This is a genomic window from Chryseobacterium metallicongregator (assembly GCF_031324065.1).
GTDB lineage: Bacteria > Bacteroidota > Bacteroidia > Flavobacteriales > Weeksellaceae > Chryseobacterium > Chryseobacterium metallicongregator.
The window spans coordinates 807402-865072 of record NZ_JAVIXS010000020.1; the positions used below are offsets into that span (position 1 = coordinate 807402).

At 36.1% G+C, this 57671-nt stretch carries 54 protein-coding genes and 1 riboswitch (2 of these 55 cut by a window edge); of the genes, 22 read left to right on the forward strand and 32 right to left on the reverse strand.

Annotation, left to right across the window (positions count from 1 at the left end; genetic code table 11):
* Together REB14_RS21565 and REB14_RS21570 are read right to left on the reverse strand one after the other, a co-directional pair.
* Positions 1-1113, reverse strand: partial view of a RagB/SusD family nutrient uptake outer membrane protein gene (locus REB14_RS21565; RefSeq protein WP_079241159.1) — the 5' portion only. Its footprint begins 447 nt before the window's first position; only the first 1113 of its 1560 coding nucleotides appear in the window; the start codon lies at positions 1111-1113; the stop codon falls past the left edge of the window.
* Between the two features lie 13 nt (positions 1114-1126).
* Positions 1127-3988, reverse strand: coding sequence for a SusC/RagA family TonB-linked outer membrane protein (locus REB14_RS21570; RefSeq protein ID WP_309523262.1), 2862 nt, complete (start codon positions 3986-3988; stop codon positions 1127-1129).
* Positions 3989-4323: 335 nt separating this feature from the next.
* Between REB14_RS21570 and metG the strand changes: the two genes are divergently transcribed.
* Together metG and REB14_RS21580 are read left to right on the forward strand one after the other, a co-directional pair.
* The gene (gene metG / locus REB14_RS21575; protein ID WP_105683601.1) at positions 4324-6360 is read left to right on the forward strand and encodes a methionine--tRNA ligase; all 2037 of its coding nucleotides are present in this window, start codon (positions 4324-4326) and stop codon (positions 6358-6360) included.
* 68 nt (positions 6361-6428) lie between these two features.
* The gene (locus REB14_RS21580; RefSeq protein ID WP_309523263.1) at positions 6429-7094 is read left to right on the forward strand and encodes a hypothetical protein; all 666 of its coding nucleotides are present in this window, start codon (positions 6429-6431) and stop codon (positions 7092-7094) included.
* A gap of 182 nt (positions 7095-7276) precedes the next feature.
* On the opposite strand, the gene REB14_RS21585 is transcribed toward REB14_RS21580, so the two are convergent.
* From REB14_RS21585 to REB14_RS21615, 7 genes are all read right to left on the reverse strand, one after another.
* A complete protein-coding gene (locus REB14_RS21585; protein ID WP_309523264.1) occupies positions 7277-7981 on the reverse strand; it encodes a class I SAM-dependent methyltransferase in 705 nt (234 codons plus the stop codon).
* A 323-nt stretch (positions 7982-8304) separates the two neighbouring features.
* Entirely contained in the window at positions 8305-9117 is an 813-nt protein-coding gene (locus REB14_RS21590) for a siderophore-interacting protein (RefSeq protein ID WP_309523265.1), read from the reverse strand.
* A 107-nt stretch (positions 9118-9224) separates the two neighbouring features.
* Positions 9225-11435 (reverse strand): TonB-dependent receptor, encoded by a 2211-nt coding sequence (locus REB14_RS21595; RefSeq protein WP_309523266.1) that lies wholly within the window; start codon positions 11433-11435, stop codon positions 9225-9227.
* Positions 11436-11788: 353 nt separating this feature from the next.
* Complete coding sequence (locus tag REB14_RS21600) at positions 11789-13381, reverse strand: efflux MFS transporter permease (RefSeq protein ID WP_309523267.1); 1593 nt, start codon at positions 13379-13381, stop codon at positions 11789-11791.
* Between the two features lie 109 nt (positions 13382-13490).
* Positions 13491-14606: an HlyD family secretion protein gene (locus tag REB14_RS21605; RefSeq protein ID WP_309523268.1), complete on the reverse strand. Its 1116-nt coding sequence runs from the start codon at positions 14604-14606 to the stop codon at positions 13491-13493.
* 24 nt (positions 14607-14630) lie between these two features.
* A complete protein-coding gene (locus REB14_RS21610) occupies positions 14631-15941 on the reverse strand; it encodes a TolC family protein (protein WP_309523269.1) in 1311 nt (436 codons plus the stop codon).
* An 89-nt stretch (positions 15942-16030) separates the two neighbouring features.
* Positions 16031-16876 carry a helix-turn-helix domain-containing protein gene (locus tag REB14_RS21615; protein WP_309523270.1) on the reverse strand — a complete coding sequence of 282 codons (846 nt, stop codon included), beginning with the start codon at positions 16874-16876 and terminating at the stop codon, positions 16031-16033.
* A 74-nt stretch (positions 16877-16950) separates the two neighbouring features.
* Here REB14_RS21615 and REB14_RS21620 point away from each other — a divergent pair, with 74 nt between their 5' ends.
* Positions 16951-17424, forward strand: coding sequence for an Mpo1 family 2-hydroxy fatty acid dioxygenase (locus REB14_RS21620; RefSeq protein ID WP_079241148.1), 474 nt, complete (start codon positions 16951-16953; stop codon positions 17422-17424).
* Here REB14_RS21620 and REB14_RS21625 read toward each other — a convergent pair.
* Positions 17421-18488 (reverse strand): DUF2891 domain-containing protein, encoded by a 1068-nt coding sequence (locus REB14_RS21625; RefSeq protein WP_309523271.1) that lies wholly within the window; start codon positions 18486-18488, stop codon positions 17421-17423. The genes REB14_RS21620 and REB14_RS21625 overlap by 4 nt on opposite strands.
* A 180-nt stretch (positions 18489-18668) precedes the next feature.
* Here REB14_RS21625 and REB14_RS21630 point away from each other — a divergent pair, with 180 nt between their 5' ends.
* Positions 18669-19562 carry a DUF4349 domain-containing protein gene (locus REB14_RS21630; RefSeq protein WP_309523272.1) on the forward strand — a complete coding sequence of 298 codons (894 nt, stop codon included), beginning with the start codon at positions 18669-18671 and terminating at the stop codon, positions 19560-19562.
* Between the two features lie 135 nt (positions 19563-19697).
* Here REB14_RS21630 and REB14_RS21635 read toward each other — a convergent pair whose 3' ends face one another.
* From REB14_RS21635 to dnaA, 5 genes are all read right to left on the reverse strand, one after another.
* On the reverse strand, positions 19698-21500 hold the full coding sequence (locus tag REB14_RS21635; protein WP_309523273.1) for a lytic polysaccharide monooxygenase: 1803 nt from the start codon (positions 21498-21500) through the stop codon (positions 19698-19700).
* A 465-nt stretch (positions 21501-21965) separates the two neighbouring features.
* On the reverse strand, positions 21966-22664 hold the full coding sequence (locus tag REB14_RS21640) for an SAM-dependent methyltransferase (protein ID WP_079241143.1): 699 nt from the start codon (positions 22662-22664) through the stop codon (positions 21966-21968).
* A 4-nt stretch (positions 22665-22668) separates the two neighbouring features.
* Positions 22669-23169 carry a Cif family virulence factor gene (locus tag REB14_RS21645; protein ID WP_309523274.1) on the reverse strand — a complete coding sequence of 167 codons (501 nt, stop codon included), beginning with the start codon at positions 23167-23169 and terminating at the stop codon, positions 22669-22671.
* A gap of 5 nt (positions 23170-23174) precedes the next feature.
* Positions 23175-23624, reverse strand: coding sequence for a low molecular weight protein-tyrosine-phosphatase (locus REB14_RS21650; RefSeq protein ID WP_309523275.1), 450 nt, complete (start codon positions 23622-23624; stop codon positions 23175-23177).
* A gap of 100 nt (positions 23625-23724) precedes the next feature.
* Entirely contained in the window at positions 23725-25179 is a 1455-nt protein-coding gene (gene dnaA, locus REB14_RS21655; RefSeq protein WP_002980474.1) for a chromosomal replication initiator protein DnaA, read from the reverse strand.
* Positions 25180-25315: 136 nt separating this feature from the next.
* Between dnaA and REB14_RS21660 the strand changes: the two genes are divergently transcribed.
* From REB14_RS21660 to REB14_RS21680, 5 genes are all read left to right on the forward strand, one after another.
* Positions 25316-25726 (forward strand): acyl-CoA thioesterase, encoded by a 411-nt coding sequence (locus REB14_RS21660; protein ID WP_079241141.1) that lies wholly within the window; start codon positions 25316-25318, stop codon positions 25724-25726.
* A gap of 272 nt (positions 25727-25998) precedes the next feature.
* Complete coding sequence (gene pheA, locus REB14_RS21665; protein WP_309523276.1) at positions 25999-26847, forward strand: prephenate dehydratase; 849 nt, start codon at positions 25999-26001, stop codon at positions 26845-26847.
* Between the two features lie 363 nt (positions 26848-27210).
* Entirely contained in the window at positions 27211-27921 is a 711-nt protein-coding gene (locus REB14_RS21670; RefSeq protein WP_079241139.1) for a hypothetical protein, read from the forward strand.
* A 113-nt stretch (positions 27922-28034) separates the two neighbouring features.
* The gene (locus REB14_RS21675) at positions 28035-30269 is read left to right on the forward strand and encodes a DUF2339 domain-containing protein (protein WP_309523277.1); all 2235 of its coding nucleotides are present in this window, start codon (positions 28035-28037) and stop codon (positions 30267-30269) included.
* A gap of 116 nt (positions 30270-30385) precedes the next feature.
* A complete protein-coding gene (locus REB14_RS21680; protein WP_079241137.1) occupies positions 30386-30823 on the forward strand; it encodes a hypothetical protein in 438 nt (145 codons plus the stop codon).
* Positions 30824-30872: 49 nt separating this feature from the next.
* Here the strand turns inward: REB14_RS21680 and REB14_RS21685 are convergent, their stop codons facing one another.
* A complete protein-coding gene (locus REB14_RS21685; protein WP_079243887.1) occupies positions 30873-32150 on the reverse strand; it encodes a replication-associated recombination protein A in 1278 nt (425 codons plus the stop codon).
* 102 nt (positions 32151-32252) lie between these two features.
* Between REB14_RS21685 and yidD the strand changes: the two genes are divergently transcribed.
* Together yidD and lgt are read left to right on the forward strand one after the other, a co-directional pair.
* Positions 32253-32501: a membrane protein insertion efficiency factor YidD gene (yidD, locus tag REB14_RS21690; RefSeq protein WP_062670874.1), complete on the forward strand. Its 249-nt coding sequence runs from the start codon at positions 32253-32255 to the stop codon at positions 32499-32501.
* Between the two features lie 453 nt (positions 32502-32954).
* Complete coding sequence (lgt, locus tag REB14_RS21695; protein WP_309523337.1) at positions 32955-33803, forward strand: prolipoprotein diacylglyceryl transferase; 849 nt, start codon at positions 32955-32957, stop codon at positions 33801-33803.
* 113 nt (positions 33804-33916) lie between these two features.
* Here the strand turns inward: lgt and REB14_RS21700 are convergent, their stop codons facing one another.
* Positions 33917-35434, reverse strand: a complete 1518-nt coding sequence (locus REB14_RS21700; protein WP_309523278.1) for an NAD(P)H-hydrate dehydratase — start codon at positions 35432-35434, stop codon at positions 33917-33919.
* A gap of 246 nt (positions 35435-35680) precedes the next feature.
* Here REB14_RS21700 and mscL point away from each other — a divergent pair, with 246 nt between their 5' ends.
* Positions 35681-36058 (forward strand): large conductance mechanosensitive channel protein MscL, encoded by a 378-nt coding sequence (gene mscL, locus REB14_RS21705; RefSeq protein WP_079241135.1) that lies wholly within the window; start codon positions 35681-35683, stop codon positions 36056-36058.
* Positions 36059-36132: 74 nt separating this feature from the next.
* Here the strand turns inward: mscL and REB14_RS21710 are convergent, their stop codons facing one another.
* Positions 36133-37092: a D-2-hydroxyacid dehydrogenase gene (locus REB14_RS21710; RefSeq protein WP_079241134.1), complete on the reverse strand. Its 960-nt coding sequence runs from the start codon at positions 37090-37092 to the stop codon at positions 36133-36135.
* An 86-nt stretch (positions 37093-37178) separates the two neighbouring features.
* Entirely contained in the window at positions 37179-37589 is a 411-nt protein-coding gene (locus REB14_RS21715) for an LNS2 domain-containing protein (RefSeq protein ID WP_002980498.1), read from the reverse strand.
* 314 nt (positions 37590-37903) lie between these two features.
* Between REB14_RS21715 and idi the strand changes: the two genes are divergently transcribed.
* Genes idi through gcvT form a run of 3 tightly spaced genes read left to right on the forward strand, consistent with a single transcriptional unit; the run spans position 37904 to position 39972 of the window.
* The gene (gene idi, locus REB14_RS21720) at positions 37904-38413 is read left to right on the forward strand and encodes an isopentenyl-diphosphate Delta-isomerase (protein ID WP_079241133.1); all 510 of its coding nucleotides are present in this window, start codon (positions 37904-37906) and stop codon (positions 38411-38413) included.
* On the forward strand, positions 38413-38886 hold the full coding sequence (locus REB14_RS21725; protein ID WP_079241132.1) for a hypothetical protein: 474 nt from the start codon (positions 38413-38415) through the stop codon (positions 38884-38886). The genes idi and REB14_RS21725 overlap by 1 nt, the downstream gene beginning before the upstream one ends.
* A 9-nt stretch (positions 38887-38895) precedes the next feature.
* On the forward strand, positions 38896-39972 hold the full coding sequence (gene gcvT / locus REB14_RS21730) for a glycine cleavage system aminomethyltransferase GcvT (protein ID WP_079241131.1): 1077 nt from the start codon (positions 38896-38898) through the stop codon (positions 39970-39972).
* 56 nt (positions 39973-40028) lie between these two features.
* On the opposite strand, the gene REB14_RS21735 is transcribed toward gcvT, so the two are convergent.
* The 3 genes from REB14_RS21735 to REB14_RS21745 form a co-directional block, all read right to left on the reverse strand.
* Positions 40029-40217, reverse strand: coding sequence for a hypothetical protein (locus REB14_RS21735; RefSeq protein ID WP_079241130.1), 189 nt, complete (start codon positions 40215-40217; stop codon positions 40029-40031).
* Between the two features lie 79 nt (positions 40218-40296).
* Positions 40297-40638: a hypothetical protein gene (locus tag REB14_RS21740; RefSeq protein ID WP_309523279.1), complete on the reverse strand. Its 342-nt coding sequence runs from the start codon at positions 40636-40638 to the stop codon at positions 40297-40299.
* Positions 40635-40991 carry an arsenate reductase family protein gene (locus REB14_RS21745; RefSeq protein ID WP_079241128.1) on the reverse strand — a complete coding sequence of 119 codons (357 nt, stop codon included), beginning with the start codon at positions 40989-40991 and terminating at the stop codon, positions 40635-40637. Before REB14_RS21745 ends, REB14_RS21740 begins: the two co-directional genes overlap by 4 nt.
* Positions 40992-41112: 121 nt before the next feature.
* Between REB14_RS21745 and REB14_RS21750 the strand changes: the two genes are divergently transcribed.
* The 4 genes from REB14_RS21750 (at position 41113) to REB14_RS21765 (ending at position 45541) form a co-directional block, all read left to right on the forward strand.
* The gene (locus tag REB14_RS21750) at positions 41113-41580 is read left to right on the forward strand and encodes an acyl-CoA thioesterase (protein WP_047432118.1); all 468 of its coding nucleotides are present in this window, start codon (positions 41113-41115) and stop codon (positions 41578-41580) included.
* Between the two features lie 145 nt (positions 41581-41725).
* Positions 41726-41793: riboswitch (Fluoride riboswitch) on the forward strand.
* A 31-nt stretch (positions 41794-41824) separates the two neighbouring features.
* Entirely contained in the window at positions 41825-43132 is a 1308-nt protein-coding gene (locus tag REB14_RS21755; protein ID WP_309523280.1) for a voltage-gated chloride channel family protein, read from the forward strand.
* 278 nt (positions 43133-43410) lie between these two features.
* Positions 43411-44286, forward strand: a complete 876-nt coding sequence (locus tag REB14_RS21760) for a LysR family transcriptional regulator (protein WP_309523281.1) — start codon at positions 43411-43413, stop codon at positions 44284-44286.
* 319 nt (positions 44287-44605) lie between these two features.
* Positions 44606-45541 carry a YeiH family protein gene (locus REB14_RS21765; protein WP_309523282.1) on the forward strand — a complete coding sequence of 312 codons (936 nt, stop codon included), beginning with the start codon at positions 44606-44608 and terminating at the stop codon, positions 45539-45541.
* Positions 45542-45622: 81 nt separating this feature from the next.
* Here the strand turns inward: REB14_RS21765 and REB14_RS21770 are convergent, their stop codons facing one another.
* The 8 genes from REB14_RS21770 to REB14_RS21805 form a co-directional block, all read right to left on the reverse strand.
* On the reverse strand, positions 45623-45811 hold the full coding sequence (locus REB14_RS21770) for a hypothetical protein (RefSeq protein WP_309523283.1): 189 nt from the start codon (positions 45809-45811) through the stop codon (positions 45623-45625).
* Between the two features lie 168 nt (positions 45812-45979).
* On the reverse strand, positions 45980-47221 hold the full coding sequence (locus tag REB14_RS21775; protein ID WP_309523284.1) for an MFS transporter: 1242 nt from the start codon (positions 47219-47221) through the stop codon (positions 45980-45982).
* A 73-nt stretch (positions 47222-47294) separates the two neighbouring features.
* Positions 47295-48860 carry a ribonuclease Y gene (gene rny / locus REB14_RS21780; RefSeq protein WP_034695966.1) on the reverse strand — a complete coding sequence of 522 codons (1566 nt, stop codon included), beginning with the start codon at positions 48858-48860 and terminating at the stop codon, positions 47295-47297.
* A gap of 233 nt (positions 48861-49093) precedes the next feature.
* Positions 49094-49381, reverse strand: a complete 288-nt coding sequence (locus REB14_RS21785) for a cell division protein ZapA (RefSeq protein WP_034695967.1) — start codon at positions 49379-49381, stop codon at positions 49094-49096.
* Positions 49381-49830, reverse strand: a complete 450-nt coding sequence (locus tag REB14_RS21790) for a hypothetical protein (RefSeq protein ID WP_238594386.1) — start codon at positions 49828-49830, stop codon at positions 49381-49383. The genes REB14_RS21785 and REB14_RS21790 overlap by 1 nt, the downstream gene beginning before the upstream one ends.
* Positions 49823-50605, reverse strand: coding sequence for a type IX secretion/gliding motility protein PorT/SprT (porT, locus tag REB14_RS21795; RefSeq protein ID WP_034695972.1), 783 nt, complete (start codon positions 50603-50605; stop codon positions 49823-49825). Before porT ends, REB14_RS21790 begins: the two co-directional genes overlap by 8 nt.
* A gap of 3 nt (positions 50606-50608) precedes the next feature.
* On the reverse strand, positions 50609-51340 hold the full coding sequence (gene ubiE, locus REB14_RS21800; protein WP_047096897.1) for a bifunctional demethylmenaquinone methyltransferase/2-methoxy-6-polyprenyl-1,4-benzoquinol methylase UbiE: 732 nt from the start codon (positions 51338-51340) through the stop codon (positions 50609-50611).
* A 3-nt stretch (positions 51341-51343) separates the two neighbouring features.
* A complete protein-coding gene (locus REB14_RS21805; protein WP_034695976.1) occupies positions 51344-51913 on the reverse strand; it encodes a hypothetical protein in 570 nt (189 codons plus the stop codon).
* Positions 51914-52014: 101 nt separating this feature from the next.
* On the opposite strand from REB14_RS21805, the gene REB14_RS21810 reads away from it, so the two are divergent.
* Entirely contained in the window at positions 52015-53088 is a 1074-nt protein-coding gene (locus tag REB14_RS21810; RefSeq protein WP_079241122.1) for a 3-oxoacyl-ACP synthase III family protein, read from the forward strand.
* A 66-nt stretch (positions 53089-53154) separates the two neighbouring features.
* Positions 53155-54360 (forward strand): metallophosphoesterase, encoded by a 1206-nt coding sequence (locus tag REB14_RS21815; RefSeq protein ID WP_079241121.1) that lies wholly within the window; start codon positions 53155-53157, stop codon positions 54358-54360.
* A gap of 129 nt (positions 54361-54489) precedes the next feature.
* Here REB14_RS21815 and REB14_RS21820 read toward each other — a convergent pair whose 3' ends face one another.
* Both REB14_RS21820 and REB14_RS21825 read right to left on the reverse strand, forming a co-directional pair.
* On the reverse strand, positions 54490-55242 hold the full coding sequence (locus REB14_RS21820) for a polysaccharide deacetylase family protein (protein WP_079241120.1): 753 nt from the start codon (positions 55240-55242) through the stop codon (positions 54490-54492).
* An 84-nt stretch (positions 55243-55326) separates the two neighbouring features.
* A complete protein-coding gene (locus REB14_RS21825; RefSeq protein WP_079241119.1) occupies positions 55327-56292 on the reverse strand; it encodes an NAD-dependent epimerase/dehydratase family protein in 966 nt (321 codons plus the stop codon).
* A gap of 203 nt (positions 56293-56495) precedes the next feature.
* Between REB14_RS21825 and ggt the strand changes: the two genes are divergently transcribed.
* Positions 56496-57671 carry the 5' portion of a gamma-glutamyltransferase gene (ggt, locus tag REB14_RS21830; protein WP_079241118.1) on the forward strand. It continues 513 nt past the right edge of the window, so 1176 of the gene's 1689 nt are visible here — the first part of the coding sequence; the start codon lies at positions 56496-56498; its stop codon lies beyond the right edge, outside the window.

The following is a 57671-nucleotide window of genomic DNA, read 5'->3' on the forward strand; positions in this document are numbered from 1 at the left end:
AGACCATGTTTTATAATCATTCATTTCCCAGTTGTGACCTTGAGTCCAGAACAGCTTAGCTCTTTTATCAGGACTTGCCTGAAGATCTGCAATACTATTTCCAAATAATCCATACCAAGCTTTTGTAGCTCTGTGACCTGCCCAACCCTGTTTAGCTCCAAAGTCAGCAGGAACCATTGTATCTGTACTTATACTTCCATTTACAAGATAAGTTGTATTACCAAAACTTTGGCTGGAAACAGCGTCTGCTAAAAGTGGGAATATAATTTCTTTAGAAGTGTTATTATCTGAAGAAAAATTCTTTCTGATATTAGTTTCTAGCTGATATCCTCCTTCACTAATAATTTTATTAATAAAATTGGCCGCATCACTATATCTAGGTGTTCCCGTATATATTTCAGCATTTAGATATAGCTTAGCTAAAAGCATTCTTGCACAGGCTTTATTCGCTCTTCCATATGAGTTTGAAGCAGGCAGAGTAGCTTCTATTGCCAATAATTCACTTTCAACATAATTAAAAAGATCTTTTCTTGATGTTTCTGGTAAAAGGGCACTTGTATTAAAATTTTCATCCGTGACCAAAGCTCCTTTTCCAAAAAGATCAATTAAATAGTAATAAGATAATGCTCTTAAATATCTAAGTTCATCAACCACCTGATTTTTATTGGCATAATTTACCTTATCACTTTTCATAATAAGAATCAAATTTGTTGCCTGTGGAACGGTATAATAAATCCTATCATAGACATACTTGAAAAACTTATTATTGGAAGTCCAGTTGGCAGTTGTTGTCAACTGATCCAATCCGTTGTCTCCCCATCTGTTTTTCATATCATCTGCAGTGAAATCCTGTAGATTAACAAGTCCTCTTACAAATGGTGATTCTCCAGGGTCCGCACCTGAAATATCCGATTTATCAGGACCTTCCACACTTGAAAGTGCAAAACTCGCATATAATCTCGACAATAGCCCTTCAACAGCATTGGGATCTGCCGCCAATAGGTTTTCTAAAGTTTGTTCTACTTTAGGCTCTGTATCCAAATCATTAAGACAAGCAGTATTTATTGCTAAGAAAGCCAAAAGAGCCAGTACTTTATATTTAGTATTTTTCATTTTTTAAGTGCTTTTAGAAATTAAAATTAAATCCAATGGTATAAGTTCTTGGTCTTGGATAAAAATTATTATCAATACCTGTAAAGTTTTCAGGATCCTGCCCGGAATAATTAGTCCATGTATAAACGTTATTTACAGAACCATATACTCTTACATTAGTATTCTTAAATACATTTTTAAACAGATAACCTATCGTTACGTTATCAAGTTTCAAGAATGAAGCATCTTCTAAGAAATAATCTGAGAAGTACAGATTATCTGATAATGTAAATGGAGAATCTGCGGTTGAAGTAAGCACATTATTTAAGTTTTGTGAGTTTTGAGGAACGGTATAGCTTTTAAAGCCTTGCGCAAGTTTTCTAGTATTATAGATTAATCCTCCTATTTGTCCTCTGAAAGCGGCATTAAGATCCCAGTTTTTATAAGTTAAAGAAGTACTGAAACCATATGTCCACCTTGGTCTTATTGCCCTATAATACCTATCTTTCTCATTAATAATCCCATCGTTATTTCTATCTACATATACATTATCAAGCGGTTTACCATTTGCATCATAAACCTGTTGTAATACCCATGCCGAATAAGGTTGATAGCCTATTGCATTATTTGCAATTTTTATCCCCGTACCAATTGGAAGTGTACTTGAGTTATCAGGAAAATAGCTAACATCACCTAAACTTAAGATCTTGGAATCATTATAACCAAAATTACCTGAAACAGACCAATTTAAATTTTCAGTTTTTACAGGAACTACTGTCAAATTGAATTCAACCCCTTTATTTTCAAGAGACCCTACATTGGTAGTAAATTCATTACTTAAACCTTGCCCTGCCGGCAATGGTACTTTTGCTAAAAGATTTGTTGTTTTTCTTTTGTAGACGTCAATACTTCCTGATATTCTATCCTGGCTGAAGAATGAAAAATCAATTCCAGCATTCCAGGTTTCTGTAGTCTCCCATGTTAAACCAGGATTAAATGGCAATGCACTGTATGTTCCAACTCCTGGAAAATATTGTGAATTGGAGCCACCAATCGAGAAATAAGGGCTTGAAGGATAAAATCCAGCTACACTCACAATATCAGCATTACCTGTTCTTCCCCATCCCAATCTTAATTTCAGATCTTTTACAGAAGAAGATTCTGTGAAGAAATCTTTATTAACTTTCCAGGCAAAACCTACCCCTGGAAAATAACCCCATCGTTCACCTTTTTGAAATAAAGAAGATGCATCTGCTCTGAAGTTTAATGTAAACAAATATTTATCATAGAAATCAATATTTGCTCTTCCTATAAATGACTGTAAATTTAATACATTATAATATCTGTTCGTTGGATTCAAAGCAGTGCCTGGGTTTGGAACTCTATGTCCTGTCACATCATCATACCTATATTGATCTTTATATCCATCATTTTTAAAATTCTGATAGGAGTATCCTCCTTGCACTAAGAAGTGAGAAAGAAATCCTGAATATTTTTTCTCATATACCAAGTAGGCATCCATTGTTTGATTTACAATATTCTGATGTTCTGCATAATCAATTCCAGGACTGAATACATAATCATTAGGAACAAATAAATTTTGTGGATTCCTATACGTTGCCACTGCATTATCTGAATAAACTGTTTTTAAATTAGATCTTGAAGCTTCTAAACCTAAATTAACAATAGCTCTCAGGTCAGGTAAAAAATGAAATTTATAATTAATCTCAGCATTACCTAAAAATTTAGCAATCTTTTGTGGCGAGCTTCTTTGCATAAGAATCGCCAAAGGATTACTCTGTCCTTGAATCAGATATTGATTTCCTTTTAAAACAATATTCTGATAATAACCTCCGAATCTATTGTATGGGTCACCTGTTAAATTAGTCTGAGACTGATAAATTGGAAGCGTAGGATTCATATTGATTGCCCCTCCAATAGCCCCTCCGTCATCAATTGCATTAAGCTTGGAAAATAATCCCTTTAAGCTAATATCAATTTTTAAATGATTATCAAAAAATGAAGGGGTAATGTTTAATCCTGTCGAAAATCTCTCATAATCACTTGTTCTAATAACCCCTTCCGTTCTATTATAACCTACTGACAGTCTTGTAGGAACTTTATTAAACAAGCTTCCTGATATACTCAAATTATTATCTGAAGATACAGAGTTTCTATAAATAGCTTTTTGCCAATCTGTATTGTAGATTGTACCCGGTTGTGTTGGATTTGCAGAACTTCCTCCAACACCTAATAAATAATTGTAGTTAGGATAATTTTGATTGATGAATTTTGTAAACTCATCAGCATTCATAACATCAATATATCTTGTTACTGTACCTACAGAAACATTAGTATTCAAACTAATTTTAAGTTTGCCACCACCTCTTTTTGTTTTAATGATGATAACACCGTTTGAACCTCTGTTTCCATAAATTGCTGTTGCAGAAGCATCTTTTAATATTGAAAAAGATTCAATATCATTTGGATTAATCAGATTCAAAGGGTTACCTACACCCGCTGGGTTATTGGTATCTAAAGGAACACCATCAATAACAATCAAGGGATTATTATTAGCACTAAAAGAAGATCCTCCCCTAATTCTTATATTGGGAGCTGAATCTGGTGACCCACCAGCATTGGTTATTCTTACACCAGGAGCCTTACCGGTAATTAATTGATCGGCTGAAACAATAGCACCTTTATTAAAGTCCTTTTCAGAGACCGCAGTGATAGAACCCGTAAGATCAGATTTCTTCTGCTTCCCATATCCTACTAAGACCACCTCCTCTATTTTCTTCTCCTGAGGAAGAGAATCTTTTTTCTGCGCGTGCATTACTGTACTGGCCAGTAAAAAAGCGGGCGCGATTTTTAATACTGTTGTAAAATTCTTCACAATCTTATTTTTTTATAGTTTCGTTTTTCAGTCATATTTTGGCCCAGAGCCAGACTCGCAATTTAAAAAAAAAATAGAATTATTATAAATTTAATATAATTTTAGTTAAAATTATGTATATTACGAAACCTATTTTAGTTAGTTTTTTAAAATCCAATAATTTACAACGTCTTATGCATTGCATAATATTTGTTTTAAATTAAGAAAAGGTTAAACAACCGTTTAACTTAATTTCATATTCAGCTCCTGAAATTCGCTTTCTTCATCATAATAATACCACTAATAGCGGTATTCAACAGATATTCCTTATCTTTGCAGTCAAAACTTTACTATAAATGTCAAACAGAAAGATGATTACGGCAGCTTTGCCTTATGCAAACGGGCCGGTTCATATAGGACATTTGGCAGGTGTTTATATTCCTGCGGATGTTTACGCAAGATTTCAGAGAAGATTAGGAAAAGATGTAGCGTTTATCTGTGGTTCAGATGAGCATGGGATTCCTATTACCATAAGAGCAAAAAAAGAAGGAGTTACTCCTCAGGATATTGTTGACAAATATCACGAGATCATTAAAAAATCTTTTTCTGACCTTGGAATTTCATTTGATGAATATTCCAGAACAACGTCTAAAAACCATTATGAAACCAGCCAGGATTTCTTCAAGGTTTTATACGAGAAAGGAAAATTCACGGAAGAAATTTCTGAGCAGTATTTTGATGAGCAGGCAGGAGAATTCCTTGCTGACCGTTATATTGTAGGAACTTGTCCTAATTGTGGTAACGAAAACGCTTACGGGGATCAGTGTGAGAAATGTGGTTCTACCCTTTCTCCTTCTGAACTGATTAATCCGAAATCAATGCTTAGTGGAAATGTTCCTATCCTTAAAGAAACAAAAAATTGGTACCTGCCATTAAACGAATACGAAGATTTCCTCAATGAATGGATCATTGAAGGTCATAAAGATGACTGGAAGCCTAACGTATACGGACAGGTTAAATCTTGGTTAAATGATGGCCTTAAGCCTCGTGCGATGACCAGAGACCTTAACTGGGGAGTTCCGGTTCCTCTTCCGAATGCTGAAGGAAAAGTATTATATGTATGGTTTGATGCTCCTATCGGTTATATTTCTTTCACTAAAGAATGGGCAGAGAAAAACGGAAAAGACTGGAAAGATTACTGGCAGAGTGAAAACAGTGACCTGGTACATTTTATCGGAAAAGATAATATTGTATTCCACTGTATTATTTTCCCTTCAATGATGAAAGCTCACGGAGATTATATCATGCCTAAAAATGTTCCTGCTTTTGAATTCCTGAACCTTGAGAACGATAAAATCTCAACGTCAAGAAACTGGGCAGTATGGGCTCATGAGTATGTAGAAGACTTCCCTGGACAACAGGATGTTTTAAGATATGCTCTTCTTTCATCAGCTCCGGAAACTAAAGACAACAACTTTACATGGAAGGATTTCCAGACTAAGAATAATTCTGAATTGGTAGGAATCTTCGGAAACTTCATCAACAGAGTTGCCGTTCTTATTCATAAATATTATGATGGCGTTATTCCACAAGGTGATATCAACAGTCCTGAATTGCAGGAAATAAGTAAGTCTGCAAAAGAGATTTCAGGATTCCTTGAAAATTATGAGTTCAGAAATTCATTAACAGCATTAATGAATCTTGCTCGTTTTGGAAACCAGTATCTTCAAACAGAAGAACCTTGGAAAACCATTAAAGATAACCCGGAAAAAGCAGCTCAATCTTTATTCGTTGGAGCACAAATAGCAGTTGCATTAGCTCAGCTATGTGAACCTTTCATGCCTTTCAGTTCTGAAAAGCTATTGAATATGTTCAATGTTCAGAAGAAAGACTGGAATACGATTGAAAATCAATCCGTATTAATTGAAACAGGACATACAATCAACGAATCATCTCTCCTTTTCTCAAAAATTGAAGACGATGTTATTGAGGCTCAGATCCAGAAACTGGAAGACACCAAACAAAACAATAAAAAAACAAACCCTAACGCAAACCCTATGAAAGAAGAAATCACGTTTGATGACTTTACTAAAATAGACCTTAGAACAGCAACCATTACAGAAGCTGAGAAAGTAGAAAAAGCAGATAAATTATTAAAACTTACTGTAGATACAGGAGTAGATGTAAGAACTGTTGTTTCTGGTATTGCAGAAAGTTTTACTCCTGAAGAAGTAATCGGTAAGCAAGTAATGATCCTGCTGAACCTTGCTCCAAGAAAAATCAGAGGAATTGAATCTCAGGGAATGTTATTGTTAACAACAAAACCAGACGGAAAACTATCTTTCGTAACACCAGACGACAGCAATGTTGAAAACGGTATTGAGATTGGATAATTAAAATCCTTATAAAGATCACAGGCTGTTTCACGAGAAGCAGCCTTTCTTTTGAAAGTATACAGCTTATGGTGAACAGAAGTATTTTAAGAAAGCTTTCCAATCAGGAATTAGAAGGATATTTAAAAGAAGGCAACCGCTTTGTTCCGGAAGCCGTTCAGATCGCTTTTGAAATTCTGGAAGAAAGAGGACGTACTTTCAGTGAAATGGAAAAAACAGCCGCTCAGCAATTGATCCAGCATAAAAAACAAGAAGAGGAAGCAAAACGTACAGAAGAGGCAGAAGTTTGGAAAGATCATATCACAGAAGATCCGGAGGCTGTTAAGCTTTATTCTCGAATGACTATTTTAGTCAGCTCCGTTTTTTTCTCTCCGATTCCGGGATCTATTTTACTGTTCCTTAATTTAGTCAAACTAAAAAAATACCCTGCAAGTTTCTTAGCACTGGCATTTGGTTTTCTTTTTTTTATGTTTCAAAAATTCGTTCTGCTTTCGCATTTCGACTTTGGTACCACTTCCAGATACAGTCCCGAAATTGGAATCATTGCAGTAGGTGCTTTGGGTTTACTTGTCATCAGCGTTTTAGCAACTCCAAAAAAACTTCCTTACCGTGCAGAGTCTTATATTCTTCCAGTGATTTTATGCGCCGGAACCGCTGTTCTGATGTATTTCTATTTTCAGGATTGGTTTTCTTTCTATCCGTTTGCAAGAGCCATCCATCTGTTCAGACCATAATAAGGAGCTGTTTCCCGCTATCCACTTTTACTCCTCGCGCCTGGCCCAGAGCCAACCGCATGCTGTGGGGTAACCGTTCCTATCGGGGCTAGAATAACTACAAAAAAGTCATCCCGGTTTACAGAATGACACTATTGTTTTTGAGATTGCTTCGCTTTCAGCTCGCAATGACTTGTTGTCAATTATTTCTTAGTAAGTTTGGCCAGGTAAGAATCTTCATCTTTCAAAACTCTTTCTATTTTGAAGCCATTATTTGTGGCAGCATTTTTCAACGTATTAAAGTCAAGATACAGCCAGGTAATCGGTTCTTCAGACTCTCCTTTATAATGAACTACGTACCCCAGTTCTCCGTAGTAACCTCCTGCAGGAATATACACTCCGCCATCCTTATCACGGTCGAACATATAAAGAATATCTGTACTGTCAATTAAAACATGTCCGCCATCATTCAGTAAAGTATGCAGTTTTTGAAGATAGGTATCAATTTTCGCAAGGCTTTCAAAAACTCCGGTACCGTTCATCAATAATAAAATGGTATCAAAAGTTTCTCCGGAGAAATCAAGCATATTTTCACAAACCGCTTTTTTAATGCCTCTCAGCTTGCAAACCTCAATTGATTTTGGTGAAATATCCAAAGCCGTCACCTCAAGGTTTCTTTCATTTTGAAGGTATAAAGAATGAGAACCTGCACCCGCTCCGATATCCAGAACTTTTCCGCTGGATAATTTCAGTGCTTTCTGTTCAATATCATTCATTTCTTCAAAATCTCTGAATAAATAATCCACCGGAAGTTCATCCAGCTCAGAAATTGACGTTTCAGTCTGCAGATCCTCCGGATTTTCATTGTGATAATAATCCCAGATCGCTCTGCCCATTAAATCTTTCATAGGGCAAAGATACGGGTTCAGGATGATAGTTGCGAGTTTATTTTGTTGCGAGTTGCTGGTTTATTTGCTATGGAATGATAGTTGAGAGGTACGGGTTGCTGGTTTCTTTTGTTGCAAGTTTATTTGTTGATACTTAAAATTAAAGATAGACGTTCTAACTCTATTAAAAAATTCACCATTCACTTCCGAAGCAAAATTCACTATTGACATCAATGGGCTTCCATCAATATTTTACAGAATATCTCCCTAATCTCTAATCCCTAATCCCTAATCCCTAATCTCTAATCTCTAATCCCTAATCCCTAATCCCTAAAACCTGCCACCTACTCCATCGAATCCTTCTCTTTATGTCTGTCCGCCTGAGATTCATTCTCTGCAACCCCAGCTTTCCAATAAGAATAAGCATATAATTCCTGTGAAGTCCAGTTTTTTTCTTTTCTCAGATAGGTGCGGATTTCTTTCACACTTGAAAATTCACAGGCAACATAACCAAATTTTGCCGTCTCGGGGATCTCAATGCTTTTTACCACATTGGCAATTTCGCTGCTGATCTGAGGCTGTGCATTGTGTAACCATTTAAAGTCAATCTGGGCTTTGGTTTCAAGCATTTGTTCATCTTCCTTTCCATGAACTTCAATGATGCATATTCCTTTTGCCGTTTCAGGAAGCGTTTCCAGGATGGCACTGATCACCGGAATGGCTGTAGTATCTCCTATCAACAGATACCAATCTGCAGCGGGATACAGCTCTTTTCCCTCCAAACGCATCATCACACCCAATTTTGAGCCTGCTTCAGCCTCTCTCACCCATCGGGAAGCCGGGCCACCGTCTCCGTGGTCTACAAAATCAATAATTAATTCATTTTTCTCAAGATCAATTCCTCTGTGAGTATAGGTTCTGATTGCCGGAGCGACTTCTTTAGGCGGATATATCCACTGATGATTTTCATCCAAAGTCGGAAAATGAATTTCGTTCAATCCAGTAGGTGGAACGGCAATTTTATTATTATCTCCCACCATCGTGTTCCTGAACAACTGAACTTCCGGTGAATACAAATACACTCTGATAAAATGGTCAGTAATGTATTCTTTTCTGGTGACTTCGGCAACAATCTGCCCTGTTGAAATTTTGGCCATAACTGATTTTTTTTAAAATTAAAATCCGGTTTCCGATCAATCTCAGAAACCGGATTTGAAATACAATATGTTTTCAGATCAAGGCATTTTTACCTTTATCTTATTTTCTAGAATTCAAAAGTGTAAGAAAGGTTGAATGTTCTTCCTCTTCCTTTATAATTAAACAGTTCCGGAAGTCCGTATGTAGAATATAAAACCTGGGAACGCTTGCTCCAGATGGTTTGATAATCGGTATTAAACAGGTTTTGGATTCCCAGATTGAATTTCCCCCAGTTGAATCGGTATCCCATCATCAGATCTGAAGTATTATAACCCTCCACAACATTATTAAGCTCGTCTTTCTGTTTGAAATTCTGCAAAGACTGGAATCTGAATGACCAGCTTTTAATGTTATATCCGATATACGTTACCAATTTTGAAGGAGAGGCATTGTAAATTTCCTGTTTCTGCCATTCTCCTTTATTATCTACCTCAGATTTGATCAAAAGTCCGCTTGCTCCGAAATAAACTCCATTGTGTAAAGCGTAAGAAACCTCAGCTTCAATTCCCATGTTTCTTAATTTCAAATCATTCACGAGAATCTGGAAGGTCTTTTTATCAACGGCAACCGTTTTATCAGAATTACTCAGGAATCCCGCAATCTGAGCTCTTAAACCACCTCTGTTGATACGGTAACCCAGCTCAAACTGATTGGTCTTAATGGCCTGAAGCGGCTGTTCTTTTACATTGATACTGGATACCACATTCCAGTTTGTTCCCACCAATTTATATTGCCCAATTCCATAAAACTTGGCAGGATCAGCTAAACTTGCTCCCTGAGAAAATGTTCCCCAAATCTGATGCTTTTCATTGAATTTATACAACAATCCGGCATTAGCTAAAGTCACATTATAAGAACTTTCACCTCCGGGAATTGCGGATGCTGAGCTTCCATAACCCATTGCAATCTGTGTTTGCTGTTCTGAACCCACAAAGTCATCCATTTTCACATTGATATGCTGATAACGAATCCCTCCATTCAGCTGTAATTTGGGAAGAATATTATATTTTGCCTGAACATATCCTGCATAACTCTGTGAGTGATTCGTAGGATATCTGCCAAGGCTATATTTTGTTTCGTTTACTAAACCTCCACTGGACATTGTTTTTGCAATATCATAAACGGATTGAGTTCCCTCAAATTTTTCAAAATCGAAATCGGCTCCATAGGTAACATTCAGTCCACCCCATGATTTGGATAGTAAAGCTTTAATCCCTGAATAATAAGTATCCTGCTGCGAAGAGGACATATAAGGTATTTTTCCCGTCTGTAAAGTAACATTTCCCGGGAATGGATAGAATCCTAATTTTTCACCACGGGTAGCCAATTGAACATACAAATCCTGTCCGCCTAAAATTCCGTTTCCGTTATACGCTACAGTTGCCATATAACGTTCTGTTCCTACATTTTTATCAGATGAAAACCCATCTCTCATTTCAAGGAGTGAAGCATTTTTTGTCGTAAATGCACTTAGATTTTCACCTAAAAATAAACTCCTGTCACCATTGAATTTAGAATTATAATACTGAACAGAGGCTGTCATTTTATGTTTGTTATTAAACTGATAGCCTCCGGTAGCCAAAATATCAATGGACTGGTTATACTGAAGGTCCGTCTGGGTAATATCTGTAAAAAGCTGTTTCTGATCTGCCCCATATACTCCACCATTCTGCTGATAAGCTACTCCCAGTCGTCCGAAGAACTTTTCTCCTTTTGCAGCAATAGACTGAGCGGCACGGAAATCATGGTCGTCTTTTCCCATAAATCCTGTACGTACTCCCAGTTCTGTCTCTCCACTGATTCCTTTTTTGGAAGGTGTTTTAGTAATAATATTAATAATCCCACCAGTAGCATTCCCTCCATAAATTGAGCTTGCTCCTGAAAGCACCTCTATTCTTTCAATATTAAAGGGATCAATGGCATCCAGCTGGCGGCTGATGGCACGGATACTGTTCAGAGAAACACCGTCGATCATCACCAGCGCAGAACGTCCTCTCATATTCTGTCCGTAATTGGTTCTTCCCTGTGGACCGATATCCATAGAAGGAATAAGAATCGATAACATTTCTTTGATCGGAACCCCGCTTTTGGCCTGTTCCTGAATTTTTTCTTTCTGTACGACCCAAACCGTTCCCGGAACTTCAGAAATTTTTGTAGGTTTTCTGGAGGCTACGATCACCACATCTTCAATACCTTTAGAGGCAATAGAATCTTTCACGGTCTGGGAAATCATCACTCCCGAAACCAAAAGACCTATGAATGCATACTGCTTTTTCATTCTTTCTACTTCAAAGTTTTTATAATCTCACAAAGATAATTCTTATTTAGAAAGAATAAAAATAACAAAATATGAGATTTTCCCTTATTTTATGATGGTAAACATCTTTTTACAGAAAAGTTTTCTAAATCTGGATATATATTAAAAACCATTAAGAAAAATTTAAAGAATAAAGTATAGTTAAGATAAACATTCTGATTTTTAAAGCTTAAAGCGAAGCTCATCTTAATACTCTAAACACCTTAATACAATCTTAATGTTTCAAAAAGTTTAAAATCTGACATCTTCTTAAAAACGTAAAATCCCAGCCCAATGAAGGACCAGGATTTTACTAGTGAAAAACAAGGTATCTTTTATACTGCAGGCCCTGCTGCATCTTTTATTTCTTCTAATAATTTTTTTCTTTCACGAAGTCTTCTTCTCGCAATAACGGATTTACCTCCCAAAACTCTTATAAATCTGAAATACTGGAATCGTTTTGCTCCAAAATGATGGGTCGCAACATAAATCAATACCGCAAATCCGACTAAAATAATATATCCGAATATCTTTTTGGTGGCTATGATAATGGCATTAAGCTGAATCGCTTTCATATTAGCCGCTACATTTTGAGGAGTAATAGTTATCCCATCCATATAAACAGCAAGATCACCTATTGCTGTAACTTGGAAACGGTATTGAAACCATGAGTACAGTGTAGAAAAAATTCCTACAGCCAGGAAGGTTCTCCAAACCAATACAAGTCCGATGGCAGCCAGCATTTCATCCATTTCAAGTTTATCCAGTGTATAAAACCATACGGAAATAAACAGTGAACACATTCCATAGCCCTTTAAAAACATCGGCAGATACCAATTGTCATAACTGAACTCCAATACCATAGAAAAGTACATAATAATGGAGTACCCGATCATTGCTGCAAAACCTGAAAAAATGTACATTTTCAAAGGTTTTTCTTTTTTGAACCAGAAAATGGCAATGATTCCGGCTAAAATAATTCCGGGAATCATCAATAAACTTAGTCTGGTATTGGTCAATTGATCATATCCTAATACTCCCACTGCAAAAGTATTCTGAATAGAAGCTGTTCCTAAAAACATTCCCAGCCAGAAAAGCATAAACAATCCATTCTGTACATTATTTTTTTTGAAGATTTTGAATGAAAGATACGGTCGTTTTAAAGTGAGCTGACGAATAGAAAGCAGTGCAAAACTCACAAAAGCAGCAATACTTGCATTCATGATATTCTTGGAATTGAACCAGTCCTGCTGTCTTCCAAAAGAATAAACGTATGCTGAAAACATGAACGTTGAAATGAAAAGCAAAATACTCAGCCAGTCAATATAGTGCAGAGGGACTTTTAATGCAAAATATTTATCATGCATAAAAATCCAGTGTATTAAGGCTAAAATAAAGCATAAAACTGCTGTGAAAAGGTAAAATTGTTGCCAATTGTAAAGAAGGGCAAACTCAGCAGCATAATAGGTAGCCACCTGGTTCATGACAAGAACGAAGGTATAAAAAGCTCCGTAAAACATCCCGCGGTTTCCAATCATAACCATCAGTGGGAGGAACAGCTCTATGGTAACCATCATCTTCATAAAACCAATCAAAAGAGAAGTAAAGATGAAAATCATTGGCTGTAAAGTAGTTCCGTTTACATAGCTGAGCAATCCTAAAAGTACCAGCAGTAAAACCAACTTATCCCTTACTTTGAATCTCATTTTGATTCTGAGAACCACAGGCATACAGGCTCCCATCCCAATAGTAGTTGCGTAGTTAGCCCACATAAAATATTCTGTCATGGCTCCGGTACCACTCACAAGAGAACTGATATTTCCCGTATACACCCCACCAATAGGCATTACTACAGCAAGCAGCAATACAATCAGCAGCAGCTGTACGGGTTTGGGTACCCAATCGTTATATAATCCTTTGTTGTACATGATGAAGTTAGAAGTTAGAGGTTAGAAACTAGAAGTTAGTAACTGAAAGTTTTCAGCTTAACTTCTGTATTTTCCAATCTTTTAATCTTTCAATGATTAAATCTTTAAATTACTGCCCAATATTTACATTCATATTCATTCCGGCACTCAGTTTATCCAGATCTTCTTTTTTGTTGGAAGCTGTAAACTCTATTCTTACAGGAATTCTCTGCTGTACTTTAATGAAATTTCCGGTAGAGTTATCTGTAGGTACATTTGAATATCTTGAACCGGTAGCCGCTGAAACTGCTGTGACTACTCCTTCGAATTTTTTACCACCTAAAGCATCAGCTGTCATGGAAATTTTCTCACCTACTTTAATATTGGGCATCTGGCTTTCCAGGAAGTTGGCGGTTACCCATTTCTGACCATTCAGAACGATGGTTGCCACCTGTTGCCCCGGCTGGATCAACTGACCTTCGGAGATGGTTCTTCTTCCCATTACTCCATCATAAGGTGCTGTAATAACAGTATACGAAAGATTGATTCTTGCCATATCCAGAGCAGATTTTGTTCTTTTAATTTCGGCATCATTAATTCCCAATCTGCTTTTCACTTCTGTAGTAGAAAGGTTGGCGGATTGTTTCTGATTCACTAACGTTTCATAAGCTGCCTTTTGAGCATCATATTCTGTTTTTACCTGATCATATTGCTGTCTTGTAACTGCCTCAGCCGTCAAAAGATTTTTATATCGGTTTAAGTTCTGTTCAGCATTCCATAATCTTGCTTTTGCTCCTGCAATATTAGACTGCATCACATTGATATTGTTGGAAACAGTATTCACAGAAGAACTTGTTGCCGTTTTTTGAGCCATTGCATTCTGATATGCTGCTTCTGCCTGTCCCAGCTGGGTAAGAATTTCACGTTCGTCAAGGATGACCAGTGTATCTCCTTTTTTTACATGCTGATGTTCAATAAACTTAATTTCTTTGATATAAGCAGAAACCCTTGTATTAACAGGATTGATAAATTCTTCTACCTGTGCAGCTTCTGTATAGGTTTTGCTGCCAATATGAAAATATTCTCGTACTAACCAGAATAATCCAAAACCGATCACCAAAAAGACGATGATATTGGAAATAATAGCTCTGATTTTATTGGTCTTATTTTTCTTTTTCTTGTTTTCTACAGCAGATGCTGCTTGAGTTGATGTAGTATCTTGAGTAGTTTGTCCCTTGTTTTCCATTGTGTTGATTTTCAGTGTTAAAAATTAAAGTGTTCCTGTAGATTTCAAAAGGTTGTAATACTGATACAAAACATTGATCTCAGCATTGGCATAATCGAGTTCTGACTGTAGTTTCTGGTTCTGTGCATCAATCATTTCTGCCTGCACAGCCAATTGGTTCAAATACTTGGCTTCTGTAATCTTGTAGTTTTCTTCCGCCAGTCTTTTGGAATCATTCAGAATATCAGCTTGCTGAATCGCTTCCTGATATTTTGTATAGGCAGCATTCACTCCCATATCTACATTCTGCTGTACCAGAGTCATGGCATCATTCGCCTGATTCTTTTGCAGCTCACCTAATTTTACTTTTTCTTTTGTTTTATAAAGAGTATCTATATTATAACTTAAAGAAACTCCGGTCTGCCAGCCTCCTGAATACATATCCAAAACAGGATTTCTTGTCGTAATCGGTCTTTGCAGCGTATATCCACCAAATCCGGCCAAAGTAGGTGCATTATCCGTTTTTATGATCTCAATATTCTTATCTGCCACCGCAATATTTTTTTGAGCAGATTTCAGTAACGGATTGCTTTCATGAGCAAGATCCGTATAATATCCCATTCCTATTCCGGATTCTTTATTTTCCAGATTTTCTGTAGGAATAATCTCTGTGTCTGAAGATAAACCTAATGCAATATTCAGATTATAATTAAGGATTTTCTTATTATTCGTAAGGGTAAGAATTCCCTGATCCAGGTTTTTAATGGCCAATTCTCCACGTATCACTTCGTTTCGGGTTACCATTCCCTGCTGATAGAATTTCTGGATGTTCTTCAGACGTTCCAGAGCCAGTTTTTTATTATTCTGAAATACCTCTTCCTGATTGATAATTTTATAGACGTCCAAGTAATTAGAAATCACTAAAAATTTCACATCCTGCTTATTTTTCTCTAAATCCAGTTCCGAAAGCTGTTCACGAAGCCCTGCCATTTCAATAGATTTATTCACCAATCCTCCTTTGAAGATCAATTGTGTTGCCTGTACAGCATATGAACTTCCATAATGTGGCATCGGAACGTTTGTAGAATTCGAAAAGTCTTTGTCAATAGCTACTGCATCTCCTAAATAGAACTGACTTGTAGAAGCTGTGATCGTAGGAAGTTTCTGAAGCTTAACGACATTCGTATTTTGTTTTGCAATACCAATGTTCTGTGCAGAAACCTTGAGCTGCTGGTGATTCTGAACAGCGAGTTCCGCTACCTCACTTGCGGTCATCTGCTTAATCTGTTGTGAAAAAAACAGCGCAGGAAAAGCTGCTATCAATACAGATAGTGCTGTTTTTATTTTCTTTGTCATTTTACCTTGTTTTACAGATGCAAAGTTAGGTCAACAACAAAATCAATCAAATGTTTGATTTTTGGAAAAAGATGTTCAAATGTAAGATTTTAGTTTTCAAACTGATGTCTGTACTGTGTAGGACTCACCTCCAGATGCTTCTTAAAAAAGTGAGAAAATGAGTATTGATCGCTAAATCCGAGAATAGAAGAAACCTCTGAAACCGGTTTACTGGAAGAGTTTAAGAGTACCTTCGCCTCATTGATCACAATTAAAGCGATGATTTGGCTTGCAGACTTTCCTGTAATGGTCTTCACTACTGCGGAAAGATGTCTGGTTGTAATTGATTGCCGTTCGGCATAAAACTCAACAGTCCTTTCCGTAAGATGATATTCCGAAAGATCAGTAAGAAATACAAATACAATTTCTTCCTGTCTGGACATCTGATTCATAGAACTGTTATCTTCCTTGGAAATGATTCCTGCCATCTGATAGCAAAATACAGAGAAAAGATGCTCCACCATTTCTTTCTTGTAAAGCATTTCCGTATCAGAATCCAGGATATATTTCAGGAAATTGACGCTTTTCCAGACCACTTCCATTTCGTCCTCTGGAAAAGGAACTCCTTTATTCATCTGCTGCCTGAAATAACGATAAGTAATCAAACGATTAAATTTTAATGATAAAGCAGAAATAAATCCTCTTTTATAAGAAACCATCCTCGACTGAAAATCATCAGTAACTCCTACCACTTCATAGATAGTTTGCGGATCGGTTACCATAAACATATTAGCAGAAACTTCCAGATCACTGAAATGCTGACGAAGTTTTATGGTGCCGGATTTAATAAAAATAAATGCAGGATTTTCGGGACGAAACGGTTTACCCACAGCTATTCGCTCGAAAATATTATGTTCGGTAAAAATATCAACGCCAAATTTTTCCAGGGCAGACATAAGACAAATGTAAGCAATCTTACCAGTGATTACAAAATTTTATTATTTTAGCAGGAATCCAATTTTCCATCAGCATGAGAAAGGTCGATTTATTATTTGCCGAATACAGTAAAAGTCACAGAAATGCGACCAACAAGTTTATTCACTGGATTTGCGTACCCTTAATTTTCTGGACAATCCTAGGTTTTGCATCCCTGATTCCTTCCCCTCATTTCTGCGCTTCCTACTTCGGATGTGCCAGCATCATAAGTATTATTGCAATTATTCTGATCACGCTGTTCTATATAAGACTGTCTTTTCGGATCGCTATTGTGATGATTGTAATAATGCTCATTATGGAGCATTTTATCTATCTGACCAATATTAATGTTGGAAGACAGTCATGGATGGTTTACCTTAGTGTATTTATTATCACCTGGATTTTTCAGTTTATAGGTCATAAAATTGAAGGGAAAAAGCCCACTTTCCTCAAAGATCTGCAGTTTCTTCTGATAGGACCGATCTGGCTTTTAGGCTTTATTCTGAAAAAAACAGGAATCAAATATTAATCTTCCAGAGCATATACAGCAAAACTTGCCAGCCAGTGGTCTCCTCCATAATTTCCCTGGAAAAGCAAAGGCAGCCCATTGGTAAGAAATACGTCTGCAGTTTTTCTGAAATCCTTTTTCAGGGGATGATTGGCAGGAAGTGCACTTGAAATTCCTTTCATACACCATGCTTTGGAAAAAGACAATCCTACCAGGTGAACCGTCTGATAATCGCTAAGATCACTTACTACCGGAATTTTTTCAACATTCTCCAGACTTCTTTTTTCGTAAAAAGCATTCAGCCACTGTACAAATTCTTTTTGAGGGAGAACTCTTCGCATCAGATCTGCAATTTCCAGACTTGGCGAAAAGAAATCCGAACCGTCCGGCTCCAGATAAGCTGGTGTTTTCTGATCTTTTAAGAAAAAGTATTTTGCCTTTTCCATCAACTGATTTTCAAACACTTTATCTTTATTGGCTCTTGCCCAATCTATGGCAAATGCCATTGCAAATGCCGTATTAGGATGAACTCCGGTTCTGTTGGGATAGGTTTGTTTTGGAAGATAGGTCTTCCATGACTTCAGAATCTGATCCGTGAGCGGTTTCAGGTTTTCATGCCATATTTTAGCTTTTGGATGATCCCAGGTCGTGAGTTCTTCATCCAGTTTTAAGATCCACGCCCAGCCATAGGTTCTTTCAAAAGTTCCTGTCAGCTGATATTTTGTAAAGTAATCTGCTTCTGTCTGAAGTTTTTCCTTTTGAAATGATTCATCCAGAATTTTTTCAATCTCTTTGGCATTGGAGAGATTAGGTTTTGTTTTTAAAAGTCTTGTCAGCATCCAATGTCCGTGAACAGAGCTATGCCAGTCGAAACACCCATAAAAACTAGGGTGAAGATCTTTGGGAGTCAAAGGAACTTCGCCAGCATTATTGATAATATGAGCTGTTTTATTTGGATATTCCTGATTGATACAGTGAAGAGGCTTATCGGACAATTTCATGGCCATTTCGTCTGTAAGTTTTGGAACTTCCTGGGCATACATCAGAAATGGAGAAAACACTAATGCTAAAAGACTTTTTTTCATGAATTAAAAATAGAAATAATTTATCAGTTTAAGTAATTTTTCAAGCCGGTTTCCCAGCTATTTCTTCTATTTACTGATTTTATATTAAATTTTTCTTTCATTTTAATTTTTTAACCAATCTTATAAATAATCATTTTTGTGCACACTTTTTGATCATACCCATAAAAAACTAACTAACCTATGAAAAAAATTATTTTCCTAATATCAGGTCTTATTCTGATCAATTGCAGCCAATCAGGTGGTGAAAAACATGAGGTAAAAGCCGATCTGATGGAAGTTATAACCGAAGATAAAGTACCTTCTGCAGCCTCCGCCCCCATACCTCCATCACTTTCTGTTTCCGAAAAGCTAGTCTCCGATGAAAATGGGATCAACAAAGGTGTTTACACTCCAAAGAAAACAGATACAATTTCCAAAAAAATCATCAAAAACGGAGATATGAAGATTCAGGTGGGTGATATTAAAAAAACGCAGAACCAGGTCAATGAAATCATTAAGAAAAACAATGCCTATATCCAGAAAGAAGAATTTCAAAATACGGATATGGATGATAATCTTACTCTGATCATCCGTGTGCCTCATAAAAATTTTGATGCACTGATCAATTCCTTTTCAGACGGTGTAGGAACTGTTCTGTCTAAAAATATTTCATCCAATGATGTGACTGAAGAATATACTGATATAGCGATAAAGCTGGCCAACAAAAAGATATATCTTGAAAAATACCGTGAAATGCTTAAAAAGGCTGCTACCACAAAAGATATGTTGGAAATTCAGGAAAATATCCGCGAATTGGAAGATGAGATTGACATTGCTGAAGGTAGCCTACGTTTTATTGATGACCGTGTGAATTACAGTACTTTGAATTTAAACTTATATAAAGAGAAAGTAAGAAGCTCAACCACTTCCAAAATTGGTTTCGGAAGCCGCTTTATAGATTCTCTGACAGAAGGGTGGAACAGTTTTGTAGGTTTTCTGCTGGGAATGGTTTCGTTATGGCCCTTCTTTTTACTTATTCCTGTTATTATTTTGCTTTGGAGAAAATGGAAATCAAAAAAGAAAAATCAGAATTAAATAATAAAAAATCCGGGCATCTGCGATGCCCGGATTTTCACTGCATTATCAACAATTTATACTGTTTCCAGTACTTGTTTAAAATCAATAACAATGCAATAGTCTTGTTAAGAGCTGTTAAATATTTTAAAAAAATTACTTTCTTATGGATTTGGTAATACTGCTTCCATCTTTATACTGAATCTTTAAAAAATAGATTCCAGACTGAAGTCGACTTATATTCATATTATTATGCCCCGGATTCATGAAAGTTATGATCTGAAGTCCTTGAGGGGTGATGACATCTACTCTGCTTATTTTACCATAATAAGTTTCTGGTGCAAAATTGATCATATATTCCGATACAATAATTGAAAGATCATTCTCTTTGTTAGCAAAAGACGATGTTTTGCAACTTTGCCCTTCATTACAGTCACTTATCACTTTCCAGACAGCGTTACTTCCCGGTGCTTCTCCCGGATTTGCATACCATTTGTTTTCCCAGATTTTGCAGGCATGGAAAATCTTTGTTCCTGTTGTTGGATACGTTTTTGACATATTATATTCCTGAGCGCCACAATACGTAACCGGACCGCTGGATTCACAACCAGGGCCTTCGGTACAAGTACTTACTTCTTCCCATACCATATTGGTTCCTGGTAGTTCTCCCGGATTCGCATACCATTTGTTTTTCCAGATTTTACACGAGTAGAAAACTTTCACTCCGGCTGTAGGATATGGATTGGCAGCGTTATATTGCTCTGCTCCACAATAAGACTGTCCATTTCCCGGTGTAACTTTCTTAGTTCTGATTTTTAATTCATTGCTGGCATCAGATAGCTGATCGTTCATGGCAACCGATTTAACAATGTACCGATATTCTGTATCTTGTGCTAATCCTGTTCGTAAAAAGCTTGTTTGCACAGTCTCTCCTACCTTGATTCCATTTTCAAAGATTTGATAATTCTTGATTCCCTGCGAATGAGTAGAAGCCATCCACATCAATGAAACTGAATTTTCAGTAACTTCCATTGAGTGGAGGTTTGATGGTGCTGTAGGTTTTTCGAGAGCGCCTTCACTATTCGTTTTTACATTGAGTGGCGCGCTTTTTCCTGATGTGAGCCCTGAAGAACCTTTCGCCTGTATTTCATAGGTGTAAATTGTATTGGCAGCTAAGCCCATATCCTGAAAAGTAGGTGTACCTACCTGCTGAATATTTTGACCATTACGAAAAACGTTATAGGATACTGCATCTGATTGTGGATTCCAGCTTATTTTAGCAGAAGAGCTTGTTACTCCTACTTGTGTTAATCCTGTTGGAGTAGCGGGTGCAGAAACTCCTGTTCCGGAGGTGACGTTAACATCAATTACATTATAGAATGCATTGGTGGTATCTGCAACATCCCAGACCGCTAAAATAATATGATAACCAGTACGGTTAGCAGGAACTGTAATCTGATGAGAAACATTGTCCTGTGGTGGTGTTCCATTATGCGTAATTGTACCTATAAGTTCAAGATCCTGACGGGAAAGCGGCTGATTGGGATTCCAGCCCTGCTTTGTCATATAATAATGCCATTTCGCAGTGGCATGGTAAGCCAGATATTTCCAGATAAAAGCGTTCACTCCGGTGGTGATATTGGTTTTCTTCCATCGGTCAGCAGTTTGGATATCCAATGTGGTGTCTCCCCCTATACTTCCGTTAGCAGAAGCAATCTTTCCGTCTGCCGGCCCTAATGCAGGAAAGCCTTTTGGGGCTTCCAGGGACCCAGGTTCATTAATGATAGATCCATAGATGCTAAATGCTGCAGAATAACCGAGGGTAGCCTTATCCAGACTTCCCTGATAGCCTCTTGAGGCAGGGCTCATTACATATCCATGTGCAGATAAATGAATTAGAGAAGGTACCAGTATCGCCATCATCAGCAATACCGGAAGAAAAAATTTACGTGTCATCATATTTTAATATTTTGGTGTTGATTTTATAAGATCAATTTTCTAAAAGCTAATTTTTCAAACCATTGCACTCCAGATAACTAAAGAAATGAAAGAGCTATTAGTTTAAATTCATTAAATAATTTAAATTATAAAATTTTCAATAAAAACCGAATTAAATAACACAAATTAGCCAATACTTCAAATTAAAACATAAAATAATAATTCATAACATATTATTAACATATAATTACAACATGTCAAAACATAAAAGTACAAAAAATTAAACAATTAATCACATTTTGTTGAAATATTTTTCATATGAATCAATATTAAATAGAGCATAGAGGGACAATGAAATACAAAACACTGACAATTATATGATTTGTATGCAATTACTAAAAACTACTAAAAAAAATGAGAGAATTGATCATTCTCTCAGCCAGTAAATTTTAAAAATCCTAAAATTATCTTCAAAAGGAATCATATTTATTTCCCAAGTACAAATACTGCAGGAATTTTATGAAGTTCCGGCTTTTGTTTTTGCCAGTCTTTTATGGTTTTTGTCTTGATGAATTCATATTCCGGATCGTTGATATTGGCAGCAATACAAAGTTTTGTATTAGGCGATAAAAACTTACATAAATCTTCAAAAAGCTGGTTATTTCTGTAAGGAGTTTCCATGAAAATCTGTGAATATCCGGTTTTCTGAACAAGGCTCTCAAGATTCATAATCTGTTTCTTTTTCTCTCCTTTATCAATTGGCAGATAACCATGAAAAGTAAATTCCTGACCATTAAAACCACTGGAAATTAAAGCCAGAATAATGGATGAAGGCCCTGAAATTGGGATCACTCTGATGTTTTTCTCATGACACCATTTTACAATCAGGTTTCCGGGATCTGCAATACAAGGCAATCCGGCTTCCGACAGTAATCCAAAGTCCTGCCCTTTCATCATCAGCTCCTGAGCTTCCTTGATATCTGCATTTTCAGTGTATTTATCCAATAAGAACAACTTCAGATCGGCCTGTTTTTTTTCAGGAGCAAAAAATTTCACAACCTTTCGCGCTGTTTTCTCATTTTCCACAAAGAAATAATCTGTCTGCATGATATAATCCTTCAGAACAGGCGAAAAATGATTGATAGAAGTATTTTCAGATAAATAAGCTGGGAGTAAAAAAAGCATTGTATTATTTTTTAGTTCTTTCGTTTAATGTAGGTTGAAGGAAGTATTTTGTCAAATCCATAGAAAAGGTAACGGAGGTGATTTTCCAGGTTCCATTGATCTTCATTAATGTCCAGATCTCCTTTCCCCAGTTTTCCATTTTACCATCATACCAAAAACTGTAATCGAAATTGGCAGAAGCTATTGCTCCATCTTCCACAATCTTAATATTGTCAAATTTTTCTTCAGATTTATCATCTTTAAAACTCTTGATAAAAGCTTTATAATCATCTGCAAAATAGTAATCAGCCTTAGGATTTTTCTCCAGACGCTTAGCCTGTGTTCGGTCTTTGTATATGCCGGTCCAAAGCACAGGTTCCTGGAATAAAGAAAGATATCTGGCTTCGTCTCTGGATTTAATACATCCCATAAAGTCATCCATAACTTTACGGATTTCTGTTTCATCTTTGGTTTGAGCGAAAGACAAACCACAGCTAAAAACAAACAGTAACAGCAGTTTTTTCATGGTTATTATTTTGATATTTGGTTTATGATTGCGTTGCATCCTTTATCCAAAAGCTGGAAAACCTTTTCAAAATCTTTCATATCTCCCCAATAAGGATCCGGAACCTCAGCATTTTTGTGGTCTCCCAATACTTCTAAAAACAAAGATACTTTCTGACGTTCTTCTTCATTTTTAGTTTTAGAAACTACATCTTCCAATACGTCAATATCCATACAGTAGATTTTATCAAAGGTTTCAAAGTCTCTTCTGGTGATAGGTCTTGATCTTTGTCCGGATATATCAATATGATGATTAGCAGCTGTTTTAATGGCTCTTTTATCAGGATGTTCACCTTCATGCATTGAAATAGTTCCGGCAGAATCCACCGTATAATGCTCCGGTAGTTTTGCTTTCATAATTCCTTCCGCCAAGGGGCTTCTGCATATATTCCCCAGACAAACCATTAATATTTTCATATCCCGTGTATTTAAAAAGAGTCTTTTCTCACGACAAAACTAAATAAAAAATGAAGAATAAAACTATCCTTCATTTTAATTTATGTAAGCTCAACCTTAATTATTGTTTGATTCTTTCAGTAAGGTCTTTTACGTATTTCTTGATTTCTTTATCAATTTTAGAAACGTCCTTGATGGTATCACAAGCATACATTACTGTAGAGTGATCTTTTCCACCCATTTCTTCACCAATTTTAGTAAAGGTAGAATTGGTAAATTCTTTGGAGAAGTACATGGCAAGCTGTCTTGGTAATGCAATCTCTCTTTTTCTTGTTTTTGAAAGCAGCTGTTCTTTTTTGATTCCAAAATAATCACAAACCACTTCCTGAATGTAAGGAATATTGATAACCTTCTTCTGGTTCGCCGCAATTCTGTTGATCGTTTCCTTAAGCAACTCAAGACTAAGATCTCTTTTATATACTGTAGAGTAAGCAATCACAGAGTTGATAACCCCGATAAGCTCTCTTACATTCGTTTTTGCTTCGGCAGCTAGGAAATCAAGCATATCTCCCGGAAGAACAATTCCATCTCTGCTTAGTTTATCTTCAATAATCTGTCTTCTTGTAGATAGATCCGGAGATTTGATTTCTGCAGAAAGTCCCCATTTGAAACGGGAAACAATTCTGTCCTGGATATCCATAATATCAGCAGGTGCTTTATCTGAGGTAAGGATAATCTGTTTTCCATTCTGATGCAGGTGATCAAAAATATGGAAGAAACTGTCCTGAGTAGCAGATTTTCCAGATAAGAACTGAATATCATCAATAATCAGTACATCTACCATTTGATAGAAATTCGCAAACTCAGTCTGCTTATGAGCTTTAGCCGCAGAGATAAACTGCTGGATAAACTTTTCAGAAGACAGATAAAGAACTACTTTATCAGGAAACTGATTTTTTACTTCAAGACCAACAGCCTGACCTAAGTGGGTTTTCCCAACTCCATAACCTCCATATAAAAATAAGGGGTTGAAAGCAGTTGCTCCAGGTCTTTTTGCAATGGATCTGGCTACAGTGGCTGCAAATTTATTGCTTTCTCCTTCTACATAACTATCAAATGAGTAGTCAGGCTTCAGGTTAGAATCTATGTTTACTTTTCTAATTCCAGGAACTACAAACGGATTTACAATATTAGCAGAAAAACCTTGTGGCATTGTTTCCTGTGTTTTTGGAGTAGGAACACTTTGTCCCTTGATGTTCATGGTAACTGGTTTCTCTTCACCTTTTGGTCTGTTTTCCATCACAGAATACCATAATTTCACTCCTTTTCCAATATTTTTCTTCAGGGCAGCAGAAAGTAAGGACAGGTAATTGTCCTCTATATATTCCTTGTAAAAATCGCTCGGTACGATCAACGTGAGGTTATTAGCCACCAATGAAAGCGGCTGAACCTTGTCGAATAGCATATCGAAAGATTTTTCAAGTTTTTTTAGGTCAGAATTGTCTTCAGCAGCGTTCAGGTTATCGCGCATAAACTGAAGGCATTTCTGCCATATCATCATTAAATTGTCATCCATTTTTTAAGCCCCGATTATTCTTTGTTTGTACTGTGTTTAGAAGGAAGACAAAGGTCCAATATTTTCTTTTCAAAAAAAAATATTGCAGGTATTGATTATTTAAAAATATATTTGTATGTATAATTTAACCCGTAAAATGATACACACAACACACTCAATACGAGTACGTTACGCAGAGACAGACCCGATGAAATATGTATACTATGGAAACTATGCAACGTACTTCGAAGTAGCGAGAGTTGAACTCTTCAGAAGCATAGGAATTTCATACGATGAAATTGAAAACCAAGGAATTTGGCTGCCGGTTTCAGACTATAAAATTAAATATATCCGACCTGCTTTATATGATCAAAAATTAGAAATTCATACTTATGTAAAAAAAATTCCAGGGGTAAGAATTGAATTTGAGTATGAAATTTACAATGAAGAGCATACTAAAATAACAGAAGCTTCCACTACTCTATTCTTTCTCGACGCAAAAACCAATAAAGTGATCAAGTGCCCGGATTTCCTGATGGAGTTGATTGAAAAGAACTGGAAGAAATAGATTGTAGGTTGCAGGAATTAGAGAAATTACTCTGTGAAATATTAATGCAGGAGTATTGGATGTCAATGGTGAATTTTGCTTCGCAAGTGAAAGGTGAATGTTTTAATGCAATTAAGATATATTTATCTCTACTTAACTAATAACAAAAGAAACCAGCAACAAAATAAACCAGCAACTCTCATCCGTAACAAAACACCCCACAATACGTATTCTATTTATGAATTAATTCGCACCTTTGTACCCTTATTTAACCATCCCTTATATACTATATTATGAAGATTGCATTTTTGGGACCTCATGCCAGTTTCACCCAGCTTGCTGCAGCACAGCTTTTCCCTGATGACGAAATAGTACCACAAGCCAGCATTCTGGATTGTTTTAATGCCGTTGAAAACGGAGAGGTAGTAAAAGCAGTAGTACCTTTGGAAAACTCTATTGAAGGAACCGTCTCTATGACGCTGGATTATTTGTATAAAACTCCGTCTATTAAAATTGAAGCAGAAGCAGTAATGCCTATTGCCCATCATCTGATGATTCATCCGGAAAATTCTATTGAGAATATTGAAAGAATATATTCACATCCGCAAGCCCTTGCACAGAGCTTTCATTTTCTGGATTCCCATTATAAAGAAATTCCAAAACAGGACTTTTCCTCAACTGCAGCCGCTGCCAAGTTTGTTTCTGAGAATCCGGATACTCCTATTGCTGCGGTAGCCAATCAGTTTGCAGCCAATTTATACGGTTTGAAAATCGTGAATCGTAATATTCAGGATTTCGAACAGAACCACACCCGATTTATCATCATTTCTAAAGAACAGAACAAATATCAAAATGATAAACTGGAAACACTGGGAGAAAAATCAGGTATGCTGATCACTCTTCCCGAAGATCATCCCGGTGGATTACATCAGGTATTATCTGTTTTTGCATGGAGAAAAATGAATCTCAGCAAGATTGAATCCAGAACATTAAAAACAGGACTGGGAAATTATTTCTTCTTTATCAATGTTGAAGGACCATGGAAAGAAGTCTTACATGAAAATGCACTAAAAGAGCTTGAATCAATCCACGCAAATGTAGATTTTCTTGGGAATTACAAAGAATTTCTCCTGGAAAGCTAGAAAAAAAACAATAAATCTGTAAAAAACACTGCCATTAAAGCAGTGTTTTTTTTATTTACACTATAAAAAACACAAAATCCAAAAAACTTTTACAATAAATTACCATAATGACAACACCTTCTGTTTAATTAAAAAATAACCCACACAATGGAGAGAATTATTTTTCAATAAGACACTGACAAACAACGAATTAAACTAAAAACAAATATAATAAGTCGTAATTAAATTATGTGATAATATAAATCAAAATATAAACATATGTTTAAAGATATTGCATCATATTAATATTAAAAATAAAAATATCACAATGTAGAGTATAATTTTTATTGTATATTTGCTTTGCAACTAATTAAAATCTTGATCATGAAAACTAAACTTTACAGCTTAATGTTAGCATGCGCGACGTTACCATTATTCTCGCAAGTAGGTATCAATACAGCAACCCCATCCGCAACCTTAGACGTTAACGGAACTATGAAAGTTCGTGATACTCCTGCAGCTACAGCACTACCTGGGTATCAAATTTTAGCAGTTAATCAGGGAACTACACAAGTTTTTTCAATGGACCCTGCTCTATTAACGGCCGCTGCAGGAACTAATACTTCCGTGTATTCTGCAAAAAAAACAACAGGTATAACCCTTCTTAACCTAGGTGTTTTACCGTCTGATTTCCAACCTGTCAGCTTTGTACAAGCCGACAGAACTATAGGAACTGCTACTTTATTTACAAATGCTGACGGTTCTTATAATATTCCATCCACTGGAGTATATGCTGTTGGGTTCGCATTCAGATACGGAACAGGTTTACAGGCTTCTTTACTATCTGGAGCACCTGGTATCGCCATTGCAAGAACCAGATCTGCAGTAACAACTCTAATAGACACACGCCCATTCAGTGGTATTAACCTTGCATTAGCAGTTAACTTAACACTTTCTGACTCCAGCATTAATTCTTTGTATTCATTTCAGGCAGGCGACAAAGTCTCTTTTGGAATTGTAGATTCCGGTATTGTTACAGCAGGATTATTAGGATCCAGTATCGCATCCTTCTACATTTACAAAGTATCCAACTAGTAAAAACATATTGTTAGTTATCTATACCATTTAACCCATCGCTTATACCGTGATGGGTTAATTTTTTAAATAGCATATCAAACATTTCTTTATATTTGATAAAAACTAATGAAATGAATGAATTTGTTGCGGCCATCATCTTTATCATTATCTTCATCATTTTCAATAATCTGAATACCAAAATCAGAAAATTGGAAAAGGAGATTTCAGATCTTAATTATAAAATCAATAATACTCCTCCGGCTCAGACTGAAGTAATTCATAAGAAAACCTCAACAGAAGAGACATTCATCCCTCAGCAAGAGCAACCTCAGCAGATTCAACATACAAACGCAAAGTACAGTGAAGAAAGTGAAAACATTTCTACACCTGCTCAAAAAGACTGGCTTACTCCTGTTTTTGATTTTTTAAAACAAAATACACTTACCATTATTGGTATTTTCACTCTTGTTCTCGGAATTGGTTATTTTGTAAAATACGCTATTGACAAAAACTGGATTGGTGAAGCAGCAAGAGCGGGAATTGGTTTTTGTACCGGAGCAGGAATCATTATAACCGGACATTTTTTCAGAAAAAATTACCAGGCTTTTTCTTCTATTATTACCGGAGGTGGAATTGCCGTTTTATATTTCACAGCCACCATTGCCTTCCGTGAATACCATTTGTTTACCCAAAATACAGCTTTTATCATAACTGCACTCATAACTGCAGCTTCTATTATCTTATCCTATTATTATAAAAGTGAAGTACTGATCATCTTTTCACTGATAGGAGGTTTTGCAGCTCCTCTGATGATCAGTACAGGACAAAGCAACTATCTTTTCCTTTTTATTTATATTACTCTTTTAAATACAGGAATGCTGGCAGCCTCTTTTCTGCAGCACTGGAAAAGCGTGGGATGGACAGCTTATATTTTTACCACAGGATATCTCTTCTCTTGGACCAATGAAAGCCCTGAGATTTTAAGCATTACTTTTTATTTGATCAGTTATCTGATTTTCTACATCTTTGCCCTGCATGATTACTTCAGAAGAAATATACTTTCAACCTCCGATATTTTAATACTTGCTCTCGCTAATTTTTCGAGCATTCTGGGACTGCTTTACATTTTTGATACCCTACAATATGAACCCCCAATTATTTTCCCACTTATTTTTGCTGCCGTAAACACCGTTCTTCTGTTCAGAGAATATAGCCGCAGAAATTTCGGAATTGCCTATTCTGTATTTGCAGGTCTTGTTACCAGCCTTATAACCGTTGCGATTGCTATTCAGTTTAAAACCCATCTCACCACCAGTATCTGGGCTATAGAGACTCCTCTTCTTCTTTTTATCTGGAAAAAAACAGGCCATAGGATTTTCAAAATCTTCTTTTATATTCTGTTTCCATTAGTGATGATCGCTCAACTTATAACCTGGACGGCATATTTTGGAACAAAAGATTTCAGCATCATATTGAATACTCCGTTTATCACCAGTTTATTTACCATCATCTCCATCACAATTAACCTTTATTTATTAAGGAATACCTCCAAAGAATCCAATGGAAAAGATCATCACTTTTTTGAAGATCTTATTACAGTGGTCAGCTACGGGGTTATCTACATTACTTTTCTTCTTGAGATTACGTACCATATTTCAGAAATGCCCTGGCAAGCTATTACCAGCGTAGGACTTTTATTCAGTATTTATTATATTTTTGCTTTATTACTTCTCAGAAAACCATTGAACATCAGAAATGATATCCAAAACATCCTGATTTATCTGTTTTTATTCCTGATCATCATTAATACATCTGCTTCTACATTTCCAGTTGTAGCAGCTATTGTAACAAAAAAACTCCATTTAAGTTTTTATTTTCTACATCTGCTTCAATGGATTCCTTTTATATATATAGGATATAGAATTATTCCTTCTTCAGAATTTCATAAGCAACGGATTTCTTACTGGATGCTGTCTTTAGCACTCATTATCTCTGTAAGCTGTGAACTTCACCATTCTTATATTTTAATCACCTCAAATGATCTTCCTCATTCCTATAAAGCAAGTGAACATTTCAATATTCTTTATCTTCCTATTATATGGACAATTCTTGCCAGTATATTTATTTATAACGGCTTGAAAAAGAATATCCAGGAATATAACAAGATTGGCTTCGCATTGATAGGCCTGATGGTATTAAAACTTTATGGGTATGATGTATGGCAAATGGATAACATTTCAAGAATCAGCGCCTTTATTGTTCTCGGAATTATTTTATTATTAAGCTCTTTCACTTTTCAACGCCTGAAAAATATGATCAGAAATATGGTGGACAAAAAAGATAAAAAAGAAGAAAGCACCGACTGACAATCAGGGTAAAAGTTTTTATTTCTAAATAAAATTTAAAACAATTTAAGATTTTATTCAAATTTTATAAAAAATAACTATATTTATCACGTTTTTAACAGTTACATATTCTGATTATGAAAAAATTACTCTATTCTTTTTTACTCCTATCTTCTGCTACTTTATTTGCTCAGCAAAAAAATCCTGCGGTGAAGTTTGCAGTGGCTGACAATGCCATTGGGACGGTAGAATTGTTCAATACCAAAAAGAACGTATTGCAGGTTTCAAAGATATACAATACTTCAGCCAGTCTTCCCCAAAGCTTAAAAAAATACAGTTCTGTTTTTACAAAAGGCGTAACTGAATATAAGTTTAAAAATGGAGAAAATATATTAGACAGAATGCCATTATCTTCCATTAATGTACAATATAATATTCCGGCAGATAATCCTGTATTTATTGAAGGATATGAATTTGCAGATACAAGTATTGTGATCTATCCTGAAATCAAGAAAAGAACAGAAACAAAAGATTACAACGGTAAGAAAACATTATTTATTTACACGACCGAGTAATTAATAACATAAAAAAGGATGCCGTTTTTTCAGCATCCTTTTTTTATTTTTAGTATTTATTGTTCCATTTTTTCTTGAGCTCTTCGTAAATCTTCTTTTCCGTAGAGTTATTTCCCGGCTCATACAGTTTCACATTCCTGATTTCTTCCGGAAGAAAATCCTGTTCTACAAAGTTTCCTTCATAAGAATGAGCATACTTATACTCTTTTCCATAATCCAAGTCTTTCATCAGTTTGGTAGGAGCATTTCTTAAATGAAGTGGCACAGGCAGGTTTCCCGTCTGTTTTACCAAAGCCAGAGCCTCATTGATGGCCATATATGCAGAATTGCTTTTAGGTGAAACTGCAAGATACACCGCTGTTTCACTTAATATAATCCTTGCCTCAGGGTTCCCGATCACATTGATCGCCTGAAAACAATTATTAGCTATTACCAAAGCATTGGGATTAGCCAGACCTACATCCTCAGCAGCTAGAATAAGCATTCTCCTTGCGATAAACTTAATATCTTCTCCCCCGGCAATCATTCTCGCCAGCCAATATACCGCTCCATTAGGATCACCTCCACGCATGGACTTGATAAAGGCTGAGATAATGTCGTAATGCTGTTCTCCATTTTTATCATACAAAGCCATCGTCTCCTGAAGAACTTCCAGTACATCAGAATTAATAATTTCCGTTGTACCCGAATTTTTATATTGATTCAAAACCAATTCTACAGAATTAATCAATTTTCTGGCGTCACCACCTGAATATTGAATAAAAGCTTCTTTTTCAAGGATTTTAAAATCCGTTCCTTCATCTTTATTGTATCTTTCCGAAGCAATATCAATTAATTCTTCCAACTTTTCATAGCTCAAAGCCTTTAAAATATAAACCTGACTTCTTGAGAGCAAAGCTGAAACTACTTCAAAACTTGGATTCTCAGTAGTCGCTCCAATCAACACAATCCAACCTTTTTCTACCGCATGCAATAATGAATCCTGCTGCGACTTATTGAACCTGTGAATCTCGTCAATAAATAAGATAGGCGATTTTCCGGAGAACAGATTCTGCTTTTTTGCATCTTCAATCACATCTCTCACATCTTTTACCCCGGAAGAAACAGCAGAAAGCTTATAAAATTTTCTCCCCGACTGTTCTGAGATAATTTCAGCCAGCGTAGTTTTTCCTGTTCCCGGAGGTCCCCATAAAATCAACGAATTCAAGGTATTATTTTCAATCATTTTTCTGATTGTTCCTTTATCGCCGGTAAGGTGTTCCTGCCCCAACACATCATTCAGGGTTTTAGGTCTTAATTTTTCAGCTAATGGAATATTTTGATTCAAACTAATTCTATTTTTTAAGATCAATGTTTCGGATTTCTGATCTCCGAAACTTATAACAAATTTAAACTAATTTTCATTTTTTTACCCTATTTTTGCATTGTTTTGAAACTTACATTCAATAAAATCATTACATTTCCGCTGGTAATTTTGATCAAATTTTACCAATGGTTCATCTCGCCCTTACTTCCCAAAAACTGCCGTTACGAACCTACCTGTTCTCATTATATGATTGAGTCTCTGCAGGTGCATGGTGTTTTTAAAGGTTTCTGGCTGGGATTTAAAAGAATTTTAAGATGTCACCCATGGGGAGGAAGTGGTTACGACCCTGTTCCACCCAAACATAAATGTTAATAATCAAACTATTAAATCAATAGAAAAATGAATACTATCTTTTTCAGAATTTATCTTGTGCTGTTTGCGTTCACAACGCAGCTTCTTTTTGCACAGGAATACCCTGGAGGTTTATCTGACGGAACTTTAGATATCAATGGAAGCAATGTTCCTGTAAAAATTTATTCAACTACGGAGATGGGAGACCTTACGGCGTTTCCGGACAGAGAATCAGACAAGAACCAGTCTTTTGTTGTCATTCTTAATGAATCTAATTTTGAACCTGCTTATTACAATTATGGCGCTTCCACTTTAGCAAAGTATAAGGATTCAAAGTACCAGTTTTTTGATAAAAACTTTAAACTGATTGATACTGGTGTTACCAAAGAAAATATCACCACTTTCAAGTATGCAGTAAAATCTGTAAAACCTATCACTGATTCTGATAAAGTAGAACTTAAAACTTCATTTAAAATCTGGGATCCTTCAAAAGGTATTCACATTGGATCATTTACACTTCACTTCTACAGTTTGATGTTTGTTTTTGCATTTGGTTTCGGATATATTTTAATGACTAGAATCTTTAAGATTGACAATGTCAACCAGAAATACCTTGAACCTCTATTCACATGGACATTGATCGGGACAATTCTTGGAGCAAGATTAGGACATGTTATCTTTTATCAGCCGGAATTATTCAAAGAGGATTTCTGGAGTGTATTCCTACCGATAAGTACAAAAAATGGTTTTAAATTCACTGGATTTTCAGGGCTGGCAAGCCATGGAGCTACGATTGCCTTGATTTTCACCACACTTTATTATTCATTTAAAATCATCAGAAAAAATCCATTCTGGGTATATGACAGATTGGGTATTGTTGTTGCTTTAGGAGGAGCATTTGTAAGAATGGGGAACTTTTTCAATTCTGAAATCGTTGGTAAACCAGCGGACCCGAATTCTCCGTTTGCGTTGCTTTTCCCACAACAAAGCAGTGAGTATGGTCTTACTGTACCGCGTTATCCAAGTCAGTTATTTGAAGCCGTAGGATATGTTTTGTTATTCATTCTATTATGGATATTGTACAGAAAGACAAATAAAAAATATCAGCAAGGATGGTTATTTGGTCTGTTCTTCATCATTCTTTGGGCAATCAGATTCTTTGTTGAATTCCTTAAAGAGCCACAAGGAGATGAATTTATCCAGATTGGTGGTCTGAATACGGGTCAGGTTCTTTCCATTCCTTTTATGATTGCAGGGGTTGTCATCATGATTGTTTCTAAGAAATTTAAAATCACAGAAGAAGAGAACGCAAAGCCGGAATAATTGAAGACTAAACGTTTTATTCAACAATAAAAAATAAAAAGGCAAATTTGTAAAAATACAGATTTGCCTTTTTTAATGTTTTAAATCATGGACTGTTTTGTCTATTCACTTTATTACAGATTCCTCTCTGTCTTCCTGTTAAGTTCCTCAAAAACATTCCCAAATGCATCAATGACATCCGTAGGCAGCATAGATTCTTTTGAATGTTTTTCTGAAGCTATATCTGCTGCTTTGCCATGCAGCCATACCCCGAAAATACAGGTTTGCTCCTGAGAATACTTTTGCGCTAAAAGTGAGGTTAAAATACCAGTAAGAATATCTCCGCTTCCTCCTTTCGCCAACCCTGCATTTCCGGTTATATTATAAAATACATTTCCTTGTGGAGTAACAACTTGGGTATGATGATCTTTCAGAATAATATAAATATTCAGATTTTTTGCCTTTTCCTTTGCCAGTTCAAGCCTTTTGAAAGAATCTTCCGTACTTCCGAAAAGTCTTTCAAATTCTTTCGGATGAGGCGTGATGATTGATTTTTCAGGGATTAATTTCAAATTTTCCTGATTTTTTGAAATGATATTCAATGCATCTGCATCCAGAATCAATGGCTTTGAATAGTTTTTCAGAAAGTTCAAAAAGCTTTTCTCTGTTCCGGAATGAGTTCCCAATCCAGGCCCTGCACCACATGTAACATCTTTATCAATCTTAAAATTGAGAATAAACGTATCTCCTCCTTTAATGAACATTGCTTCAGGACATGAGGTTTGCAAAATATTATATCCATATTCCGGTGCCAGTGTAAAAGTCAGTCCTGCTCCTGTTTTTAAGGCTGACTTTGTTGCCAGAACTGCTGCTCCTATTTTTCCATAGCTGCCTCCTATGATAACTGCCTTACCGTAACTTCCTTTATGAGAAAATTCCTGTCTAGGAATGAATATCGAGGCTGCCAGCGGATCATCAATCACAGAATAATCAGAATCAGTAGCATCTGCATATATTTTACTTAAATCAATATCCAGCAACACTACTTTTCCTGTATATTTTCCTGTTTCAGGATGAAGGAAAGTTCGCTTCCAGCATTGAAAAGTCAGCGTATAATCAGCATTCAGAATAACAGAATTATTATCAAACATTCCATCCGCAGGCAACCCGGAAGGGATATCAATGGATATTTTAATATTCTTTTTGGTATTCAATTGCTCAACAAGCATTTTACATTCTCCTTCCAACTGTCCGGATAATCCTGTTCCGAAAAGTGCATCTACAATAATCGTTTTATCATCAAAACTGTATTGTTCACTAGAATCAAATTTTCTCACTGAAATTCCGGATAAATCGCGGAGTCTTTTCAGGTTGACAGAAGCATCTTCTGAAAATTTTCTTTTAGAATCGCTTACAAATACATCCACATCAAACCCTTTCAGGTAAAGTAATCTTGCAACCGCTAATCCGTCTCCTCCATTATTTCCATTACCGCAAAATACGGCTAGCTTTTTATGGTTTTTACAATGCTCCGAAATCCAATGTACAACAGCCATTGAAGCTCTTTCCATCAATTGAATGGAGGAAACCGGCTCTTGAGAAATCGTGAACTGATCCCAGCTTCGTATCTGTTCTGCAGTAAAAACTTTCATAGGTAAATTAAACTTTTAAGCAAATTACAAAAGATTTTTCATTATGATATCACGTCATTAACAAAAATAAAAAGTCATCATTAATGAAATAATGTATTGATATAATGCTGAAATATTCATTAAAACAGATCATAGGAAACCAGCACAAAATTCAATATTTTGGGAATAAAAAACTATAAAACGTAGTGTTTTTTACATTTTTAAATTATATTTTTGTGTATATACTAATTAAAAAAAATATAAATTATGGGATTTGTAAAAGAATTTAAAGAGTTTGCTTTTAAAGGCAATGTTCTCGATTTAGCTGTCGGTGTGATCATTGGAGCAGCTTTTGGTAAAATTGTTTCGTCTTTAGTAGAAGATGTCATCACGCCTCTGATCTTAAACCCCGCATTGAAAGCAGCCGGTGCAGAAAACATTGCAAAACTTACATGGAATGGTGTTGCCTATGGAAACTTCCTTTCAGCGGTAATCAGTTTCCTTTGTATTGCGATGGTTCTTTTCTGGATCATTAAACTGGCTAATAAAGTGAACAAAAAAGAGGAAGCTGCTCCTGCAGGACCTACAGAAGATCAAAAATTACTGACTGAGATCAGAGATTTATTGAAAAACAAAAATATCTAATCTGTAAACAACAGTTTTATAATAAAAAGCACCTCCATTGAGGTGCTTTTGCTATGTTTTATATCGTTTTCAGATTACTGAATCTGTAAGATACTTGAAATCTGCTCTGCAAGAGAAAGCCCGATTCTATCCTGTGCTTCAAGAGTAGAAGCTCCCGTATGAGGGGTAAGAGAGATTTTAGAATGAGTAAGGATTTCCTTAGAAGGTGTTGGCTCATTAATGAAAACATCTAATCCCGCAAATCTTACTTTACCTGAATCCAAAGCCTGAATCAAAGCCGCTTCATCAATAACTCCTCCTCTTGAGCAGTTCACAATAGCCACACCGTCTTTCATTATTTCGAATTCATTCTGACCAATCATATAGCCGTCTTTCTGTGCCGGAACATGCAGCGTAATAAAGTCTGAATGTTTTAAAACCTCCTGTAACGGTTCTGTTTCTATGTCAACATTGATGAACTGGTTGTTGTAAAATTTGACCTTAATACTTGCTTTCCCAACATTATTATCGGCTGCCACAACTCTCATTCCAAGTCCTAAAGCAATTCTTGCCACTTCCTGCCCGATTCTTCCCATTCCAACAATACCAATTGTTTTTCCTCTTAATTCAATCCCTGCAGCATATGCTTTTTTAAGACCTCCAAATTCAGTATCTCCTACCAAAGGCATTTTTCTGTTGGAATCCTGAAGGAATCTTGCTCCGGAAAACAAATGAGCAAAAACAAGTTCAGCCACAGATTCTGAAGATGCAGAAGGTGTATTGATCACGTGGATTCCTTTTTCTCTTGCATAATCTACATCAATATTATCCATACCAACACCCCCTCTACCAATAATGTCGATGGATGGGCATCCGTCAATAATATCTTTTCTTACCTGTGTAGCACTTCTCACCAGCAGGGTGCGGATTTTGTGCTCGTTAATATAATCTACTAAAAATTCCTGTGGAACTTTTGTAGTGATAACCTCAAAGCCTTTTTCTGTCAATGCATCTATTCCAGATTGATCAAGGCCGTCATTTGCTAAAACTTTCATAAAATATCAAGTATATTAAAAAATAAAAGATTTAAAAATTATAGGAACTGACTCCCATTTAATTTTTAAATCTTTAAATTATATTTTTATTCGCCGTCTTCTTTGAATACTTCAATGGTTACTTGCTTTTCAACCAAATCCGTAAATCTTCCCTTATATCTTGTAGCTCTTACCAGGTGGTTGTCTATCCAGTGATAGTTTCCTCCTCTTGGTTTTCCGCAAAGCACGCTATGGTATTTGAAGCCATGCTTATCCAGCCAGTCGATAGTGATTTGTTTTAGATTCTCGGTTCTTGAAGTAAAAAAGCAGATCTGATGTCCTTCGTCATACCATCTGTTGATTGTTTCCAGAGCATCAGGATAAGGTTCGCAGGTCACCATTCTTTCTGGTTCTTCGTTGGGAACGTCATCAGTAATCGTTCCATCAATATCAATTAAATAATTTTTTATTCCATCCTTTAGAATAGGACTAATGTGTTCAATGTATTCTAATTCCATCACTAAATATTAAGTAACAAAGTTAGCGTTTTTACAATTATGGCACATCATCGATTTTGATTTATCTTCAAATTTTACTGCAAAAAATTATTTAAAGAATAATATCAATAATTTACTTGCTATTTTATTACAAATAGTTAAAGTTTTTCGCTTTTTTGAGGTAAGGAAAATTGAGTATAAATAAAGCTTTCATTGAATTTACCAATTTGCCATAAGCTTTCTTTATTTCCCCCACCTTATTACCATTATTATAAAAAGTATGATGTTTATCTAAAAATTTCCAAAATACATTTATTACTCTTACATTTGTAGGAATGGAAGAATATGTTGTTTTAGTAAATCCTGAAGATAAAGTTTTAGGACTGATGGAAAAACAGCAGGCTCACATCAATGGCCTGTTACACCGTGCTTTTTCTGTATTTCTTTTTAACAGTAAAGGAGAAATGCTTCTTCAGAAAAGAGCCTCAGGAAAATATCATTCTCCTAGCCAATGGACCAATGCGGTCTGCTCTCACCCACGAGAAGGGGAAACTTATCAGGAAGGCGCTATGCGCAGATTAAGGGAAGAACTGGGAATTGAGGCAGAACTTTCAGAAAAATTCAATTTTATTTACAAAGCAGATGTGGGTGGCGGCCTTTGGGAGCACGAGCTTGATCATGTATTTGTAGGAAATCATGAAGCAGATTTCAATTTAAATAAAGAGGAAGTGGAAGAAGTAAGATTCATTTCTATGGAAGATCTGGATAAAGAAATTTCCGAACAGCCTGAAAACTTTACAGAATGGTTCAAAATCATCCTCGAAGAATACAAACACCACTTTTAATGATGAAAAAAATATTGCTTTTTTCTGCTTTTCTGACAGGAAGTCTGTTTTTTGCCCAAAAGGCAGGTGTATTTGACACTCCGAACTACTCTATCAATGTTCCTGAAGGGTGGAAATCCACAAACGACAGTGAGATCATCAATATTTTCCCTACCAGCCAGATCGGTGCTATTACGATTTCGGAATATCATGATCTTTCTCTTCCAAAAGAAGAAGTGAAAAAATTTATCCTGGCCCTTTATCAATCTCAGGAAGAAGAGAAAAAAGTAAAAGAAAAAAAGAGCCAGAAAGGATATACAGAATATCTGTATGAACACTTTGATGAAAAAGAGAAGCTGTTCTGGATTACCAAGGCTTTTCAAAAAGACAAAAACTTATATTTAGTTTCCATCAACTGTGGCCAGAAATTCTGGAACGGAAACTATATGACCCTATTCAATGAGACTTTTAACAGTTTTAAAATAAAGAAATAAAAATTAAATATGAAGAAAACAGCCTTGTACGACAAACATGTTTCTTTGGGAGCTAAGATCGTACCTTTCGCAGGTTTTGAAATGCCTGTTCAATATTCAGGGGTTACAGAAGAGCACTTTGCCGTAAGAGAAAAAGCAGGATTATTTGATGTTTCCCACATGGGACAGTTTTTCATCGAAGGACCAGGCTCAAAAGATCTTTTGCAGTATGTAACTACTAATAATGTAGATGCACTTGAAAACGGAAAAGCTCAGTATTCTTGCCTTCCCAACGAAAACGGAGGAATTGTAGACGACCTTATCGTTTACAAAATGGAAGATGACAAATATTTTGTAGTAGTAAATGCCTCCAATATTGAAAAAGACTGGAATCATATTTCAAAATACAATACTTTCGGGGCTAAAATGACCAATGCTTCTGATGAAATGTCTTTATTAGCAATTCAGGGACCTAAAGCTACTGAAATCCTTCAGAAACTTACCGAAGTAAACCTTTCAGAAATTCCTTACTATCATTTCACAGTAGGAAGTGTTGCTGGAGAAAATAATGTGATTATTTCAAACACAGGATACACAGGAAGCGGTGGTTTTGAGATTTATTTCAATAACGAAAGTGCTGAAAAACTTTGGGATGCTGTAATGGAAGCAGGTAAAGAAGAAGGAATTATTCCTTGTGGATTAGCTTCCAGAGATACTTTAAGACTGGAAAAAGGATTCTGTCTTTACGGAAATGATATCGATGATACCACTTCTCCTATTGAAGCTGGTTTAGGATGGATCACTAAGTTTGATAAAGACTTCGTTTCTAAAGATGTTTTTGCAAAACAGAAAGAAGAAGGAGTTGGCAGAAAATTAGTTGGTTTCGAATTGACAGACAAAGGAGTTCCAAGACACGATTATCCTGTAGTAGATGCTGAAGGAAATGTGATTGGAAAAGTAACTTCCGGAACACAGTCTCCAATGAAGAAAGTAGGTTTAGGTCTTGCTTATGTAGATAAACCACATTTCAAATTAGGATCTGAGATCTTTATTCAGGTAAGAAATAAGAACATTCCTGCAAAAGTGGTAAAAGCTCCTTTTGTATAAGTGTTTTAAATATAAGAACAAAAAAGAGTCCGTGATAATCATGGACTCTTTTTAATTTAATAGCAGATACAGCAAACTTTTCTATCCGGTGAACAGGCATCACCTACTCCGGGTGTATTCGAAATTACTCCACCAGCAGGTCCGCATAAAGTAAAGCAGTTTGCAAGAGGTGGTATTAATCCACCGTTAATTTCCTTTAAGGCTGATCTGTTAAGATTCTTTGTTTTTGAAAAGTTTTTAGTCATGATTTTATTTTTTGGTAATTATAAAGTTAAGTATTTAATAATTAACCAATTGAAATAAATCACAAATTATAGATAAAATTTATTTTGGAACATGTTGAAAGCAATAGTCATTACCAATACTCGTATAGTGCTTACATCTGGTTCCTTTTTTGGTTGTTCCCAAGCATTGATTTCCTTTATTGATACCATTTACTTTTTTAGGGCTGGAAACCATTCCATATCCTGATGTTTGTCCAGGATTGCAGATCTTACAAGGTTGAAGTCCAATTTCCAGAGCTTTATTTACAGACAGGCTGGAAGAAACATTTTTCACCATTCTGCATGATGATGTATGAAACTTTGTACCCGAAGGAGTTCTGTAAACCGTCTGTCCTTTTACACTGACAGCAAGAAAAAGCAATATGGAAATCAGATATTTCATTCATGTACACCAAAGAATTTCTGCAGTTCTTCTACATTTTTCTTATCATTTCCGACGAAAATCTCCTTATCTGTAATAAAAACAGGTCTTTTCAGGAACGTATAATGATCCAGCAATAATTCTTTAAAATCTTTTTCGGTCAGAGATTTCACATCCAGCCCTCTCAGTTTGATCTGAGTAGATTTTTTGCTGAATAAAGCTTCGTATGATTTTGTTTTTTTATGCATTTCCGCCAATTCTTCTTTTGTGATCGGCTCTTTCTTTATTTCGCGAAGTTCCCAGTCTGTAAGGTCAAATTGGGCTAAAATTTTTCTGCAGGTATCACATGTGTTGAGATAAAATACTTTCTTCATTACTGTTTCTAAATCTTTTATTGGTTAAAATTCCCTTTCATTGAAAGTTTCGTCTTTCAAAAGTAGGATTTAATCTAAAACTTTGGAAATTATTAAATAACTTTATTCAAATTTTATAAAGATGCAGAACAAGCCTATTACTTTTCAGTTTATTTCGGAGCCTTCAGATGTTAATTACGGAGGAAATGTACATGGAGGAAGTGTTATGAAATGGATTGACCAGGCCGGCTATGCATGTGCGACAACCTGGAGTGGGAATTATTCTGTCACCGTGTATGTGGGCGGAATCCGTTTTTATGATCCTATTAAAATCGGTGAAGTGGTAAAAGTTGATGCCCAGGTAATTTATACAGGAACTTCAAGCATGCATATTGCCATTAATGTCTTTTCAAGAAACCTGAAGCAGCCTAACTTTGAGAAAAAAACACATTGTATCATTGTTTTTGTTGCCGTAGACGAGAATGGAAAAAAACTGCCTGTCCCGAAATGGATACCGGAAACAGAGGAAGAAAAACAGCAGGAAATATATGCTAAACGCCTGATGGAACTGAGAACGCAAATTGAGGATGAGATGAAACCGTTTTTGTAAGGGCGAGTTTCGAGATGCGGGATTACGAGGTTTAGAGTTTATGATTGTTGGTAATCTGTAACTATGAACAAAATAACCAGCAACCTACACAACTTGCAACAAAGAATTTCTTTTTGAAAAACAGATTCTTCTTTTTATATTTGCATAAACAAAAGGAAATGGTGTTCTTCCTTACCCAACCGCTTTACAAAAGCTGATGACGCCTGATTAAAAGATTATTAACAAATAACTAATCAGGATTATCATGTCAAAAAACCAAAGAACATTAGGTAAAAAAGCAGTTTTTCACACTCATTTTTTCTTCAGAAAGTTTCCGGCTCTGCCTTATATTTTAAAATGGCTGTGCATCAGTACAATTATTGGAGCTTTAGTGGGAACAGCTTCTGCAGGTTTTCTTCAATCCTTAGAATGGGCAACGAACTTCAGGGAAAATCATCTGTGGCTGATTGCTTTGCTGCCAGCAGCGGGATTCCTGATTGGACTTCTCTATTATTATTTCGGGAAAGATGTTGAGGCTGGAAACAATCTGCTCATTGATACCATCCATGAACCGAAGGGAATTATTCCGTTTAAAATGGCGCCTTTTGTTTATCTCGGAACGATTGTCACTCATTTTTTCGGAGGTTCAGCAGGTCGTGAAGGAACAGCACTTCAAATGGCAGGTGCTATCGCGGATCAGCTTACCAGACCTTTTAAGTTAGACAGAAATGAAAGAAAAATATTAATTATTGCAGCTATTGCGGCCGGATTTGGCTCTGTTTTCGGAACTCCACTTGCAGGAGCGGTTTTTGGTCTTGAAGTTTTTCTGATTGGAAGAATCCGTTATAATGCCATCTTTCCTGCATTTGCTTCTGCAATTCTTGCAGACTGGGCTACCAATCTCTGGAAAGTAAAGCATACCCATTATCACATTGATTTTATCCCTAAACTTGAGTTTTTACCAATTTTATACAGTATTCTGGCCGGAATAGCTTTTGGAATCTGTGCTGCTGCTTTCAGTAAAATCATTCATTGGATGGGCTCTGTTTTCAAATCGAAAATTAAATATCCTCCGCTTCGTCCAGTTGTAGGTGGAATTATTATAGCACTTGCTGTTTTTGCAATAGGTACTACCCGATATATCGGATTAGGAGTTCCTGTGATTGTAGAATCTTTTGAAAAGCAACTTCCTCTATATGATTTTGCATTAAAAATGATCTTTACCATTATAACGCTTTCAGCTGGATTCAAGGGTGGAGAAGTTACTCCTTTATTCTTTATCGGAGCTACATTGGGCAGTGCTTTGTCTCTGTTTATTCCTCTGCCTTTCGGATTATTGGCAGGAATGGGATTTGTAGCGGTATTTGCCGGAGCAACCAACACTCCTTTGGCCTGTATGCTGATGGGAATTGAATTATTCGGAGCTGAATCTGGTGTGTATGTAGCAATTGCCTGTGTTGTTTCTTATCTTCTCTCAGGACATAACAGTATTTATACAAAGCAAAAGATCGGAGAAGCAAAAAACAGAAGATTTGAAAGCCAGCAGGATAAGTCTGTTTCAGATTTTTTATAAGGAGTTGCGGGATTCGTGGTGCGGGTTGCGAGCTGCGAGATCACAGTTATTGGTTTATTTTGTTACTGGTTACGGGATGCCGGTTTTTATTGGTTCTTAGTTCTAAACTTATAACACCCTGAAACACAAAACGCCAAATCACATAACCCAAATCTCTCAGACTCCAAAACCCCGAAACTCACAACACGCATCTCATCACCCCCAAACCCTCAAACCCTCCCACTCTCAAACTCTCAAACCACTTCACCATTTCCAACTTTAATTCGTAATTTTGCCCCATGTTCGATTACAGATTAAAAGTTTTCCATACGGTAGCTACCCGATTAAGTTTCACTAAAGCTTCAGAAGAGCTTCACATTTCACAACCTGCTGTTACTAAACACATTAAAGAAATCGAAACTCAGGTAGGCGCTAAGCTATTTGACCGTAAAGGAACTTCTATCCAATTGACTCAGAGTGGAAAAATTTTGTTTGAACACGCAGAGAAGATCAGAAATATCTACCGTGACATGGAGTTTGAGATCAGTCAGATCAGTCAGCAGCATAAAGGAAAACTGATTATCGGCGCAAGCACAACGGTTGCACAGTATATTTTACCTGAAATTTTGGCTAAATTCAATTCTTATTATAAAGATATTAAGATTGAACTTCTTACAGGAAATACAGAAACGATCTCAACCCTTTTGAAGGAAGAAAAAATTGATCTGGGTATCATTGAAGGGGAATCGCAGTCTTCTTATTTTGAATATAAAACTTTTAAACCCGATGAAATTGTTCTGACTGCAAAATCAGATCATCCTCTTGCTCATAAAACTTTAAATTTAAAAGATCTGTATCAACTGGATCTGATCTTCAGAGAGCAGGGCTCCGGAACGCTGGAGTTTATCCAAAACAGGCTGAAAGAAAAGGAAATTAATATCCATGAATTGAATACCGTCATGCAGCTGGGGAGCAGCGAAAGCATTAAAAATTACCTTCTTCACTCGGAATGCATGGCATTTCTTTCCATCAGTACTATTTTGAATGAACTTAAAAACAATATACTGACCGTGATTGATATTAAAAATTTCAGTATTGAAAGAGATTTTCATTTTATCCTGCCTAGAGGAGATCAGTCTGAGCTGATTAAGCTTTTTTTGAGGTTTGCCGAATAATCTCTTATGATGTAAATCTATTACTTATAGAAAAATCCTATTACTTTTAGCATTGTTATTAAAAATATACAAAGCTTTTAAGTTTTGGCTAAAGCCAATCGAATTTTTAAAATTTATCTGGCTGGGCTAAAGCCCACCCCTATTGATATAGTCAGGCAAATAATAAAATTTAATGACAATATCTTTTATCTTTTATCTTTTATCTTTTATCTTTTATCTTTTATCAATTATAACTTTTAGTTATCCGATATAACAAAATACAATTTACTTTGTAATACTATTTTCCGGAATTTTGGTGCAGATTTTAAAAGTTCGCATTATGAAAAATTTCATCCAGAATGAAATGACCCGAAAAGTATTTTTTATTGTTTTGGCTGTTTTATGTCTTACCCCATTTATATCTTCACCAATAGCTCTTGTTTTAGGTTTTGGCCTGGTCGTTTTTATCGGAAATCCTTTCGAGAAACATCTTCATCACTATATTCATTTACTGTTGCAGATTTCAATTGTAGGTCTGGGATTCGGGATGAAACTGGATGAAGCCCTTCATGCAGGAAAAACCGGTTTGATGTTAACAGTTGTAAGTATTTTTACAGTAATGGTTCTGGGATATTTTCTGGGGAAAATATTTAAACTGGAAAGACCTTTATCCTATCTTCTCTCTGCGGGAACAGCTATTTGTGGAGGGAGCGCTATTGCTGCAGTATCTCCTATTATTAAACCCAGCACAAAGCAGATTTCCCTTGCACTCGCTATCGTTTTCACCTTAAATTCTATTGCTCTGTTTGTTTATCCTGCCATAGGACATCTTCTGAATCTTTCACAGGAGCAGTTTGGGCTCTGGTGTGCCGTAGGAATTCACGATACAAGTTCTGTGGTGGGTGCTGCCAGTAAATATGGTGACGAAGCTTTGAAAATAGCCACTACCGTAAAACTGGCGCGTGCTTTATGGATTATTCCTGTTTCATTGATCACCATGTTCATTTTTAAAAGTAAAGATTCAAAAATAAAAATTCCATGGTTTATCGGTTATTTTATTGTGGCCATTCTTTTGAATACTTATTTTCCGTTTCTTGACCGCTTGAGTTCTTCAATCACTGTTCTGGCAAAATCCGGTCTGAATCTGACTTTATTTTTGATTGGTTCTACCCTTTCTATTCAAACGCTGAAATCCATTGGATTAAAACCTTTGGTTATGGCAATTATCCTATGGATAACGATAAGCATCGGTAGTCTTCTTTACATTATCCAGTAAAAAGAGCAGAACCCTTTTGGAATCAAAAGGGTTCTGCATATTAAATGTGGAAATGTTTATTTCGTATTGAAATAATTTTCTTTAGATTGCGGCATCACCACAAGTATACACCTGTGGACAACCTATATACTGTACGCAATACCATGGTCCTGTTACTGCTCCTGAGCAGCTGCATCCGCAAAGAGATAAATCAGGGTTTCCACTTATTCCTCCAGCGATGTTTTTCAGATCTTGCTTTCTTAATTTTTTAGCGTTTTTCATAATGTTCATGTGGTTTAGTTTTGATTAAAAATATAGTTTTAGTTACTTTCCAAAGTTAAACAAATATTAAACACTTGCAACAAAAACCAGAATAAAATTTAATAATTTATTGATTATAACTTCATTATTATATTCAAAATAAGGATTATCAGCATCTTATTTATTAAACAAGTTAAATTATTCTGTAAATTCAAGGTCTCTGTCGTGGGTCTCAGAAATGGTAAGTGAAGAATAAAATGCAAGCCCGAATACCACTACTCCTACTATGGTAGCACTTTCCACAACAGGGAAATGTCCTTTAAGGGAATCAAAAGCAAATATCATTACTGGCACCAACCCTCTTACCATATTAGGAACGGTTGTAGTGGCAGTATTTCTGATATTCGTTCCGAACTGCTCTGCGGCCAATGTCACAAACATTGCCCAGTATCCTGTTCCGAAACCAAGCCATACACAAAACAGATAATATTTTGTTTCTGTATTCGTATTACCAAATAACATGATTGCCACCCCGATCAGGGTAAAGATCAGCATATAAAAGATGGCCATTTTACGGGATTTTAAAGCATGGGAAATAAAACCACTCAACAGATCACCGACAGAAATCCCCACGTAAGCCCACATAATTGCTTTTCCGGGATTGATCTCTGTAATACCTAATTCAGGAGCAAACTGATTGGCTAAAACGGCCAGAATCCCTATGCAATACCATGTAGGCAATCCTACGGCAATACACTTTAAATACCTTATCAATCGGTCTTTATTGGTAAAAAAGGAGAGAAAGTTTCCTTTTGAGATGTTTTTATGCTCAAGATTCTTATAAATTCCGGATTCCGATACGCTTATTCTCAGTATCAATAACATAATTCCCATGATGCCACCGATAATGTAAGAAATATTCCATCCTCCGGCCAGTTCTACGGTAAGCTGAGCTACTACAGCACCCATTAATCCAAAACCAGCAACCACTGAGGTTCCGATTGCTCTTAAATTCTTCGGCAGACTCTCAGAAACCAGTGTAATTCCTGCTCCGAGCTCTCCGGCAAGCCCAATACCTGCTATGAACCTTAAACCGGCATATTGGTACACCAAATGCTCTTTGGGAAAATAAGGAAGAAAACCACAGGCGATATTGGCTAATGAATAGACCAGAATAGATCCAAACAGTACAGAAAGCCTTCCCTTTTTGTCTCCGAAAATACCCCAGAATACTCCTCCAATAAGAAGTCCTACCATCTGGCAGTTCAGTATAAAGGTTCCGTCCGCATCCGGATTAAGCCCTAAAGCTTTTAAACTTGGAATTCTAACAATACCGAATAAAAGAAGGTCATAAATATCTACAAAATAGCCTAAGGCAGAAATAATAACGGGAATAGAGAAAATGTACTTCAGTTTTGAAGACAGGGACAGTTCTTGCATTTTTAAGTTTTGATAAAAATAAAAAACCTTTCAATTTCTTGAAAGGTTTTTATCAAATATCTTTTTCTGATTATTATCTGGCAATATTCACAGCTCTCGTTTCTCTGATTACTGTTACTTTTACCTGTCCCGGATAAGTCAGTTCATTCTGGATTTTCTCAGAGATGTCGTAAGAAAGCTGAGACGCTACTTCGTCATTTACTTTTCCACTCTCTACCATTACTCTCAGTTCTCTACCTGCCTGGATTGCGTAAGCACTTGATACTCCATCGAAGCTTAATGCTGCAGATTCAAGGTCTTTTAATCTCTGAATATAAGATTCCAATACCTGTCTTCTTGCTCCCGGTCTAGCTCCAGAGATCGCATCGGCAACCTGAATGATCGGAGATAATAATGACTTCATTTCAATTTCGTCGTGGTGAGCTCCGATAGCATTTACTACTTCAGGGTTCTCACCGTATTTCTCAGCCCACTGCATACCTAAAAGTGCGTGTGGTAATTCTGATTCCTGCTCAGGAACTTTCCCGATATCGTGTAAAAGACCTGCTCTTTTAGCTAATTTTACGTTTAATCCTAACTCAGCTGCCATTGTTGCAGCAATATTAGCTACTTCTCTTGAGTGCTGTAGTAAGTTTTGTCCGTAAGAAGAACGGTACTTCATTCTCCCTACGATTTTGATCAATTCTGGGTGTAATCCGTGGATTCCTAAATCAATGATCGTTCTCTTACCCACTTCGATGATTTCCTCCTCGATCTGTTTTCTTGTTTTTTCTACAACTTCTTCGATTCTTGCCGGGTGAATTCTACCATCGGTTACCAATCTGTGAAGTGACAGTCTTGCAATTTCTCTTCTTACAGGATCAAAACATGAAAGAAGAATAGCTTCCGGAGTATCATCAACAATAATTTCTACTCCTGTTACGGCTTCTAAAGCACGGATATTTCTACCTTCTCTACCGATAATTCTACCTTTTACTTCATCAGATTCAATATTGAAAACTGATACTGAATTTTCGATAGCCTGCTCTGTTCCGATTCTCTGGATCGTTTGGATAACGATTTTTCTCGCTTCATTTTTAGCATTCATCTGAGCCTCTTCCATGATGCTCTGAACATGTGCCTGTGCTCTTGTTTTAGCTTCAGCTCTCATGGTTTCTACCAATTCTGCTTTCGCTTCATCTGCTGTATAATTAGAGATTTTCTCAAGTACTTCTACTTTCTTGGCAGTAGCTGTATCTAATTCCTGTTGTTTCTTTTCAAGAATTTCATTTTTCTTAGCATAATCTGCAATCTGCTTGTCTAAATCTTTTTCAAGTTTTCCAGTCTTGCTAAGCTCGTCATTCAGCTTGTGCTCCTTGTCTTTCGTTCTCTTTTCAACTTCCTGCATTTTCTTTTCGCGGGATTGAATATCTGCATCATGCTGTGATTTCAATTCCAGGAATTTTTCTTTAGCCTGAAGATTCTTTTCTTTCTTTATGGATTCAGCCTGAACGTTAGCTTTTTCTATAAGGTTTTCGGCATTTTTCTTTGCATCATCTATGATGAATTTTGCTTTAGTATTCAGAGAACTTCTGGAAAAAAACATTCCCACGACAGCTCCGATTACTAAACAAACAACACCGACTATAACTTCTATCATAATTTATATTGAGTTTTAATTGTATTCATATCCTTGTTCAATAAAAAAAGCCTACAATAATCCAGAGATTGAGAGTAAACTCCTAATCAACACGATTTGAACTGATTTCCACTGTCTGTAATCCGGAAGTCCGGCACGCCATTCAATGGACATTTGTTCGGTAATTGTTTAGCGTTGAGTTTACCTTTAATGTGTTAGAATTATTGTAGGCAGTACTTTTCAGGAAAAAAAATCTATTTCCCGATTTCATTCAACGATTGATTAATCTGCGTTAATCTTTCGTTGGTTGAATTAATATTTTTCTCGTAGTTAAGAGAAACTACTTCTGCATTGGTTCCCAGTTTAAGGGCACACATTGCCAAAGCATCCTGTTTATCTCTTACATCGAAATTCTGTTCAAAATCTTTAATCATATTCTCGATCTGCTTCCCTACTTTACGCAAAGTTTCTTCCTCTGCTGCCGGTACGTTCAGCGGATACACTCTTCCTGCAATGTTGACGGTTATTCTCCTTACCTCCATTATAATCCACTGTTTTGAAGCTGAGCAATACAGAAATCAATTTCTTTCACCAATCTGTTGATATGGTTTTTCATTAACCTATTGTGTTCAGGATTTCCTGATATTGCTGAATAAAGTTTTATATTTTTTTGTTCTTCTGCTAATACCTGATTCTTTCTTCTTTCCTCATCATATTTCTTCTTCAACTCTTCATGCTCAAAATTTAATTCTTTTAAATTTTCCGTAAGATTTTTATAGTTCTTTTGCAGAGTCGAAATCTTTCTCTCTAATTCTGAAAAATTGTTTTCTAAATCTTGAAGCATTTCAGGTTTGTATATTCTAACTAAAAGCAAAAATAAAAAAATAATAACACTAACAAAAATAAAACACTCTATATTTTGATATAACAATAAAAAAGGAGGCGCTAGTGCACCTCCTGTGTATTTTTTAATACAATATTTTTTATTCAAATTTCAGAACGAACATTACCGCTCTTGTCTGCAATGTAGAGATCGCAGATGACCAGTAAGGAGGTGTAGTAGCATTATCTGCCACTTTTTCGTTGTTCATGAAGAATGTTCCTCTCACCGCAGGAGTCAGTTTAAACTTGTTGAAATAAAACTGAATTCCCATTTCTGCAGACCATGCAAAGTTGTGCGTTGTAGATCTGTAGATTCCCTGCATGTTATCATCTGTAGAACTTGAGTTAGACTGAAGGTTTACAACATAGTTCACCCCTGCAGCAACGTAAGGCCTTGAATTGTACCATCTTTGACCGTGAAGTTCCAAAAGTACCGGAATATCAATCAAAGTAGATTTAATTTCTCTTACTTTATCCTTTTCCTGTAAAGGGAATGGCATAAAAGGAGGATTAGTTAAAGATCCACCTGCATAAATGTCATTGGATTGAGTATTAAAAGTCAACTGTCTTTGTGCAAACTGTAACCCTGGTTCTACTCTTACATCAAGATAGTCATTCAGTCTCCATTTTGCAATAAGCCCGGCACCGAAACTATAACTTTCCTTGGAGGTAACAAGGTTTTCATTATCATTCATCCCATATTTCGGATGCAAAACAATGCGGTAATCCAGTCTGTTCCCGTTCAAATAAAACCCCCAACTGAATTTCTGTTCGTCGAAATCTTCCAACTTATCCATTCTGTTTCGGGTTCTGAATTGCGCGTTTGCAAAAACGGCAACATTTACTGAGGTTAAAACCAGTGCTTTTAATAGAAATTTATTCATAGGTTACTTTGTTGCTTTATAAATTGTGGCTATACCTAAACTTAATTTTTTATATTCAACTTTCTTAAATCCCGTATCTAAAAGAATTTGCTTCATCTTCTCCCCGAAAGGAAAAGCATTTACAGAATCCGGAAGGTATGTATACGCCCTATTATCCTTAGAAACCAATCTGCCAATGGCAGGTAATATATTTTTAAAGTAAAACATATAAAATGGTCCCATGAAACCCTCAACCTTTGAAAACTCCAGTATATAAACACTTTTGTTATCTTTAACTACTCTTCTTAACTCTGCCAAACCTTTGGTAAGGTTTTCAAAATTCCTTACTCCAAATGCAACGGAAACAGCATCAAATCTATTGTCCTCGAAAGGTAAATTTTCTGCATCTCCTTTTTGCATGGAAATTTTGCCGTCTAATTTAAGTTTTTTTATTTTAATAACGCCAACATTCAGCATTTGTTGTGATAAATCTAATCCAACTACTTTAGAACCGGTTCCTTTTTCAATAGTAATTGCCAGATCTCCCGTTCCTGTAGCCACATCCAGCACTTCCTGCGGATTATCATTTTTCATCCATCTTACCAGTTTATTTCTCCATAAAACATCAATTTTCATGGATAAAACATGGTTCAGAAGGTCATACTTCGGTGCAATGTTGTCGAACATATCCTCTACCTGGCTTTTTTTTGTAGCCTCTGAATTGTAGGGAGTAACTTTGGTGATATCTTTTGTCAAAACTTAAAACTTGTAATATTCTTTGTAATAATTTAGGTAATCCTGCTTTCTGAAGATTTTGGATCGTGATTCCACTTTCTGGATATTTTTGATCACTTTGTCATAGTCTTCATCTACATTGTAATAAAAATCTTCTGTGTAAAGCTTATTGAAGCGTCTTGCTCCTCCGTAATAATCCTTTCCGTCAATAACAGTTTTATCAAGGTTGGCCAGTAACGAATCTTTTTTAAGATTGTATCCGTAATACTGATCGTTTACATAGTAATCCTGGTGTGTAATATTAATCAAACCACGAAGTTTATTGACTTCAAATGCAGAATCGTAAAGCATTTTTTTGTTCTGATCAAAAACCTGAATAGAGTTTTTCCCTTTATTCAAATCCACATGCACATACTGCCCCGCTGAAATAATTCCTTCAGATCCGTTATTGATCTTAAAGTAATATGTATTCGGGGTAGGATTATCTACCACATAATAATTCTTCTTGGCTAAAAAAAGGAAGTAAATCCCAAAGGCAACGATAAACGCCACAGCTGCAATAAGTAAGCCTTTTAAGGACGAGTTGTTTTTCATAGATTGTAAAGTACAATTTTTGCAAATTTAATAATATTTTTAATTCTCCGTTATTAATATTAATTATTAACTTTGCATCTTTAAAAAAATCATATAAACGAATGCCGAATACGATCATTATTGGCTCTGGATCTTATATTCCGAACAGAGTTATTGGTAGAGATTACTTCATGAATTCCGAGTTCTACACTGAAGACGGAGTAAAGATTGAAAAGCCTGTGGAAGAGACCATTGCGAAATTTGTAGAGATTACAGAAATCGAAAACAGGAGATTCATTGAGGATGATCTTTCCAACTCTCAAATCGGTTATGAAGCTGCAAAAATTGCCCTTGAGGATGCAAAAGTAAACGGCGAAGAATTGGATTATATCATCTACGCAAGCAATTTCGGGGAAGTTACTGAAAACGGATACGCTGATTTTATGCCAACAATGGCAGCGAGAGTAAAAAATAAACTGGGAATAAAAAACAGAAAATGTGTAACGTATGATATGGTTTTCGGATGTCCGGGATGGGTTGAAGCTATGATTTTGGCAGATAATCTTATCAAAGCTAAAGTAGCTAAAACAATTCTTGTTATCGGAGGAGAGACTTTAAGCAGAGTAACTGATCCATACGACAGAAACAGAATGATTTTTGCTGATGGTGCCGGAGCTGTAGTAGTAAAAGCAACTGACGAAGAAAATGTAGGAATTATTGCTCATAACACGATCTGTGACAATGGACCGGAATTAAACTACCTTGAAAATCAACCATCTATCAATAAAGAAGCAGATCAAAAACGTCTTTATGTAAGGATGTTAGGAAGAAAAATCTACGAATACGCTCTTAAAAATGTACCGGTTGCCATCAAAGATACCATTACCGATGCAAATCTTTCTATTGAAGATATAGATAAAATCTTAATTCACCAGGCAAACGCTAAAATGGACTACGCCATGATTGAAAGGCTTCACAGGCTTTATGATGTGAAAGAATACGATCATGCAATCTCTCCAATGACAATTCAGGACCTTGGAAATACTTCCGTAGCCACAATTCCTACCATGTATGATATTATAATTAAAGGAAAAATGGAGGGTCAATCGTTTAAAGATAATGGTAACATTGTGATGACTTCGGTAGGTGCCGGAATGAACATCAATGCTATCGTTTATAGATTTCCTAAAAAGTAATATTTAAACCATTAAAAATATAAAAGCACAGGGAAGTTTATTCTTTGTGCTTTTTTTTGATCAGACATGCAAAAGAATTTTTTAATCATCGCCGGAATCTTCCTTTTTTTGGAAGTGTATATTTATCAGGCCATCAGAACGCTTACCGATAATTTCTGGATCAGAATCGGATATTGGGTAATTTCTTTGGTCGTGTACGGGATTTTCGCTTACGAAGTCACTCACTACCAAAGATCAGACAGAAGTATGGTAAGAGCCCAGATCATGATTTCATTATTTTTGATCTTCATTCTTCCAAAAGTATTCGTGGTCCTGTTTTTATTAATTGATGATATCATCAGAACCGGAGGCTACCTGATAGGTTTTGCCAAACCTTCGGAGAATTTCTTCCCGGAGAGAAGGAAATTCCTGAGTCTGGTTGGTTTGGGAATGAGTGGAGTTCTTTCCGCTCTTTTCATAGACGGAATTACGTTTGGAAAGTACAGACATAAAGTAAGGAGAGTAAGGGTAAATTTTACTAACCTTCCGAAAAGCTTTAAAGGATATAAAATCATTCAGATTTCAGATGTTCACAGCGGAAGCTTCTCAGACCCCAGTAAATTGCAGCATGCGATTGACCTGATCAACGAGCAGAAACCTGATCTGGTATTATTTACCGGAGATATGGTAAACAACGTTGCGGACGAGTTCAAACCTTTTATTCCCTTGTTTTCAAAAATTAAGGCCAAAGACGGAAAATTAGCTGTATTAGGAAATCATGATTACGGAGATTACGTAACCTGGGAATCACCTGCAGCTAAAAAAGAAAATCTTGACACCTTAATTGGCTATGAAAAACAGGCTGGCTTCGATATGCTGAGAAACGAACACAGAGTCATTGAAAAAAACGGAGAAAAACTATACATTCTTGGAGTTGAAAACTGGGGATTGAAACCATTTCCTCAATTCGGAAGAATAGATGATGCTTTAAAAGGAGTACCTGAATCCGCTACGAAGATTCTGATGAGCCACGACCCTACCCACTTTGATTATGTAGTTAAAAAACACCCTTCAAATATCCACTTAACCCTTTCGGGACATACCCATGGAATGCAGTTTGGTTTAGATCTTAAAAATGTAAAATGGTCACCAGTACAATACAAATATCCAAAATGGGCTGACTTATACGAAAGCGAAGGGAAACTATTATATGTAAACAGAGGATTTGGCGTATTGGGATATCCTGGAAGAGTGGGTGTACTGCCGGAGATTACACTTTTTGAACTGAGCTAGAGATGCAGGCTTCGAGTTTTTGAGTTCAAAGTTCAAGGTTTAAGGTTAGAGGTTAGAGGTTTAGAAATTGAATATCTGTTATCACTAGAAATAGTTCTTTCCTAACTCCCACTACCTGCAACCTAACACCTAAAAAATATAATCTTTCATACGGGAAGTAGCCATTTCCCTGTCATTGAGAAAAGTAAGGAGGGCATCTAATTTGTCCTCCATTTTTTTGCCCGAAAATAAGCTTCGGTAAAAAGGAATATCAAAACGGTATTTCTTGAAATCTGTAAACTGCCATGTGTTCAGATAAATCAGTACAAATTCTTCATTCTGCAAAGTTTCCAGAACCATATTCTGATAATACTTCATCGGTAGGATCTGAAATACAAAATCATTATAAGGCAGCTGACTGTACGGAGAGATACTTTCCGGGACAATACTCAGTCCGTCTTCTTCTGTGATTACAGTATCTCTTTTAAGTCTTTTGAAGGGAAAAAGAATATTGGCATTATCGATATTGGAGACATAATTAAATTCCATCATCTTCAAAGTTTCCTGAGAAACTTTTACATCTTTCTGACGAATTCCTCTGATCTGCTTTTCCAGAAGATCCTGAATATTCTTCTTGGCATTTTCAATTTCTTCCGGATTTGACCCTTTATTATAAAAAGCAATTTCATGCCCTTTGGATGAAATTGCTTTTATTAAATTATGAAGTTTTTCAGTGAGGGAAACCTCTACAAAAAAACTTGATTTGATATCATGAATATCTAAAATTCTAAGAATCGCTTTGGTATTATCTTCTGTAATTTTCAATCGTTCATCATCAGTAATTTGAGAGCCATTTTTTACTTCAGCCTCAATACAAGTGATGTTAAAAGTCAATAATACCATTTAAATTAAAGTTTATATAAATTATATAAAATACTATAAATCAGATGTTAAAAACAAAAATAATTAAAGTATTACTTTACATTATTAATCCTTCCCTAATTTTACTTTCAGATTCTTGATCATATCTTTTGTCATTTCAGAAATTCCGAAATCATAAGTCAGGCCCCAGTCTTTTTTCGCTACTGAATCATCAATAGATGCCGGCCAAGAATCTGCAATTGCCTGTCTGAAATCCGGGTTATAATCAATCGTAAAATCTGGAATTTCTTTTGTGATTTCTTCTGCCAATTCTTTTGGGGTAAATGACATTCCACCCAAATTATAAGAAGAACGAACCGTCAAACTTTCTTTTGGAGCATCCATTAATTTCAAGGTTGCATTGATGGCATCATCCATATACAACATCGGCATTCCTGTATTCTCGGAAATGAAACTTGTATACTTCCCTTCTTCAATCGCTTTGTAGAAAATCTCAACTGCATAGTCAGTAGTTCCACCTCCTGCAGGAGTCTTCCAGGAGATCAATCCAGGATATCTGATACTTCTTACATCCACACCATATTTATCGAAATAGTATTCACACCACTTCTCCCCTGCCATTTTAGAGATCCCATAAACAGTTGTTGGGTTCAACACTACATCCTGTCCTACATCATGCTTTGGAATTCCTTTTCCAAATACCGCGATAGAACTTGGCCAGAAGATCTTTTTAAGAAGCCCTTCTTTAGCCATTTCACAAAAATGAAGTAGTGGTTCAAGATTCAGTTTCCACGCAAAAATAGGCTGCTTTTCCGAAGTTCCGGATAAAAGAGAAGCGAGGTGATACACTGTCGTGATCTCATAATCATGAATCACCTGTCTTACCAATTGAGTATTGGTAACATCCATTCTTTCGTAATGTCCGGCAGAAGTAATTCCTTCCTGCCATCTGTCCAATCCTGAAGCAACAACGTTTTCCGCTCCGTGAATTTCAACAAGTCTGTTCGTAAGTTCGGTACCAATTTGTCCCAAGGCACCTGTAATCAGTATTCTTTCCGTATAGGATTCCATTTTTCAGATTTTTTTAGAATTGTACAAAAGTAAAAAAAACATGTCAACCATAATAAAAAAGGTGTGTTTAAAAATATTTCTCTGGTAAAAGAGACTAACAGCCAGTAAAAATTCTCCAAAACAATAGAAATAATCAAATCCAATCATCATCAGTTGACATTAACTTAAAATTCAATAATTTTGTTGTAAGAAAAAACAATCATATGAAGAAGATTTTAATTGCTTCGATGCTTTTGGCAGCTCAACTCAGCTGGGCTCAGTTCACAGATATCAATATTATCAAAGAAGTACAGGTAAAGAAGAAAGGTGTTGTAGTCTCTGCACACCCATTAGCCAGTGAAGCGGGAGCTAAAATCTTAAAAATGGGAGGAAATGCCTATGATGCCGTTACCGCAACACAATACGCTCTTGCTGTGGTTTATCCTCAGGCAGGAAATATCGGAGGAGGTGGGTTTTTGGTAGGCGTAAAGAATAACGGTGAAAAATTTACACTGGATTACAGGGAGACAGCTCCTAAAAAAGCTTCCCGGGATATGTATATTGATAAAAAAGGAAAAGCGGACACAGATCTTTCCCAAAATGGAAGACTGGCAGTAGGTATTCCTGGAAGTGTGGCAGGATTCTTTGCTACGCTGAAATACTGTAAATTGCCTATGGAAAAAATCATCCAGCCCGCTATTGACCTTGCCGAAAAGGGATTTGCCATTACAGATAAAGAAGCAGAAATGCTGAATAACCAAAGAGAAAAATTCCAGAAACATAATAAATCTTCGATTATTTTTGTAAAAGATGCTCCGTGGAAAGCCGGTGATCTGTTGATCCAAAAAGATCTGGCAGAAACCCTGAAACTGATCCAAAAACTAGGCGCTAAAGGTTTTTATGAAGGAAAAACAGCTGATCTTCTGGTTGCCGAAATGAAAAGAGGAAACGGAATCATCACCCTGGAAGATCTTAAAAATTATAAAGTTGCCGAAAGAAAAGCTCTGGAATTCGACTATAAAGGAAGCAATGTTGTTACCATGCCTTTACCTTCAAGCGGTGGAGTTCTTCTGGCTCAAATGCTAAGAATGGCAAGTTTTGAAAATCTTGAAAAATACCAGCAAAACTCTACAAAAGCGGTCCAGATTATGACCGAAGCAGAACGCCGGGCTTATGCAGACAGAGCAGAATATATGGGTGATCCGGATTTTATTCAGGATAAAACTTCTTACCTGATCTCTGACGAATACCTTAAAGGCAGATGGAAAAGCTTTAGTTTTGACAAGGCTACTCCAAGTGCAGAAGTAGGTAAAATCATAGAACAACCTAAAGAATCTATGCAAACTACTCATATTTCAGTATTGGATAAGGATGGAAATGCAGCTTCTGTAACCACTACA

Bases quoted from the DNA above. Each gene is read 5' to 3' on its own strand.
- REB14_RS21750 (WP_047432118.1), top strand. From the start codon at position 41,113: ATGCAGAACAAGCCTATTACTTTTCAGTTTATTTCGGAGCCTTCAGAT.
- REB14_RS21635 (WP_309523273.1), bottom strand. From the start codon at position 21,500: ATGATGACACGTAAATTTTTTCTTCCGGTATTGCTGATGATGGCGATA.
- REB14_RS21825 (WP_079241119.1), bottom strand. From the start codon at position 56,292: ATGGAATCCTATACGGAAAGAATACTGATTACAGGTGCCTTGGGACAA.
- REB14_RS21815 (WP_079241121.1), top strand. From the start codon at position 53,155: ATGCAAAAGAATTTTTTAATCATCGCCGGAATCTTCCTTTTTTTGGAA.
- REB14_RS21680 (WP_079241137.1), top strand. From the start codon at position 30,386: ATGAAAAAATTACTCTATTCTTTTTTACTCCTATCTTCTGCTACTTTA.
- porT (WP_034695972.1), bottom strand. From the start codon at position 50,605: ATGAATAAATTTCTATTAAAAGCACTGGTTTTAACCTCAGTAAATGTT.
- REB14_RS21660 (WP_079241141.1), top strand. From the start codon at position 25,316: ATGATACACACAACACACTCAATACGAGTACGTTACGCAGAGACAGAC.
- REB14_RS21605 (WP_309523268.1), bottom strand. From the start codon at position 14,606: ATGGAAAACAAGGGACAAACTACTCAAGATACTACATCAACTCAAGCA.
- REB14_RS21770 (WP_309523283.1), bottom strand. From the start codon at position 45,811: ATGAACATTATGAAAAACGCTAAAAAATTAAGAAAGCAAGATCTGAAA.
- pheA (WP_309523276.1), top strand. From the start codon at position 25,999: ATGAAGATTGCATTTTTGGGACCTCATGCCAGTTTCACCCAGCTTGCT.
- REB14_RS21715 (WP_002980498.1), bottom strand. From the start codon at position 37,589: ATGGAATTAGAATACATTGAACACATTAGTCCTATTCTAAAGGATGGA.
- REB14_RS21785 (WP_034695967.1), bottom strand. From the start codon at position 49,381: ATGGAGGTAAGGAGAATAACCGTCAACATTGCAGGAAGAGTGTATCCG.
- gcvT (WP_079241131.1), top strand. From the start codon at position 38,896: ATGAAGAAAACAGCCTTGTACGACAAACATGTTTCTTTGGGAGCTAAG.
- REB14_RS21590 (WP_309523265.1), bottom strand. From the start codon at position 9,117: ATGGCCAAAATTTCAACAGGGCAGATTGTTGCCGAAGTCACCAGAAAA.
- REB14_RS21670 (WP_079241139.1), top strand. From the start codon at position 27,211: ATGAAAACTAAACTTTACAGCTTAATGTTAGCATGCGCGACGTTACCA.
- rny (WP_034695966.1), bottom strand. From the start codon at position 48,860: ATGATAGAAGTTATAGTCGGTGTTGTTTGTTTAGTAATCGGAGCTGTC.
- REB14_RS21675 (WP_309523277.1), top strand. From the start codon at position 28,035: ATGAATGAATTTGTTGCGGCCATCATCTTTATCATTATCTTCATCATT.
- REB14_RS21765 (WP_309523282.1), top strand. From the start codon at position 44,606: ATGAAAAATTTCATCCAGAATGAAATGACCCGAAAAGTATTTTTTATT.
- idi (WP_079241133.1), top strand. From the start codon at position 37,904: ATGGAAGAATATGTTGTTTTAGTAAATCCTGAAGATAAAGTTTTAGGA.
- REB14_RS21710 (WP_079241134.1), bottom strand. From the start codon at position 37,092: ATGAAAGTTTTAGCAAATGACGGCCTTGATCAATCTGGAATAGATGCA.
- REB14_RS21620 (WP_079241148.1), top strand. From the start codon at position 16,951: ATGAGAAAGGTCGATTTATTATTTGCCGAATACAGTAAAAGTCACAGA.
- REB14_RS21775 (WP_309523284.1), bottom strand. From the start codon at position 47,221: ATGCAAGAACTGTCCCTGTCTTCAAAACTGAAGTACATTTTCTCTATT.
- REB14_RS21630 (WP_309523272.1), top strand. From the start codon at position 18,669: ATGAAAAAAATTATTTTCCTAATATCAGGTCTTATTCTGATCAATTGC.
- REB14_RS21725 (WP_079241132.1), top strand. From the start codon at position 38,413: ATGATGAAAAAAATATTGCTTTTTTCTGCTTTTCTGACAGGAAGTCTG.
- REB14_RS21735 (WP_079241130.1), bottom strand. From the start codon at position 40,217: ATGACTAAAAACTTTTCAAAAACAAAGAATCTTAACAGATCAGCCTTA.
- dnaA (WP_002980474.1), bottom strand. From the start codon at position 25,179: ATGGATGACAATTTAATGATGATATGGCAGAAATGCCTTCAGTTTATG.
- REB14_RS21810 (WP_079241122.1), top strand. From the start codon at position 52,015: ATGCCGAATACGATCATTATTGGCTCTGGATCTTATATTCCGAACAGA.
- REB14_RS21760 (WP_309523281.1), top strand. From the start codon at position 43,411: ATGTTCGATTACAGATTAAAAGTTTTCCATACGGTAGCTACCCGATTA.
- REB14_RS21645 (WP_309523274.1), bottom strand. From the start codon at position 23,169: ATGAAAAAACTGCTGTTACTGTTTGTTTTTAGCTGTGGTTTGTCTTTC.
- REB14_RS21820 (WP_079241120.1), bottom strand. From the start codon at position 55,242: ATGGTATTATTGACTTTTAACATCACTTGTATTGAGGCTGAAGTAAAA.
- REB14_RS21600 (WP_309523267.1), bottom strand. From the start codon at position 13,381: ATGTACAACAAAGGATTATATAACGATTGGGTACCCAAACCCGTACAG.
- REB14_RS21805 (WP_034695976.1), bottom strand. From the start codon at position 51,913: ATGAAAAACAACTCGTCCTTAAAAGGCTTACTTATTGCAGCTGTGGCG.
- REB14_RS21580 (WP_309523263.1), top strand. From the start codon at position 6,429: ATGGTGAACAGAAGTATTTTAAGAAAGCTTTCCAATCAGGAATTAGAA.
- REB14_RS21625 (WP_309523271.1), bottom strand. From the start codon at position 18,488: ATGAAAAAAAGTCTTTTAGCATTAGTGTTTTCTCCATTTCTGATGTAT.
- REB14_RS21650 (WP_309523275.1), bottom strand. From the start codon at position 23,624: ATGAAAATATTAATGGTTTGTCTGGGGAATATATGCAGAAGCCCCTTG.
- REB14_RS21615 (WP_309523270.1), bottom strand. From the start codon at position 16,876: ATGTCTGCCCTGGAAAAATTTGGCGTTGATATTTTTACCGAACATAAT.
- REB14_RS21745 (WP_079241128.1), bottom strand. From the start codon at position 40,991: ATGAAGAAAGTATTTTATCTCAACACATGTGATACCTGCAGAAAAATT.
- REB14_RS21585 (WP_309523264.1), bottom strand. From the start codon at position 7,981: ATGAAAGATTTAATGGGCAGAGCGATCTGGGATTATTATCACAATGAA.
- REB14_RS21740 (WP_309523279.1), bottom strand. From the start codon at position 40,638: ATGAAATATCTGATTTCCATATTGCTTTTTCTTGCTGTCAGTGTAAAA.
- REB14_RS21610 (WP_309523269.1), bottom strand. From the start codon at position 15,941: ATGACAAAGAAAATAAAAACAGCACTATCTGTATTGATAGCAGCTTTT.
- mscL (WP_079241135.1), top strand. From the start codon at position 35,681: ATGGGATTTGTAAAAGAATTTAAAGAGTTTGCTTTTAAAGGCAATGTT.
- metG (WP_105683601.1), top strand. From the start codon at position 4,324: ATGTCAAACAGAAAGATGATTACGGCAGCTTTGCCTTATGCAAACGGG.
- REB14_RS21700 (WP_309523278.1), bottom strand. From the start codon at position 35,434: ATGAAAGTTTTTACTGCAGAACAGATACGAAGCTGGGATCAGTTCACG.
- REB14_RS21755 (WP_309523280.1), top strand. From the start codon at position 41,825: ATGTCAAAAAACCAAAGAACATTAGGTAAAAAAGCAGTTTTTCACACT.
- REB14_RS21640 (WP_079241143.1), bottom strand. From the start codon at position 22,664: ATGCTTTTTTTACTCCCAGCTTATTTATCTGAAAATACTTCTATCAAT.
- REB14_RS21595 (WP_309523266.1), bottom strand. From the start codon at position 11,435: ATGAAAAAGCAGTATGCATTCATAGGTCTTTTGGTTTCGGGAGTGATG.